Annotated in this window: 59 protein-coding genes and 1 tRNA gene (1 of these 60 running past the window's edge); 39 read left to right on the top strand and 21 right to left on the bottom strand. The window is 72.1% G+C overall.

Annotated elements, in window-relative coordinates; translation table 11 throughout:
- Positions 1-543 carry the final stretch of a WXG100 family type VII secretion target gene (locus ACIBCA_RS28525; RefSeq protein WP_396285877.1) on the top strand. Its footprint begins 765 nt before the window's first position, so the window shows 543 of its 1,308 coding nt (coding positions 766-1,308); its start codon lies beyond the left edge, outside the window; the stop codon is at positions 541-543.
- Between the two features lie 105 nt (positions 544-648).
- The gene (mycP, locus tag ACIBCA_RS28520; protein ID WP_396285876.1) at positions 649-1,917 is read left to right on the top strand and encodes a type VII secretion-associated serine protease mycosin; all 1,269 of its coding nucleotides are present in this window, start codon (positions 649-651) and stop codon (positions 1,915-1,917) included.
- On the opposite strand, the gene ACIBCA_RS28515 is transcribed toward mycP, so the two are convergent.
- Together ACIBCA_RS28515 and ACIBCA_RS28510 are read right to left on the bottom strand one after the other, a co-directional pair.
- On the bottom strand, positions 1,911-2,150 hold the full coding sequence (locus ACIBCA_RS28515) for a GNAT family N-acetyltransferase (protein ID WP_396285875.1): 240 nt from the start codon (positions 2,148-2,150) through the stop codon (positions 1,911-1,913). The two genes, mycP and ACIBCA_RS28515, sit on opposite strands and share 7 nt — an antisense overlap.
- Positions 2,151-2,191: 41 nt before the next feature.
- The gene (locus ACIBCA_RS28510; RefSeq protein WP_396285874.1) at positions 2,192-2,845 is read right to left on the bottom strand and encodes an NAD(P)-dependent oxidoreductase; all 654 of its coding nucleotides are present in this window, start codon (positions 2,843-2,845) and stop codon (positions 2,192-2,194) included.
- A 125-nt stretch (positions 2,846-2,970) separates the two neighbouring features.
- Here ACIBCA_RS28510 and ACIBCA_RS28505 point away from each other — a divergent pair, with 125 nt between their 5' ends.
- Both ACIBCA_RS28505 and ACIBCA_RS28500 read left to right on the top strand, forming a co-directional pair.
- Positions 2,971-3,381: a winged helix-turn-helix transcriptional regulator gene (locus ACIBCA_RS28505; protein ID WP_396285873.1), complete on the top strand. Its 411-nt coding sequence runs from the start codon at positions 2,971-2,973 to the stop codon at positions 3,379-3,381.
- Positions 3,382-3,462: 81 nt separating this feature from the next.
- Entirely contained in the window at positions 3,463-4,032 is a 570-nt protein-coding gene (locus ACIBCA_RS28500) for a DinB family protein (protein ID WP_396285872.1), read from the top strand.
- 13 nt (positions 4,033-4,045) lie between these two features.
- Here ACIBCA_RS28500 and ACIBCA_RS28495 read toward each other — a convergent pair whose 3' ends face one another.
- Both ACIBCA_RS28495 and ACIBCA_RS28490 read right to left on the bottom strand, forming a co-directional pair.
- Complete coding sequence (locus tag ACIBCA_RS28495) at positions 4,046-4,585, bottom strand: hypothetical protein (protein WP_396285871.1); 540 nt, start codon at positions 4,583-4,585, stop codon at positions 4,046-4,048.
- A gap of 584 nt (positions 4,586-5,169) precedes the next feature.
- Positions 5,170-5,817 (bottom strand): hypothetical protein, encoded by a 648-nt coding sequence (locus ACIBCA_RS28490; protein ID WP_396285870.1) that lies wholly within the window; start codon positions 5,815-5,817, stop codon positions 5,170-5,172.
- A gap of 256 nt (positions 5,818-6,073) precedes the next feature.
- Between ACIBCA_RS28490 and ACIBCA_RS28485 the strand changes: the two genes are divergently transcribed.
- The gene (locus ACIBCA_RS28485; protein WP_396285869.1) at positions 6,074-7,171 is read left to right on the top strand and encodes a hypothetical protein; all 1,098 of its coding nucleotides are present in this window, start codon (positions 6,074-6,076) and stop codon (positions 7,169-7,171) included.
- A gap of 22 nt (positions 7,172-7,193) precedes the next feature.
- On the opposite strand, the gene ACIBCA_RS28480 is transcribed toward ACIBCA_RS28485, so the two are convergent.
- Positions 7,194-7,784, bottom strand: a complete 591-nt coding sequence (locus ACIBCA_RS28480) for an isochorismatase family protein (RefSeq protein ID WP_396285868.1) — start codon at positions 7,782-7,784, stop codon at positions 7,194-7,196.
- A 159-nt stretch (positions 7,785-7,943) separates the two neighbouring features.
- Positions 7,944-9,260, bottom strand: a complete 1,317-nt coding sequence (locus ACIBCA_RS28475; protein WP_396285867.1) for a nicotinate phosphoribosyltransferase — start codon at positions 9,258-9,260, stop codon at positions 7,944-7,946.
- 165 nt (positions 9,261-9,425) lie between these two features.
- On the opposite strand from ACIBCA_RS28475, the gene clpS reads away from it, so the two are divergent.
- From clpS to ACIBCA_RS28440, 7 genes are all read left to right on the top strand, one after another.
- Positions 9,426-9,719: an ATP-dependent Clp protease adapter ClpS gene (gene clpS / locus ACIBCA_RS28470; protein WP_396285866.1), complete on the top strand. Its 294-nt coding sequence runs from the start codon at positions 9,426-9,428 to the stop codon at positions 9,717-9,719.
- Between the two features lie 116 nt (positions 9,720-9,835).
- Positions 9,836-10,411 (top strand): DUF2017 domain-containing protein, encoded by a 576-nt coding sequence (locus ACIBCA_RS28465; RefSeq protein WP_396285865.1) that lies wholly within the window; start codon positions 9,836-9,838, stop codon positions 10,409-10,411.
- 185 nt (positions 10,412-10,596) lie between these two features.
- The gene (locus ACIBCA_RS28460; RefSeq protein WP_396285864.1) at positions 10,597-12,051 is read left to right on the top strand and encodes an amino acid permease; all 1,455 of its coding nucleotides are present in this window, start codon (positions 10,597-10,599) and stop codon (positions 12,049-12,051) included.
- A gap of 68 nt (positions 12,052-12,119) precedes the next feature.
- On the top strand, positions 12,120-12,551 hold the full coding sequence (locus ACIBCA_RS28455) for a Mov34/MPN/PAD-1 family protein (RefSeq protein ID WP_396285863.1): 432 nt from the start codon (positions 12,120-12,122) through the stop codon (positions 12,549-12,551).
- 140 nt (positions 12,552-12,691) lie between these two features.
- On the top strand, positions 12,692-12,814 hold the full coding sequence (locus ACIBCA_RS28450; RefSeq protein WP_267884022.1) for a putative leader peptide: 123 nt from the start codon (positions 12,692-12,694) through the stop codon (positions 12,812-12,814).
- 112 nt (positions 12,815-12,926) lie between these two features.
- Positions 12,927-13,205, top strand: coding sequence for a MoaD/ThiS family protein (locus ACIBCA_RS28445; RefSeq protein ID WP_031070314.1), 279 nt, complete (start codon positions 12,927-12,929; stop codon positions 13,203-13,205).
- A 91-nt stretch (positions 13,206-13,296) separates the two neighbouring features.
- On the top strand, positions 13,297-14,265 hold the full coding sequence (locus tag ACIBCA_RS28440) for a PLP-dependent cysteine synthase family protein (RefSeq protein WP_396285862.1): 969 nt from the start codon (positions 13,297-13,299) through the stop codon (positions 14,263-14,265).
- A 54-nt stretch (positions 14,266-14,319) separates the two neighbouring features.
- Here the strand turns inward: ACIBCA_RS28440 and ACIBCA_RS28435 are convergent, their stop codons facing one another.
- Positions 14,320-14,781 carry a type II toxin-antitoxin system PemK/MazF family toxin gene (locus ACIBCA_RS28435; RefSeq protein ID WP_396285861.1) on the bottom strand — a complete coding sequence of 154 codons (462 nt, stop codon included), beginning with the start codon at positions 14,779-14,781 and terminating at the stop codon, positions 14,320-14,322.
- A 198-nt stretch (positions 14,782-14,979) separates the two neighbouring features.
- Between ACIBCA_RS28435 and ACIBCA_RS28430 the strand changes: the two genes are divergently transcribed.
- From ACIBCA_RS28430 to ACIBCA_RS28420, 3 genes are all read left to right on the top strand, one after another.
- Complete coding sequence (locus ACIBCA_RS28430) at positions 14,980-15,171, top strand: MerR family transcriptional regulator (protein ID WP_396285860.1); 192 nt, start codon at positions 14,980-14,982, stop codon at positions 15,169-15,171.
- Positions 15,172-15,357: 186 nt separating this feature from the next.
- Entirely contained in the window at positions 15,358-16,104 is a 747-nt protein-coding gene (locus tag ACIBCA_RS28425) for an MBL fold metallo-hydrolase (RefSeq protein WP_396285859.1), read from the top strand.
- Positions 16,105-16,328: 224 nt separating this feature from the next.
- Entirely contained in the window at positions 16,329-17,684 is a 1,356-nt protein-coding gene (locus ACIBCA_RS28420; RefSeq protein ID WP_396285858.1) for a hypothetical protein, read from the top strand.
- Positions 17,685-17,706: 22 nt separating this feature from the next.
- Here ACIBCA_RS28420 and ACIBCA_RS28415 read toward each other — a convergent pair whose 3' ends face one another.
- From ACIBCA_RS28415 to ACIBCA_RS28400, 4 genes are all read right to left on the bottom strand, one after another.
- A complete protein-coding gene (locus ACIBCA_RS28415) occupies positions 17,707-18,993 on the bottom strand; it encodes an NtaA/DmoA family FMN-dependent monooxygenase (RefSeq protein WP_396285857.1) in 1,287 nt (428 codons plus the stop codon).
- Positions 18,990-20,054, bottom strand: coding sequence for an LLM class flavin-dependent oxidoreductase (locus ACIBCA_RS28410; RefSeq protein ID WP_396285856.1), 1,065 nt, complete (start codon positions 20,052-20,054; stop codon positions 18,990-18,992). Before ACIBCA_RS28410 ends, ACIBCA_RS28415 begins: the two co-directional genes overlap by 4 nt.
- Before the next feature lie 376 nt (positions 20,055-20,430).
- Positions 20,431-21,702: a PTS transporter subunit EIIC gene (locus tag ACIBCA_RS28405; RefSeq protein ID WP_396285855.1), complete on the bottom strand. Its 1,272-nt coding sequence runs from the start codon at positions 21,700-21,702 to the stop codon at positions 20,431-20,433.
- Positions 21,703-22,218: 516 nt separating this feature from the next.
- Positions 22,219-23,508, bottom strand: coding sequence for a PTS transporter subunit EIIC (locus tag ACIBCA_RS28400; RefSeq protein ID WP_396285854.1), 1,290 nt, complete (start codon positions 23,506-23,508; stop codon positions 22,219-22,221).
- A 401-nt stretch (positions 23,509-23,909) separates the two neighbouring features.
- Here ACIBCA_RS28400 and ACIBCA_RS28395 point away from each other — a divergent pair, with 401 nt between their 5' ends.
- From ACIBCA_RS28395 to rdgB, 4 genes are all read left to right on the top strand, one after another.
- Complete coding sequence (locus ACIBCA_RS28395; protein WP_030060521.1) at positions 23,910-24,143, top strand: glucose PTS transporter subunit EIIB; 234 nt, start codon at positions 23,910-23,912, stop codon at positions 24,141-24,143.
- A 122-nt stretch (positions 24,144-24,265) separates the two neighbouring features.
- A complete protein-coding gene (gene rph, locus ACIBCA_RS28390; RefSeq protein ID WP_396285853.1) occupies positions 24,266-24,994 on the top strand; it encodes a ribonuclease PH in 729 nt (242 codons plus the stop codon).
- 137 nt (positions 24,995-25,131) lie between these two features.
- Entirely contained in the window at positions 25,132-25,524 is a 393-nt protein-coding gene (locus tag ACIBCA_RS28385; protein WP_396285852.1) for a hypothetical protein, read from the top strand.
- 22 nt (positions 25,525-25,546) lie between these two features.
- Positions 25,547-26,152, top strand: a complete 606-nt coding sequence (gene rdgB / locus ACIBCA_RS28380) for an RdgB/HAM1 family non-canonical purine NTP pyrophosphatase (protein WP_396285851.1) — start codon at positions 25,547-25,549, stop codon at positions 26,150-26,152.
- A 71-nt stretch (positions 26,153-26,223) separates the two neighbouring features.
- Here rdgB and ACIBCA_RS28375 read toward each other — a convergent pair.
- Positions 26,224-26,307, bottom strand: a tRNA-Leu gene (locus tag ACIBCA_RS28375).
- Positions 26,308-26,663: 356 nt separating this feature from the next.
- Between ACIBCA_RS28375 and ACIBCA_RS28370 the strand changes: the two genes are divergently transcribed.
- Entirely contained in the window at positions 26,664-29,024 is a 2,361-nt protein-coding gene (locus tag ACIBCA_RS28370) for a chitinase C-terminal domain-containing protein (protein ID WP_396285943.1), read from the top strand.
- Positions 29,025-29,118: 94 nt separating this feature from the next.
- Here ACIBCA_RS28370 and bcp read toward each other — a convergent pair whose 3' ends face one another.
- The gene (gene bcp, locus ACIBCA_RS28365; RefSeq protein ID WP_396285850.1) at positions 29,119-29,595 is read right to left on the bottom strand and encodes a thioredoxin-dependent thiol peroxidase; all 477 of its coding nucleotides are present in this window, start codon (positions 29,593-29,595) and stop codon (positions 29,119-29,121) included.
- A gap of 156 nt (positions 29,596-29,751) precedes the next feature.
- On the opposite strand from bcp, the gene ACIBCA_RS28360 reads away from it, so the two are divergent.
- Together ACIBCA_RS28360 and ACIBCA_RS28355 are read left to right on the top strand one after the other, a co-directional pair.
- Complete coding sequence (locus ACIBCA_RS28360) at positions 29,752-30,093, top strand: DUF3618 domain-containing protein (RefSeq protein ID WP_396285849.1); 342 nt, start codon at positions 29,752-29,754, stop codon at positions 30,091-30,093.
- 236 nt (positions 30,094-30,329) lie between these two features.
- Positions 30,330-30,632: a GroES family chaperonin gene (locus ACIBCA_RS28355; protein ID WP_396285942.1), complete on the top strand. Its 303-nt coding sequence runs from the start codon at positions 30,330-30,332 to the stop codon at positions 30,630-30,632.
- Positions 30,633-30,645: 13 nt separating this feature from the next.
- On the opposite strand, the gene ACIBCA_RS28350 is transcribed toward ACIBCA_RS28355, so the two are convergent.
- On the bottom strand, positions 30,646-31,368 hold the full coding sequence (locus ACIBCA_RS28350) for an SDR family oxidoreductase (protein ID WP_396285848.1): 723 nt from the start codon (positions 31,366-31,368) through the stop codon (positions 30,646-30,648).
- 113 nt (positions 31,369-31,481) lie between these two features.
- On the opposite strand from ACIBCA_RS28350, the gene ACIBCA_RS28345 reads away from it, so the two are divergent.
- A complete protein-coding gene (locus ACIBCA_RS28345; RefSeq protein ID WP_396285847.1) occupies positions 31,482-32,366 on the top strand; it encodes a LysR family transcriptional regulator in 885 nt (294 codons plus the stop codon).
- Between the two features lie 10 nt (positions 32,367-32,376).
- Entirely contained in the window at positions 32,377-33,555 is a 1,179-nt protein-coding gene (locus ACIBCA_RS28340) for a winged helix DNA-binding domain-containing protein (RefSeq protein WP_396285846.1), read from the top strand.
- Positions 33,556-33,573: 18 nt separating this feature from the next.
- On the opposite strand, the gene ACIBCA_RS28335 is transcribed toward ACIBCA_RS28340, so the two are convergent.
- Positions 33,574-35,886 (bottom strand): transglycosylase domain-containing protein, encoded by a 2,313-nt coding sequence (locus ACIBCA_RS28335; protein WP_396285845.1) that lies wholly within the window; start codon positions 35,884-35,886, stop codon positions 33,574-33,576.
- Positions 35,887-36,163: 277 nt separating this feature from the next.
- On the opposite strand from ACIBCA_RS28335, the gene ACIBCA_RS28330 reads away from it, so the two are divergent.
- From ACIBCA_RS28330 to ACIBCA_RS28280, 11 genes are all read left to right on the top strand, one after another.
- Positions 36,164-36,961, top strand: a complete 798-nt coding sequence (locus ACIBCA_RS28330; protein ID WP_396285844.1) for an ABC transporter permease — start codon at positions 36,164-36,166, stop codon at positions 36,959-36,961.
- Positions 36,954-37,799 carry an ABC transporter permease gene (locus ACIBCA_RS28325; RefSeq protein WP_396285843.1) on the top strand — a complete coding sequence of 282 codons (846 nt, stop codon included), beginning with the start codon at positions 36,954-36,956 and terminating at the stop codon, positions 37,797-37,799. Before ACIBCA_RS28330 ends, ACIBCA_RS28325 begins: the two co-directional genes overlap by 8 nt.
- A 28-nt stretch (positions 37,800-37,827) precedes the next feature.
- On the top strand, positions 37,828-38,787 hold the full coding sequence (locus ACIBCA_RS28320; RefSeq protein WP_396285842.1) for an ATP-binding cassette domain-containing protein: 960 nt from the start codon (positions 37,828-37,830) through the stop codon (positions 38,785-38,787).
- A 166-nt stretch (positions 38,788-38,953) separates the two neighbouring features.
- Positions 38,954-40,177, top strand: coding sequence for a glycosyltransferase family 2 protein (locus tag ACIBCA_RS28315; RefSeq protein WP_396285841.1), 1,224 nt, complete (start codon positions 38,954-38,956; stop codon positions 40,175-40,177).
- Between the two features lie 37 nt (positions 40,178-40,214).
- On the top strand, positions 40,215-41,516 hold the full coding sequence (locus ACIBCA_RS28310) for a nucleotide sugar dehydrogenase (protein ID WP_396285840.1): 1,302 nt from the start codon (positions 40,215-40,217) through the stop codon (positions 41,514-41,516).
- 124 nt (positions 41,517-41,640) lie between these two features.
- Positions 41,641-42,936: a DUF445 domain-containing protein gene (locus ACIBCA_RS28305; RefSeq protein WP_396285839.1), complete on the top strand. Its 1,296-nt coding sequence runs from the start codon at positions 41,641-41,643 to the stop codon at positions 42,934-42,936.
- A 115-nt stretch (positions 42,937-43,051) separates the two neighbouring features.
- Entirely contained in the window at positions 43,052-44,107 is a 1,056-nt protein-coding gene (locus tag ACIBCA_RS28300; protein ID WP_396285941.1) for an adenosine deaminase, read from the top strand.
- 175 nt (positions 44,108-44,282) lie between these two features.
- Complete coding sequence (locus ACIBCA_RS28295) at positions 44,283-44,861, top strand: toxin-antitoxin system HicB family antitoxin (RefSeq protein WP_396285838.1); 579 nt, start codon at positions 44,283-44,285, stop codon at positions 44,859-44,861.
- A 106-nt stretch (positions 44,862-44,967) separates the two neighbouring features.
- A complete protein-coding gene (locus ACIBCA_RS28290; protein WP_396285837.1) occupies positions 44,968-45,807 on the top strand; it encodes a DUF4097 family beta strand repeat-containing protein in 840 nt (279 codons plus the stop codon).
- Positions 45,807-46,760, top strand: a complete 954-nt coding sequence (locus tag ACIBCA_RS28285; protein WP_396285836.1) for an ATP-binding cassette domain-containing protein — start codon at positions 45,807-45,809, stop codon at positions 46,758-46,760. The genes ACIBCA_RS28290 and ACIBCA_RS28285 overlap by 1 nt, the downstream gene beginning before the upstream one ends.
- Positions 46,757-47,542: an ABC transporter permease gene (locus ACIBCA_RS28280; RefSeq protein WP_396285835.1), complete on the top strand. Its 786-nt coding sequence runs from the start codon at positions 46,757-46,759 to the stop codon at positions 47,540-47,542. The genes ACIBCA_RS28285 and ACIBCA_RS28280 overlap by 4 nt, the downstream gene beginning before the upstream one ends.
- 85 nt (positions 47,543-47,627) lie before the next feature.
- Here the strand turns inward: ACIBCA_RS28280 and ACIBCA_RS28275 are convergent, their stop codons facing one another.
- Positions 47,628-48,473, bottom strand: a complete 846-nt coding sequence (locus ACIBCA_RS28275) for a hypothetical protein (RefSeq protein WP_396285834.1) — start codon at positions 48,471-48,473, stop codon at positions 47,628-47,630.
- A gap of 54 nt (positions 48,474-48,527) precedes the next feature.
- On the bottom strand, positions 48,528-49,427 hold the full coding sequence (locus tag ACIBCA_RS28270; RefSeq protein WP_396285833.1) for a LysR family transcriptional regulator: 900 nt from the start codon (positions 49,425-49,427) through the stop codon (positions 48,528-48,530).
- Positions 49,428-49,562: 135 nt separating this feature from the next.
- On the opposite strand from ACIBCA_RS28270, the gene ACIBCA_RS28265 reads away from it, so the two are divergent.
- On the top strand, positions 49,563-50,567 hold the full coding sequence (locus ACIBCA_RS28265) for an NADP-dependent oxidoreductase (RefSeq protein WP_396285832.1): 1,005 nt from the start codon (positions 49,563-49,565) through the stop codon (positions 50,565-50,567).
- A gap of 13 nt (positions 50,568-50,580) precedes the next feature.
- On the opposite strand, the gene ACIBCA_RS28260 is transcribed toward ACIBCA_RS28265, so the two are convergent.
- The 3 genes from ACIBCA_RS28260 to ACIBCA_RS28250 all read right to left on the bottom strand — a co-directional run bounded on the left by ACIBCA_RS28260 (position 50,581) and on the right by ACIBCA_RS28250 (position 51,932).
- Complete coding sequence (locus ACIBCA_RS28260) at positions 50,581-50,787, bottom strand: hypothetical protein (protein ID WP_396285831.1); 207 nt, start codon at positions 50,785-50,787, stop codon at positions 50,581-50,583.
- A gap of 107 nt (positions 50,788-50,894) precedes the next feature.
- Entirely contained in the window at positions 50,895-51,077 is a 183-nt protein-coding gene (locus ACIBCA_RS28255) for a DUF397 domain-containing protein (protein WP_396285830.1), read from the bottom strand.
- Positions 51,078-51,080: 3 nt separating this feature from the next.
- Positions 51,081-51,932, bottom strand: a complete 852-nt coding sequence (locus ACIBCA_RS28250; protein WP_396285829.1) for a helix-turn-helix domain-containing protein — start codon at positions 51,930-51,932, stop codon at positions 51,081-51,083.
- A gap of 145 nt (positions 51,933-52,077) precedes the next feature.
- Here ACIBCA_RS28250 and ACIBCA_RS28245 point away from each other — a divergent pair, with 145 nt between their 5' ends.
- Entirely contained in the window at positions 52,078-52,443 is a 366-nt protein-coding gene (locus tag ACIBCA_RS28245; protein WP_396285828.1) for an ATP-binding protein, read from the top strand.
- On the top strand, positions 52,440-52,703 hold the full coding sequence (locus ACIBCA_RS28240; RefSeq protein WP_396285827.1) for a hypothetical protein: 264 nt from the start codon (positions 52,440-52,442) through the stop codon (positions 52,701-52,703). Before ACIBCA_RS28245 ends, ACIBCA_RS28240 begins: the two co-directional genes overlap by 4 nt.
- On the opposite strand, the gene ACIBCA_RS28235 is transcribed toward ACIBCA_RS28240, so the two are convergent.
- The gene (locus ACIBCA_RS28235; protein ID WP_396285826.1) at positions 52,666-53,436 is read right to left on the bottom strand and encodes a class I SAM-dependent methyltransferase; all 771 of its coding nucleotides are present in this window, start codon (positions 53,434-53,436) and stop codon (positions 52,666-52,668) included. The two genes, ACIBCA_RS28240 and ACIBCA_RS28235, sit on opposite strands and share 38 nt — an antisense overlap.
- A 152-nt stretch (positions 53,437-53,588) precedes the next feature.
- Here ACIBCA_RS28235 and ACIBCA_RS28230 point away from each other — a divergent pair, with 152 nt between their 5' ends.
- Positions 53,589-53,753, top strand: coding sequence for a hypothetical protein (locus ACIBCA_RS28230; RefSeq protein WP_396285825.1), 165 nt, complete (start codon positions 53,589-53,591; stop codon positions 53,751-53,753).
- Positions 53,754-53,876: the final 123 nt, after the last annotated feature.

Here is a 53,876-nt window from a genome sequence, read left to right as displayed (position 1 = left end):
GAGATCTCCGGCACTCCTCTGCCGACGCAAAGTGGGAGTGTTCCCGCTCCTGCTACCGCAGGGGCCCAAACCACGGTGCTGAACACCAATCAAGCGGCGAATCCCGTCGGTCCGTTCGGCGGTCAGGCCAAGTCTGCCGGGCCGGGCGGGAAGGACCTGTTGGGCGGCGGGCCGCCGCCGCTGGAAGGCGTGGGTCCACGCGACGGTCGAGCTGTGGTCGGGGGACGCGGTGCTGTCGGCAAGGGCATGAGCGGCCCGGTGGGCCGGCCGGGTGGTGTCGTCGGAGGGGTGGTTCGGCCCGGGATCGGTGAAGGGGCCAAGCGGGCCTTCACCGAAGGCGGTTCGGGTCTGGGGGCTCGGGGCCGGTTCCGAGGCGAATCGGGTGTCGGTGCCACCGGTCCCATGCCTCACGGTGTCCCGATGGGTGAGGGGCACGGCCGGAGGAAGGGCCGGGGAAGGGACGGCAAGCGGCCGGACTACCTCGTCGAGGACGAGGAGACCTGGGCGTCGGACCAGCCGGTCAATCCGAACGTGGTGGAATGAGCCGTCTGCTGACGGACGGTTGATCTGATTGCATCCCGCAGATCGGTTCGGTGATCTGCGGGATGCCTTGTCGATTGGGGTGAACGAGGTTTGACGCGCCGCCGGTTGGCACGAGGCACCGCGGTCCTGGCCGCGGGGGCCCTGCTCTGGGTCCTGGCGGGACCGGTCGCGTCGGCCGACGAGATCCGGGACCACCAATGGGCCCTGAAGGCCTTCGAGGCCGAAACGAAGGTCTGGCCGGTCAGCCAGGGCGAAGGTGTGGTCGTTGCCGTCATAGACACCGGGGTCAGCCAGGATCACCAGGACCTGACAGGGCAGGTTCTCCCCGGGGGCGACTTCTCCGGTGGTCAGTCAGACGGCCGATCGGACACCGATGGTCATGGCACCGGGATGGCAAGCCTGATCGCAGGGCATGGGCACGGCGCGCAGGCAGGAACGATGGGTCTGGCGCCGAAGGCGAAGATCCTGCCGGTGAAGATCAGGACGGGGCTCGACAGCCTCGACGCCCAGGGTGATCTGCCCCATGCGATTCGATTCGCGGTGGATCACGGTGCCACGGTCGTCAACATGTCCGTCACTGGCGCGTACCGGCTCGACCCCGAGGTGCGTGCGGCTGTGGCCTACGCGGTGTCGAAGGACGTGGTCCTGGTGGCCGGAACGGCCAACGAGGGACTCACCACGGTCGGTTATCCCGCTGCCTTCCCCGGCGTCATGGCCGTGGGGGCGGTCGATTCCGCAGGTGGCGTCTGGAAGCGCTCCAACACGGGCCCTGAGACCACGCTCGTCGCGCCAGGGGTGGAGATCTACCATGCCTCCGCGAAGTCGACGACGGCTTATGCGATCGGGGACGGTACGTCCGACTCCACCGCGTACGTCTCCGCGACCGCAGCACTGATTCGCTCGAAGTACCCGAACCTGTCCGCCGGGCAGGTGATCAATCGGATGATCACCACCGCTACCAAGCCGGCGGACGGGTCGAAGGTGCCGAGTGATCGGTACGGCTACGGGGTGGTGTCTCCCGCGAAGGCGCTGGAGGCGAATCCTGCCGTCGACGACGGCACACGGGACAACCCCCTGCTGGGGCGGCCGGAGTCGCAGGGAGCACCGGAGGAGCCTTCGACCGCGGTTCCCGACCAGGCTCCGCCCGATCACAGCGCCGACGACACCGGCGACGTGATCGCCGTGGCGATCGTCGCGGCCGGGTGTCTGGCGGTGGTCGGGCTGGTGGCGCTGGTGGTCGTGCTCGTGGTCCGTTCGGGGCGGCGGAAGCGCCGCGCGGAGGCGGAGGCGGCGCTGCCTTCGTATCCCCACTCCCACCCCTACGCCCCGACTCCTCCTCCGCCCGTCCGGCCGCCTGCCCCGCCGCGTCAGTGAGTGGCGAGCCATTCCTCCCGTAGGGCCGCCATGGTCAGGGTGTCCCAGTACCGCCCGTCCCAGTGGTGGGATTGGCGGGCGCGGCCTTCGAGGATGAAGCCGGCCTTCTCGTAGGAGCGGATGGCGCGTTCGTTGCACTCGTACACGTCGAGGTGGACGCGGTGGAGGCGGATGGTCTCGAAGGCGTGGCGCAGGAGGAGGAGGGCGGTTCGGGCGCCGAGGTCGGTGGTCATGGCGCCAGGATCGGTGGCCGCCTGCCGGTTCGTCCACGTGTTCAGTCGGCGACGGCGATCTGCTCGCGGTGGTGGGCGGGGGTGGTGAGTTCGTCGACGACGGCGATGGCGAGGTCGGCCTGGGCGATGCGGGTGCCGAGGACCTGGGGGCCGCCGGTGCGGTAGTGGCCGGTGGCGGGGGCGGTGCGGTCGAGGTCCATGGGCGGGGTGACGACGACCCAGTCGAGGTCGGCGGGGGAGGTGCGGAGCAGGTCGAGGGCGGTGGCGTGGCCGAGGGAGAAGGCGCGGTACTCGGCGGGGAAGGCGGGGTCGTCGTGGACGGCGACGCCGGGTGCGGTTTCGAGGGTGGTGGCGACGCCGACGCTGACGAGCCGTTGTACGCGGGCCTGGCCGAGGCCCGTGACGAGGGCGGTGGTGGCGGCGCCGTAGAAGTCGGTGGACGGCGTGTCCGGGGTGTAGACGGAGCTGACGGCGGCGCGGTGCCCCTGCCCGGTGGCGGCGACGGCGTCCGCGTCGGTGACGTCGCAGGCGACCAGCCGGACGCCGGGGCCGGCGAGTTCGGCGTGGCGGGCGGGGTCGCGGACGGCGGCGGTGACGGTGAGACCGCGTCGGCGGGCCTCGGCGACGACGGCCCGGCCGACCTGGCCGCCCGCGCCGTAGACGATGACATCGGTGACGTCCTGGGTGCTGCCCATGGCGGTGTCCGTTCCGCTCGTGGGCGGGCGCTGTCGCCCGCCGTTGAGGGGACGGTAGGTCAGGGGGTGCCGGTTACTTCAACGGTACCGGCGCGACCGTGCGGGGGCCGGGGTACGGTCGGGGCATGACGCAGAGCGTGCTGGAGCCGCTGTCGGCGGACTTCTTCCCCGCCGACTGCCCCGTGCAGACCGTGCCGGTGCTGGGGAGCAGGAAGTGGGCCTGGAAGATCATCCGCTGTCTGGAGGGCGGCCCGCGCCGGTTCTCGGAGCTGCGGGTGCCGCTGGGGGCGATCACCGCGAAGGTGCTGGCGGAGTCGTTGCGGTCGATGGAGCAGGACGGCGTGGTGTCGCGGACGGAGTTCGCGGAGAACCCGCCCCGGGTCGAGTACGCGCTGACGCCGCTGGGCCGGACGCTGCTGGGGCCGATGGACGCGGTGTGCACGTGGAGCCGCGCGAACCTGCAGGGCCTGCTGGAGGCCCGGGCGGAGTACGAGCGCGAGCACGAGAACGAGCACGAGAACGAGCACGCGTACTGACCCACCCCCTGGCGGCATTTCGGCGACGGCTGGCGGTCCTGCCGCTGGTGGGCGGGGTGGCGAGGCGGAGATGCTGGGCCCATGAGCACCGAGCAGCACGCCGCGAGCGCGGCCGAGGAGATCGTCCCCGACACCAAGGACTGGACCTGGGTCCTGGAACGCCCCTGCCCCGACTGCGGGTTGAACACCCCGGCGGTGGTGCGGGAGGACGTCGCCGGGATGATCCGGGCGAACGCGGAGGGCTGGCTGGCCCTCCTGGGCGGGGGCGGGGAGGACGAGCTGCGGCTGCGCCCGGAGCCGGCGGTGTGGTCGCCGCTGGAGTACGCCTGCCACGTCCGGGACGTCTTCCGGCTGTTCCACGTCCGGTTGAACCTGATGCTCGACGAGGACGGCCCGCTCTTCCCGAACTGGGACCAGGACGAGACGGCCCTGGCCGAGCGCTACGGCGAGCAGCGGCCGGGCGTGGTGGCGGGGGAGCTGGCGGAGGCCGCGGAGACGCTGGCCGCGGCCTTCGAGGCCGTGGCGGGGGAGCAGTGGCTGCGCACCGGTGCCCGTAGCGACGGGGCCCGTTTCACGGTGGAGTCCTTCTCCCGCTACCTGATCCACGACCCGGTCCACCACCTCGTCGACGTGACGGGCGCGCGGGTCTGAGCCGGGGACGGGCTCACCAGCCGGTGGCCTCGCGCAGCATGGTGCGCCGCAGGCGCCCGGCGACGCTGGCGGTGTCGGTGCCGATGACGTCGGCGATCTCGGGTGCGGCCAGCCCGACCACGTAGTGCAGGATCGCCAGGTCGTCGTCGACGGGCCGGCGGTCCTGCTCGGTGGTGTCCACCCGGCGCAGGACGGTGGGGTCGGTCGGGTCGGCCGGGTTGGTGGAGGCGCGGCGGGTGCTGTGTTCGGCGACGGTGCCGCGCAGGATCTGCCAGGCCCGCGCGGTGGGGTTGGAGCTTCCGAGCAACTCGCGCCACTGGACGGCGATTTCGGCGAACGCCTGCTGGACGGCGGTGGCTGCGGCGGCGTGCTCGGTCAGCCACACGCGGGCATAGCTGAGGTACCGGGGGCGGTGGAGTTCGCAGAAGGCGGCGAACTCCAGCGGCACGTCCGGCGGCACCTGCGGCAGTACCTCCGGTGGCAGGCCCTCCGGTTCCTCCTCCGCGCCGGCCTCTGCGGCCGGGCCGGTAGAACCCATGTGACGGTTGATCATCTCGTCTTCTCGGCAAGGGAGATGGGTATCTGACGGTCGATCATCTGTGCTCACTCTACGGTAGGCCCCCGGTGCACTGGGTGACCAATCCGATGGAATGCCCGGAACCCGTCGCCGGCCGTCCGGTTCCGGTGGCGGTCGGAGCCGTGGGGCGGTGGGTGTGGTGGGGAACGGGGGAGGGCCGTGGCCCGAGGGGCGGCGAGGGTGCGTCCCGAGGCGGTGCGGGGGACTTGTTGCGAGCACGTCGTGGCTGGTCAGAGGCTGGTCGAAGGGCGGAGCACGGCAAGGGCCGCGATGCGGTTGATGTGCCACCGTAGGCCCTGCGGCGGCCTGCGTCCACGCCCACGGCGCGAAGCCGTATCCGCACTACCGGTCGCACAACCTCGCCCACGCCCGTGCCGGTGGTGGTCCGCACACCCACGGGTGGTGGGGGATGGGCGGTGCGCTCGTCGCGGTGACGGCGCACCGGATCGCCGGGCGGTGGATCGGCGGTGGTCGGGACCGGCCCGCGCCTGTCGGTCGCCACGGTGCATGTCGACCACGTCCCGGCGGTCAAGTGCGGGACGTGGTACGGGATGTGACGGTCAGTGGGTGGTGTGCACCTCCCCGGGGGCGACCTGCGGCGGGAGGAGTGGCACGGCCCGGTCGTCGGCCGCGGTGCTCCGCTCGACCTGCGAGGGGAACGCCTCCACGGCCCGCTTCCGGGCGAGCTCGGCGGCGGCCGAGTCGGCCACCGGGGCGGAGTCGGCGACAACGGCCGCGGCGGCGACGGGGCCGGTCGCCGCGGTCTCCTCCCGGTCGTACCGGTGCCCCGCGCCGGAGCTCTGATGCGATGCGCCCGGCTGGTGCGCGGTCCCTCCGGCGTGCGCACTGCCCGCGCGCGCCCCCGGCGCCCGCCGTCTGCGTCCGAGTGCGGCGCGGGCGGCGTGTTCCTCCGCCATCTGTCTAGCCGCCAGGTACGCCTGAACGGCCGCCATGCCGTACACCGGTTGGATGAGTTGGTGGCCCTTGAAGAAGGGTCTGGCCGGGGCGAATCCTGCGGCGACCACGAGGTCGCGGATCTCCGCTATCTCCGCCTCGCTGCGGGCGGTGAAGCGGACCTCCCAGCCCTTCTTGTACGTATGGCCCTTCTCCCCGCTGCGGCGGGCCGGGTCCGGGCGGCGGACGTATCCGGGCAGGCGGCCGAGGCGGAGCTGGGCCGCGCGGAGGCCGGCGGTCTCGTCACGTGACATGACGTAAGCCTAGGCAATCTTCGGGGTGGGATTGACGCCTGGGGAGTTCCTTGGCGTATGCCCTTGATCACGCTGGGTCAGATCCCCTGGTGGGTGATCATTTTCGATCAGATCCGACAAGCTTACGAAAGACAAATCCTCCGAATGGGTGAGGGTATGAGGACTTTAGTGCAGGCTGGTCCCGGTTTCGCGACGGTTGAGTAACAGTGCGTCAGGCTGCCGGTCGCGGGCCCGGGCGGTTGGGGATGGTGTCGGCATGAGCTACCGGATTCCCTCGCCGCCGCCGTCCCTCGAGGAGTTGGCGCAGCGTCAGCAGAACGTCGTCACCGCGAGCCAGCTGCGTGCCCGGGGCGTGCCGGCCCGGGTCATCACCGAGCACTGCCGCCGCGGCGGTCCCTGGCAGCGGCTGCTGCCGAGGGTCTACCTGCTGCAGTCCGGCGAGCCGACCCCGGAGCAGCGGATGTGGGCCGCGCTGCTGTACGCGGCGCAGAACGGCCGGGAGGAGGGCCGACGCGAGGGTGCGGTGATCACCGGCACGGCCGCGCTGGCCCTGTACGGCTTCGCCACCGTGCCCCGCCTTCCGGCGGTGACCGGGGTGGACGTGCTGGTGCCGCGCCAGCGCCGCCTCAAGGACGTCGGCGAGGTCCGGATCCGGCGTACGGAACGGGAGTTGGAGGCCCGCTCGGTGCACGGGCTGGCCTGCGCCCCGGTGGCCCGGGCGGTGGCCGACGCGCTGCTGGAGTGGACGGCGCAGCCGGGCGGCGACGCGGCCCCGGTGCGCGCGGTGCTGCGCGAGGCCGTGGCCCGCACCGGGGGCGGACGCACCGAAGTCGGACGCAGCGAAGTCGGACGCACCGCAGCTGGACGCATTGCAGCCGGGCGCACCGGATCCGGCCGCGCCGAAGGCCGCTGCACCGTACGGGAGTTGGCCGCGGAACTCGCCGACTGCGGCCTGACGGCCGAGCCCCGGGTGCGCGCCGCCCTGGACGAACTCCTCGCCGCCGAACGGGACTTCGTGCGCCAGGAGCTCCGCGCACTGGCGGACCGGTGGGAGCTGCCCGCCTCGCTGGAGGCCCCCGAGCTGCGGATGCGCGGCGGCACGTACATCGCCGTCCCCGACCTGTACTGGCCGCGCCACGGCGTCGCCGTCGAGGTGGACTCGGACCTGCGCTGCGTGAGCGAGGGCGAGGCGGCCTGGGTGCGCGGTGGCCAGCACCGGATGGAGTACCTGGGCATCCGGGTGGTGTACGTCTCCGGCGCCCGGCTCGCCGCCGATCCGGAGGCCGTCCGCGAGGAGCTGTGCGAGGCCCACCGGGTGGGCGGGACGGACGTGGTGGAGCTGCTCGTGGTCTGAAGCCCCGCCCCGGAGCGGGGCGTTACGAGCGGACGACCGGGCTGCCGACCAGCTCGACCCCGGCCTCCCGCAGCTCCTCCAGCGCCTCGGCGGTGGTCTGCGCCGACACCCCGGCGGTGAGGTCCAGCAGCACCCGGGTGCGGAACCCCGCCCGGGCGGCGTCCAGCGCGGTGGCGCGCACGCAGTGGTCGGTGGCGATGCCGACCACGTCGATCTCGTCGACCTGCCGCTCGCGCAGCCACTCCACCGGGCCGCGGTTGTTCTCGTCGAGCCCCTCGAACCCGCTGTAGGCCGCCGAGTAGGCGCCCTTGTCGAACACCGCCTCCACCGCGCCGGAGATCACCGAGGGGGCGAAGTTGGGGTGGAAGCCCACGCCCTCGGTCCCGGCCACGCAGTGCGGGGGCCAGCTGCGGACGAAGTCGGGCTCGGCGGAGAAGTGGTCGCCCGGGTCGAGGTGGTGGTCGCGGGTGGCGAGGATGTGGTGGTAGCCGGGGGAGGACTCGGCGATCAGGTCGGTGATGGCGGCGGCCACCTCGGCGCCGCCGGCGACGGCCAGGCTGCCGCCCTCGCAGAAGTCGTTCTGCACGTCGACGACGATCAGTGCCCGGTGCATGGTTCGCGTCCTCGGATGTGGGAGTGCGGATGTCTTCGGATGGAGGAGTGGGGAGCAGGGGAACTCTACGGCTGACTCTAGGGAGTGGCGCGCGGGGGCGGAAGGGTTGTGTCCGCCGCCCGTGCGCGCTCCCGGGTGCCGCCCCGGCCCGGTGGGCCGTCAGACGAGCAGTTCGGTGGGGATGACGGCCTCGCCCTTGGAGAGCTGGGTGGCCGACAGGGGCAGGGCGGAGCGGGCGCGCACGTGGCGCTCGCGGGCGGCGGTCAGGGGCTCGCGTCCGACGGTCTCGCCGGCCTTGACCAGCGGCACCTGGATCACGTGCGCCTCGAGCTCGGCCGGGACGGGGCCGGTGCCGACGACCTCGGCCTCGGCCACGCCCTCGGCGTCGGGCCGGCGGGCGGCCCACTTGCGGCCGCCGACGCTGGTCTTGCCGCCGGCCGCGCGCTTGGCCACGGGGATCAGCGGCCCGCCGGGGCGCTCCTCGCGGGCGACGAGCTTGTAGACCATCGCGCAGGTCGGCTCCCCGCTGCCGGTGACGAGGCTGGTGCCGACGCCGTAGCCGTCCACGGGCGCGGCGGCCAGGGCGGCGATGGCGTACTCGTCGAGGTCCGAGGTGACGATGATGCGGGTCTTGGAGGCGCCGAGCTCGTCCAGCTGGCGGCGCACCCGGTGGGCGAGGAGGGTGAGGTCGCCGGAGTCGATGCGCACGGCGCCCAGTTCGGGCCCGGCCACCTCGACGGCGGTGCGGACGGCCTCGCGCAGGTCGAAGGTGTCGACCAGCAGGGTGGTGCCCTTGCCCATGGAGGCGATCTGGGCGCGGAAGGCGTCCCGCTCGGTGTCGTGCACCAGGGTGAACGCGTGCGCGGCCGTTCCGGTGGTCGGGATGCCGTGGGTGAAGCCGGCCTGAAGGTCGGAGGTGGCGGCGAACCCGGCGACGTACGCGGCGCGGGCGGCGGCCACGGCGGCCTGCTCGTGGGCGCGGCGGGCGCCCATCTCGATGACCGGACGGCCTCCGGCGGCGGCGGTCATCCGGGAGGCGGCGGCCGCGATCGCCGAGTCGAAGTTGAGGATCGACAGGATGACGGTCTCCAGGATCACCGCCTCGGCGAAGCTGCCCTCGACGGTGAGCAGCGGCGAGCCGGGGAAGTAGACCTCGCCCTCGGGGTAGCCGTGGATGTCGCCGCGGAAGCGGTAGCCGGAGAGGAAGGCGAGGGTGTCCTCGTCGACGACGCCCTGGGAGGCGAGCCAGTCCAGCTGGGCGGTGTCGAAGCGGAAGTTCTCGACGGCGTCGAGCACCCGGCCGGTGCCGGCCATGACGCCGTAGCGGCGGCCGGCGGGCAGGCGCCGGGTGAAGACCTCGAAGACGGATCGGCGGTGCGCGGCCCCGCTGCGCAGGGCGGCCTGCAGCATGGTGAGCTCGTAGCGGTCGGTGAGCAGCGCGGTCGACCCGGCCGCGCGCACTGAGGTGGCGTCCATGAGGATGATGCTACTACCACTTAGCGTCAAAGTGACGATTTCTCGCGACGTACGCCGGGGCGGAATCGCCCGGGTGTCCCCCGGATGGCAGCATGGGGCAGGAGGGGTCATGGACGGGGTAATGGACGAGAGCGCAGACGCCTGCGCGACGAAGGAGGCCCGGCGGTGAGTGTCGCGCCCGTGGAGATCGAGCGCCCGGAGGTCGAAGCTCAACCGGTGGTCGAACCGGACACGCCCTGGGTGACCATCGTGCACAACGACCCGGTCAACCTGATGAGCTACGTCCAGTACGTCTTCCAGGCCTACTTCGGCTACCCGAAGGACAAGGCCCGCAAGCTGATGATGGACGTGCACACCAAGGGCCGGGCGGTGGTCTCCAGCGGCACCCGCGAGGAGATGGAGCGGGACGTGCAGGCCATGCACGGCTACGGCCTCTGGGCCACGCTCCAGCACGACTGATCCCACCCGCATCCGCGGAAGACCGATTCCGCGGGGCACCGATTCCGCGGGACACCGATTCTGCGGGACCGATTCCGCGGGGCACCGAGACGACGAGGACGGGCTGACCGATACAGATGGCCGCATTGTTCGAGAGCACCGGAGACGGCGGCGCCGCGCTCGCGCTGGACGAGCTGGAGGTCGCCATCCTGCGCACCTTCGAGGTGCAGATGCTGGAGCTGATCGGCCCCGGTCCGGGCGGCGAGGACGGCGGCGACCCGCTGGCCGCGCTGTTCGCCGAGGGGCCGACGGAGGCGCCCGCCGACCCGGCGCTGGCCCGGCTCTTCCCCGACGCCTACGGCGACCCGGGCAAGCCCGAGGACGCCGAGAGCCGGGAGGCGTCCGGTGAGTTCCGCCGGTACACCGAGCCCGACCTGCGCACCCGCAAGCGCGAGGACGCCCTCGCCGTCGTCCACTCGCTGAACGGCCTCGGGGACGGGGGCCTGCTGAAGCTGGCCGCCCCCGAGTGCCTGCGCTGGCTGGGCGCGCTGAACGACGTGCGGCTCGTCCTCGGCTCCCGGCTGGAGGTCACCGAGGAGGACGAGCGGGGCCTCTACGACCTGCCGGACGGGGACGAGCGCAAGCCGCTGGTCGTGGCCTACCTCTGGTTCGGCGCGCTCCAGGAGTCGCTGCTGGAGGCGATGACGGGCTGATCCTGCCCGCCGTCGGGCACGCCCCGGTCGATTCGTCCAGTATCTGGACGATCTGCCGGGGCTTTTCCGTTCAAAACGGGCGAAACCCTATCAGGCCATGCTCAAATATCGCTCAGATGAACACCGCTGTCCGAACGCTCCGTGGTACGACTTCCCCACCCCACGAGACCCCCAGGACGGTTCCCATGGCCGAACAGCCGTATGACCAAGTCGTCGACACCGCACCGGACGAGGAGGGGTACGAGCGGGGCCTGGGCAGCCGTCAGATCCAGATGATCGCCATCGGCGGGGCGATCGGCACGGGCCTCTTCCTCGGCGCCGGCACCGCGATCTCCAAGTCCGGGCCGAGCCTGATCCTCTCCTACGCCGTCGCCGGCGTGGTCATCTTCGCGATCATGCGCGCCCTGGGCGAACTCCTCACCTACCGCCCCGTCTCCGGCAGCTTCGCCGAGTACGCCCGCGAGTTCCTCGGCCCCTTCGCCGGGTACGTCACCGGCTGGACGTACTGGCTCTTCTGGGTCGTCACCGGCATGGCCGAGACCACCGCCGCCGCCGTCTACGTCCGCTTCTGGGCCCCCGACATCCCCCAGTGGCTCAGCGCCCTGGTCTTCCTGGTCATCCTCTACGCGGCCAACCTGATCTCCGTGAAGCTGTTCGGCGAGATCGAGTTCTGGTTCTCCATGGTGAAGGTCACCGCCATCATCGGCATGATCCTCATCGGCATCGGCGTCCTGACCCTCGGCTTCAGCAAGGCCGGTGACACCGCGTCGGTCACCCACCTGTGGCAGAACGGCGGCTTCTTCCCCAAGGGCATCGGCGCCACCGTGATGACCCTGCAGATCGTCATGTTCGCCTACCTCGGCGTCGAACTCGTCGGCGTCACCGCCGGCGAGAGCGAGAACCCCCGGAAGACCCTCCCGCGCGCCATCAACACCCTGCCCTGGCGCATCGCGCTGTTCTACATCGGCGCCCTGGCCGTCATCCTCTCCCTCGTCCCGTGGACCGAATTCCAGCCCGGCGTCAGCCCGTTCGTCGCCGCCTTCGGCAAGATCGGCATCCCCGCGGCCGCCGGCATCATCAACTTCGTGGTGCTCACCGCCGCCCTGTCCTCCTGCAACTCCGGCATGTACTCCACCGGCCGGATGCTGCGCGACCTCGCCCTGCGCGGGCAGGCCCCCGGCCGGCTCACCGCGCTCAACTCCCGCCGCACCCCGGCCTTCGCGATCACCGTCTCCTGCCTGCTGATGGGCGCCGGCGTGATCCTCAACCGCCTCGTCCCGGAACGGGCGTTCGAGTACATCACCTCCGTCGCCACCGTCTGCGGCATCTGGACCTGGGCGATGATCCTGGTCTCCCAGATCCGCTACCGGAAGGCCTGGCGGGCCGGCCACCTGCCGCCGCCCAGCTTCAAGGCCCCCGGCGGCACCTGGACCAGCTGGGCCGCCCTCGCCTTCCTCGCGATGGTCGTGGTCCTCATCGCCCTCGACGAGGACAACCGCATCTCCCTGTACGTCTTCCCCTGCTGGGCGCTGCTGCTCGTCATCGGCTACCAGGTGCTCAAGCGCCGCAATCCGCAGGCCGCCCACGGCCTCGCCCACGACCACCTGCACGCCCGCGACGCGAACGCGGACACCCGCTGACCGAGGCTCGGACGCCCCCGTTCCGGTCCCTCTCCCGGGGCCCGCGGGGGCGTGTCTATCCTGACCACATGCTGACCATCACCCGAGAGATCCGCGACCGGATCGTGGCCCACGCCCGCGCCGACCACCCGGACGAAGCCTGCGGCGTGGTCGCCGGACCGGAAGGCAGCGACCGGCCCGAGCGGTTCATCCCCATGCTCAACGCCGCCCGCTCGCCCACCTTCTACGAGTTCGACTCGGGCGACCTGTTCAAGCTCCACCGCGAGATGGACGACCGCGACGAGGAGTTCGTGATCGTCTACCACTCGCACACCGCCACCGAGGCGTACCCCTCCCGCACCGACGTGAGCTACGCCTCCGAGCCCCAGGCCCACTACGTCCTGGTCTCCACCGCCGAGGGCAACGGCGAGGACGACCCGTACCAGTTCCGCTCGTTCCGCATCCTGGACGGCGAGATCGCAGAGGAAGACGTCCAGGTCGTCGAGGCCTACCCGGCCTGACCCCGCACCCACCTGGACGCGGCCCGCCGACCCCGTGCGAGTGGTCGGCGGGCCCGTGTCGTCTCACCCCTGGGAACGGGAACATCCGCACCATGAGACGGGCATGTCCCGGCGGGCCCGGGAATCTATACGATGAGCCCATGCGTTCCGTCGATGTGAGCAACCAGGCCCCGGGCACCCGCCTCGTGGCGCGCCTGCACATCGACCTGTGCCGGCACGCCGGCGCGATCTGTCCCGGCACGCCCGCGCGCTCGCGCCGATAGCCGACCCTCCCCACCCGGGGCCCGCCACCACCGAGGCGTCGAGCCCGGGGCACCGCCCTGCCGCGCCCGCTGCGGCCCACCCACCCCACACGACTCGCACAGGAGCGCACCCATGGCCATCGAGGTCCGCATCCCGACCATCCTCCGCACCTACACCGACGGCGCGAAGGCCGTCGAGGGCAACGGCACCAACCTCGGCGAACTCTTCACCGACCTCGACGCCCGCCACCCGGGCATCGCCGCCCGCCTCCTCGAGGGCGGCGAGCTGCGCCGCTTCGTGAACGTCTACCTCAACGACGAGGACGTGCGCTTCCTGGAGGGCATCTCCACCGCCCTCGCCGACGGCGACAGCGTCACCATCCTGCCCGCCGTCGCCGGCGGCGCCCGCTGACCTCCCGGCTCCCCCGCCCACCCGGCAGGGGGAGCCGTCCCCGTGCACCCCCGATCCCCGTGCACCCCCGACGCCGCGGCCGGAGGCCCCCTTGCGTTACGACAGTCCGCTCGAAGCGGTCGGCAACACCCCGCTGGTGCGCCTGCCCCGGCTGTCCGCCGCCGTACCCGGCAACACCGAGGGCCTGGTGAACCTCTGGGCCAAGCTGGAGGACCGCAACCCCACCGGCTCCGTCAAGGACCGCCCCGCGCTGCACATGATCGAGCGCGCCGAGGCCGACGGCCGGCTCACCCCCGGCTGCACCATCCTCGAGCCCACCAGCGGCAACACCGGCATCTCCCTCGCCATGGCCGCCAAGCTCAAGGGCTACCGCATGGTCTGCGTGATGCCCGAGAACACCAGCGAGGAACGGCGCGAACTCCTGCGCATGTGGGGCGCCGAGATCATCTCCTCCCCGGCCGCCGGCGGCTCCAACACCGCCGTGCGCATCGCCAAGGAGACCGCCGCCGAGCACCCCGAATGGGTCATGCTCTACCAGTACGGCAACCCCGACAACGCCGGCGCCCATTACGCCGGCACCGGCCCCGAGATCCTCGCCGACCTGCCGACCGTCACCCACTTCGTCGCGGGCCTCGGCACCACCGGCACCCTCATGGGCGTCGGCCGCTACCTGCGCGAGAAGGTCCCCGGCGTGAAGATCGTCGCCGCCGAACCGCGCTACGACGACCTGGTCTACGGGCTGCGCAACCTCGACGAGGGCTTCGTCCCCGAGCTGTACGACGCCGAGGTCCTCACCACCCGCTTCTCCGTCGGCTCCGCCGACGCCGTCCGCCGCACCCGCGAACTCCTCCAGCAGGAGGGCATCTTCGCGGGCGTCTCCACCGGCGCCATCCTGCACGCCGCCATCGGCGTCGGCCGCAAGGCCGCCGCGGCGGGGGAGCGCGCCGACATCGTCTTCGTCGTCGCGGACGGCGGCTGGAAGTACCTGTCCACCGGCATCTACACCGCCGAGACCACCGAGGCCGCCGTCGAGGCGCTCCAGGGCCAGCTCTGGGCCTAGCCGCCGTTCAGGGCCCGCTGCGCGCGGGCCCTGCTCCGGGCCTGGCTCCCGGGCCTACCCCTGGACCTCGCGCTGGACGCGGGCCCAGAGCTGCCCGTCCACCGTGCCCGCGCGGCGGCGGAAGTCGCGCAGCGGCACCTCGCGCAGCTCGTCCGTCTCCAGCCAGCTCGTCCGCCCCTGGCGGTCGCCCGTCGAACCGGGCGGCAGCGCCAGTACCCCGGGGCGGGCGTGCTGCTTGCTGGTGATCTTCGCGACCGTCGCCGTCCGGCCGTTCACCCGCAGCACCAGGCAGGGGCGGTCCTTCGCGCCCGGGCCGTCCTCGAACGGCACCTGCGCCCACCAGATCTCCTGCGGACGCGGGCCCGTCGTCCGCGGCCCGCGGCTCGGCGCGGTGGTCTCCGGTGCGACGGTCGTACGGGCACGCCGTACCAGCGCCGCCGCGACGGCCGCGACCACGGCCACGCCCGCCACCGCCAGGACCAGCGGGACACCGCTCAGACCACTCATGCCACTCATTCGGCGAACCGTACCGGCCCGGCGGCGGGCGCGACCACCGTGACCGGAGTGACCGGTGGCCGTTCGTCCGCCGGTCGTGGGCCATTTGTCCGTACGGTGCTCCCGGTTCGTCACGGATCTGCCACGACGCCCGTTCTGCCGTGAACACCACAGAACGTCCGGAAAAGCTGCCTCACGACACCCGCCCCGCCCCCGGAGGTGCCCGTGAGGAACGACCTGTGGTCCTACGGCGAGATCGCCCGCCACATCAACGTCCAGCCCGAGACCGTCCGCAACTACCGCCGCCACGGCCTGCTGCCCGACCCGGACGTCATCGACGGCAGCGGCCACCCCCGCTGGTACCCGGACACCATCCGCGCCTGGGCCCGCAACCGCCCCCGCAGTCGCTGATCACCGCCGCCGCGCCCGCGGCCCACCCTTCTGGTGATTCCAGCCACAGCCCGGCACGGGGACGGGGGCAAAGTGCCCCGCCACCCTTACCCTCGACACACCAACGCAGTGCTACCGGTCGGTCCACCCGGCCCGGCCTGCCGTTTTCCAGCAGCAGCCAGGACGTGTCGGGGCGGAGGGGCTCGGATGAAACTGACCGTGGTGGGGTGTTCGGGGAGCTTCCCGTCCGCCGACTCCCCCTGCTCCAGCTACCTCGTCGAGGCGGACGGCTACCGCATCGTCCTCGACCTCGGCAACGGAGCCCTCGGCGCGCTGCAGAAGTACACGGGCCTGTACGACGTCGACGCCGTGCTCCTCAGCCACCTGCACGCCGACCACTGCGTCGACCTGTGCGCCTACTGGGTCGCCCGCAACTACCGCGCCGAAGGCTGCCCCGAACTCCTGCCCGTCTACGGACCGCCCGGAACCGCCGAACGCCTCGCCCGCGCCTACGACATGCCGGAGAACCCGGGGATGAAGGAGGTCTTCGAGTTCCGCACCCTCACCCCCGGCACCTTCCGCCTCGGCCCGTTCCGCGTCCACGTCGCCCGCGTCAACCACCCCGTCGACGCCTTCGCCTTCCGCGTCGAGCACGACGGCCGCTCCCTCGTCTACTCCGGAGACACCGGCGAGAGCGCCGAACTCGTCGAACTCGCCCGCGACACCGACCTGTTCCTCTGCGAAGCCGCCTACATCGACGGCCGCGACACCTACCAGGCCGTCCACCTCAACGGCCGCGAAGCCGGCGAACACGCCACCGCCGCCGGCGCCCGCCGGCTCGTCCTCACCCACATCCCCCCGTGGACGGACGCCGAGCACAACCGCCGCGACGCCGCGGCCGCCTACGACGGGCCGGTCGACCTCGCCGTGCCCGGCGCGGTGTACGAGATCTGAATCGGCCCGAGCCGGACGGGGTTTCGAAGATCCCCGAAAAAACTTCGGAACCCACCCGCAACCCCCGGGGCACCCGCACGTCTTGGTGGATGAGAGGCGGGAACACCGCCGCACCGGCCGGCCCATCGGGCGCGGCCGCGACACACACCCATCGACCAGGCTCGCTTCGTGCTGCCCGGATGCGGCTCCGCCGTGCCGGAACGCAGAATCCAGGGGGGATTCCCATGCGTACGACCAACCGCGCCCTGCGCCAGGCCCGCCGCCTCGTTCCGGCGGTCGCGCTCACCTCCGCACTGCTCGCCGGCGGCGCCGCGCTCGCCACCCCGGCCTCCGCCGAGTCCGGGCCGCTCAGCCTCACCGTCCACGCCCCGAACGAGATCGGCTTCGCGGGCGCGCCCGTCGAGTTCACCGAGACCATCGGCAACCGGTGGGACCGGAACCTCTCCGTGACGCTCGAACTGTCGGTCGACACGGCGATCGGCACCCCGCCGCACGCCCTGAGCCTCGACTACGTCAACGCGCAGGGCGCCTGGGAGAGCGTGCCGCTGACCGTCCGCACCGAGGCGGACCGGACGGTGAGCAGCGGTGTCACCGGCGCGATCCTGGTGCCCCAGGGCGGCAAGGAGGTCCGGCTGCGCATCGGCGCCCCGATGGGCGAGCCGCACAACGGCGCGAGCAACGGCGGTGTCGGCCCCACCATCAGCCTCCGGAGCACCGCCAGGGGTCCGCAGGACGCACCGGCCGAGACGGCCCCCGACACCCGGACGATCGTGATCGGCTCGATCTCCAACTCGGTGGTCGGCGTGCCCGGGACGGCGGTGGCCGGCGGTGCGCCGATCGAGTTCGAGGTGCAGCTCGCGAACCCGACCCCGTCCGCCTACACCAACCTCGGCAACGTGCTGTTCGCCGACCGGCACGCCAAGGTCGAGGTCCGGGGCACGGACGGCACCTGGGCCCCGATCGCGCCGGTCGTCTCCGTCCCGGACGACCCGGCGGGCTTCTACGTCGAGGGCCGCGACTCCTCCGCCGCTCCGGGGAGTTACGGCGTCCGGCGGGTCCGGGTGTCCTTCCCCGCCGACATGCCGGTCGGCAGGACCTCGCTGAACCCGTGCGTGTTCGTCAACGAGGGCATGCCGTTCCGGGGCACCACCCTGTGCTCGGACGGCGCGTCCGTGCAGGTCATCGCCCCCTCGGCGCCCGCGCCGACCAGCGTGCCGACCGCTGTGCCGACCGCCGCGCCGGCCGACCGGGGCGGCGCCCCCGCTGCGCCGGAGGGCGGCGGTGCGCCGGCCGTGCAGCCGGCGGCGGCCGTCACCCCGGCCGTCACCCCGGCCGTCACCCCGGCCGTCACCCCGGCCGGTGCCGCGGCCGCCGCCGCGGTCAAGGAGGAGAAGCCCCTGATCGCGGCGGACGGCGGGGTGACCCCGTGGTCGGAGCACCCGGCGGAGACGGGCGGGAGCCTGGCCGCCACCGGGGCCGACACCGGCTGGGACCGTCCGGCCGCGGGCGTCGCCGCCCTGCTGCTCGGCGGCGGCGCCGCGCTGCTGGCCCTGGTCCGGCGCCGCCGCGCGATGCGCTGACCCGGGGCGTTCCGGGGCGTTCCTATCGGCGCCCCGGAACGGGGAGGCCCAGGTGGTCGCGCAGGGTGGAGCCGGTGTACTCGGTGCGGAAGACGCCGCGCTCCTGGAGGAGGGGGACGACGCGGTCGACGAACACGTCCAGCCCGCCGGGGGTGAGGTGGGGGACGAGGATGAAGCCGTCCGATGCGTCGTTCTGCACGAAGTGATCGATCCGCTCGGCGACGGTGGCGGGGGAGCCGACGAAGGACTGGCGGCCGGTCAGCTCGATGACGAGTTCACGGCTGGTCAGCTTCTTCTCCGCCGCCACGGCCCGCCAGCGCTCGGCGGTGGCCACCGGGTCGGCGTGGCGGACGCGGCCCTGGATCAGGGCGCTGTCCGGGTCGGGGTCGAAGGCGGGCAGCGGCCCGTCCGGGTCGTGGCCGGAGAGGTCGACGCCCCAGACCTGCTCCAGGAAGTTGATCGCGGTCTGCGGGCTGACCTGGGCGCGGCGGACCTCGGCGGCGATCTCGGCGGCGTCGGCGTCGGTGTCGCCGAGGATGAAGGTGGCCCCGGGCAGGATCTTCAGCTCGTCCGGCTTGCGCCCGTACGCGGCGAGGCGGCGCTTGACGTCCGAGTGGAACGCCTGGCCCTCGGCGAGGGTGGAGTGCCGGCTGAAGATCACGTCGGCGTGGGCGGCGGCGAACTCCCGGCCCTCGTCGGAGTCCCCGGCCTGGATGACCACCGGGTGGCCCTGCGGCGGGCGGGGCAGCGAGAGCCGACCCTCGACCTCGAACTGCGGGCCGCTGTGGTGGACGTCGTCATCGTCGGCGTCCCAGAACTCCCGTGCCAGCTCGACGAATTCGGCGGCACGGGTGTAGCGGTCGGCGCGGTCGAGGTAGCCGCCGCGGCGGAAGTTCTCCCCGGTGAACGCGTCGGAGGAGGTGACCACGTTCCAGGCCGCGCGACCGCCGGAGAGGTGGTCCAGGGTGGCGAAGCGGCGGGCGAGTTCGTACGGCTCGTTGAAGGTCGCGTTGACGGTGGCGGCCAGGCCCAGCCGCTCGGTGACGGCGGCGAGCGCGTTCAGCACGGTGATCGATTCGGGCCGGCCGACCACGTCCAGATCGTGGATGCGGCCGTTGGTCTCGCGCAGCCGCAGGCCCTCGGCGAGGAAGAAGAAGTCGAACTTGCCGCGTTCGGCGGTCTGCGCGAGGCGGCGGAAGGAGTCGAACGCGATGTGGCTCCCGGCGGCCGGGTCGCTCCACACGGTGGTGTTGTTGACGCCGGGGAAGTGCGCGGCCAGGTGGATCTGCTTGAGCGGACGGTCCGTCATCGGGTCACCTCGGCGAGGGCGGCGGGGGCGGTGGTGGTAGTGGCAGTGGCACTGGCACTGGCGGTGGTGGAGGCGTAGCGGCTGGCCGGTCGGGCCAGGCCGAGGCGGTCGCGCAGGGTGCGGCCCGGCTGGTCGGCGCGCAGCAGTCCGGCCTCGCGCAGGGCGGGGGCGAGACGCTCGGCGAGGGCCGTCAGGTCGCGTTCCGGCTCCTCGGGCACCAGGTGGTAGCCGTCCACGCCGGTGCCGGTGGCGGTGAGTTCGGCGAGCAGCCGCTCCTCGGCGGCGCGGTAGGGGAGCGGGGCGTCGATCCGGGCGAGGATGCGCAGGTTCTCGCCGGAGCGCAGCCGCAGTTCGGTGGCGGCGGTGAGGCGGGTGGCGCGGTCGGGGGCGTCCAGCAGGACGACGTCGGCGTGCCGGATGGCGGTGGCCACCCGGGCGCGGCCGCCCGCGGTGGCATCCGGGGCGAGGTCGGCGGCGGTCACGGGGACGACCACGACCGGGCGGCCCTGCGGCGGGCGCGGGGTGATGGAGGGGCCGCGGACGGAGAAGCGCGGGCCCTCGAAGTCGATGTAGTGGAGCTTGTCGCGGTCGATGAACCGGCCGGTGGCGGCGTCGCGGATCTCCGCGTCGTCCTCCCAGCTGTCCCAGAGCCGGGCGGCGACCTCGGCGGCGTCCGCGGCCTCCTCCCACAGCTCGTCGACGGGGGCGACCGGGCGGCGGCCGAACGCCTTGGCCTCGGCCTCGGTGCTGGAGACGCCGAGCAGCCAGCCGGCCCGGCCCTCGCTGACCCAGTCCAGGGTGTTGACGGAGATCGAGGTGTGGAAGGGCTCGGTGTGGGTGGTGGTGACGGTGGGCACCAGGCCGACCCGGCTGGTCAGCGGGGCGATCCGGGAGAACGTGGCCAGGGCGTCGGGGCGGCGCGGCTCGGCGGCGAAGGAGTCGTCCAGGGTGACGAAGTCCAGGCCGACGTCCTCGGCGAGGCGGGCGAGGCGGGCGTAGTGCCCGGCCTCGAAGTGGCCGGGGCTGTCGATGGCGGCGGAGAGGTGCAGCGGACGGGGCATGCTGAGCCTGACTTTCCTCGTGCGGACGCACGCCGGCGGCCGTCCCGTGCGTACGGACACGGGGGTGCGGCGGGCGCGGCGGGTGCGTGAAGACACGCCCTGAGGCGGGCGGGGAGGACGGCCGGCGCCGGGCGGGGACTCAGCCGGGCGGCGGCGGGGGAAGGGGTCGGCTCAGCCGCGACACGCCGCGGACCACACGCGACCGAAGTCGATGTGGCTGCGGGTCACCAGCGGGCACGAGTGGTACACGCGTTCAGTTGACCAGGGCTTCCGCGGATTCGTCAACCGTGTTCCGGAGCGCCGGGGAACGCCGAAGGCCCCGCCGGGCCGCCGGGTGAGCGGCGGTGGGGCGGGGCCTTCGGGGAGGGAGGGGGAGTTACGCCTTGGTGACGTCCTCGATCTCGTCGTCGTCCTCGCGACCGGGGGTCTTGAGGTTGAACTTGGTGATCGCGAAGCGGAAGAGGAAGTAGTACAGCGCGCCGAAGACCAGGCCGATCGGGATGATCAGCCAGGGCTTGGTGGCCAGGTTCCAGTTGAGCAGGTAGTCGGTCAGACCGGCGGAGAAGCCGAAGCCGTCGTGCACGCCCAGGCCCCAGGTGACGGCCATCGAGACACCGGTGAGGAGGGCGTGGATCAGGAAGAGCACCGGGGCGACGAACATGAACGAGAACTCGATCGGCTCGGTGACACCGGTGGCGAAGCTGGTCAGGCCGACGGAGATCATCATGCCGAGGACGGCCTTGCGGCGCTCCGGGCGCGCGCAGTGGGCGATCGCCAGGGCGGCGGCCGGGAGGCCGAACATCATGATCGGGAAGAAGCCGGACATGAACTGGCCGGCGGTCGGGTCGCCGTGGAAGAAGCGCGGGATGTCGCCGGTCCAGACGTGGCCGGAGGCGTCGGTGTAGCTGCCCACCTGCTGCTGGAAGAAGGTGTTCAGGAACTGGTGCATGCCGACGGGGATGAGGCCGCGGTTCAGCACGCCGTAGATGCCGGCGCCGCCGGTGCCGAGGCCGGTCAGCCAGTCGCTGGCGTTGGTCAGGCCGGTGCCGATCGGGCCCCAGACCAGGCCGAAGACGACGCCCAGCAGCGTGCCGACGAAGGCCATGATGATCGGGACGAGGCGACGGCCGTTGAAGAACCCGAGCCAGTCGACGAGCTGCTTGCGGTGGTAGCGCTGCCAGATCGTGGCGCTCAGCAGACCGACGACGATGCCGCCGAGGACGCCCGGGTTCTGCGGCTTGCCCGCCGGGAGGGCATCGGTGACGGAACCGTCGATCGGGAAGACGGTGAGCACGTTCTTGAAGACGAGGTAGCCGACCAGTGCGGCGAGCGCGGTCGAACCGTCGGCCTTCTTGGCGAAGCCGATCGCCACGCCGACGCAGAACAGCAGCGGCAGGTTGGTGAAGACGGCGTCGCCGGCGGTGGCGAAGACCTCGGCGACCTTTCCCCAGCCGAGCCCGTCCTTGCCGAAGACATCGGGCTGGCCAAACCGGATCAGGAGACCGGCGGCCGGGAGCACGGCGACCGGGAGCTGGAGGCTGCGACCGATCTTCTGCAGACCCTGGAGGAGGCTCTGGCCGAACTTCTTGGCGGGGCTTGGCGAGGCCGGAGCCGTGGCGGGCGCCGGTGCCTGCGCAGACTGACTCATGGGGGTGGGTTCCTTACGGCAGGGCGGGTCGGTCGGGGGATTGGGCACAGGGGGGCCGAACCGCGAACTGGTCTACACCACACGTGGTGTAGACCAGTTTTGTAGCACGGGTGGAGAAGAGGTGGAACCCCGGAAACCGCTGCTTCGGGGAAGCGCTATGAAATCGAAACCTACCCGGGGAACGACGATCTTGATAATCCTGGGGCTCCGGGATTTTGGCTATTTGCGCAACAAAAGAGCCCGGCCCCGCCGGACGGCGGGGCCGGGCTCAGCCCTGGTCGGGAGCGGCGGCAGGGGCGGGCGGGGGCGAGCCTCGCGATCGGGTCGTACGGAATCGGGGGATTGGCGGGAATAACGATCCGCTCGTTTGCGAATGTGCCCGAGCCCTCGGTGGGTCGAATATCACTCAGGGCATTAGGTCCCATTCGAAAAAAGGCCCAAGGCCCCCGGACCGAAGGGTCCAGGGGCCTTGCGGGGGCTGCCCGAGCGGCGGCGCGGGCGGGGCCGGGAGGCCGTCTACGCCTTGGTGATGTCCTCGACCTCGCTCTCGTCCTCGCGGCCCGGGGTTTTCAGGTCGAATTTGACGATGATGAACCGGAAGAGCGCGTAGTACACCACCGCGAAGCAGAGCCCGATGATGATGATCAGCCACGGTTTGGTCGCCAGGCTCCAGTTGATCACGTAGTCGATCAGGCCCGCCGAGAAGCTGAACCCGTCGTGCACCCCGAGCCCCCACGTCACCGCCATCGAGGCGCCGGTCAGCAGCGCGTGCACGCCGTACAGGGCCGGGGCGATGTAGGCGAAGGAGTACTCGATCGGCTCGGTCACGCCCGTGACGAAGGAGGTCAGGCCGACCGAGAGCATCAGGCCGTAGATCTCCTTGCGGCGGTGCGGCTTGGCCGCGTGCGCGATGGCCAGGGCCGCCGCCGGAAGGGCGAACATCATGATCGGGAAGAAGCCGGACTGGAACTGGCCCGCGGTCGGGTCGTGCGCCAGGAAGCGCGGGATGTCGCCGTGCACGATCGAGCCGTCCGGCTTGGTGAACTCGCCGAACTGGAACCACACGAAGGTGTTCAGCAACTGGTGCATGCCGATCAGCAGCAGCGCGCGGTTGAACAGGCCGAAGATCCCGGCGCCGCCCGCGCCCAGGTCGGCGAGGTTCTGCGAGAAGTCGTTGAGGCCCCGGCCGATCGGCGGCCAGACCCACAGGGCCAGGCAGGCGGTCAGCATGCCGACCAGGGCGGTGATCATCGGCACCAGGCGGCGGCCGTTGAAGAAGCCGAGCCAGTCGACCAGCTTGGTGCGGTGGAAGCGCACCCACAGCCAGGCCGACATCAGGCCGATCAGGATGCCGCCGAGCACCCCCGGGTTCTGGAACGTCGCGTTGGCCGCCTTCGCCGAGGAGTAGTCCACGCACTGGTCGCTGACCAGCACCGTCGGCGCCTTGCAGTGCTCGGGGAAGGCGTGCAGGACCTTGTAGTAGACGAGGAAGCCGACCACGGCCGCCAGCGCCGTCGAACCGTCCGCCTTCTTGGCCATGCCGATCGCCACCCCGATGCAGAACAGCATCGGCAGGCCCAGGGTGGAGTCCAGCAGGGCGCCGCCGGCCGCGGCGAAGACCTTCGCGACGTTGTTCCAGCCCAGCCCGTCCGCGCCGAAGACGTCCGGCTGGCCCAGCCGGTTGAGGATGCCGGCCGCGGGCAGCACCGCGACCGGGAGCTGGAGCGAGCGGCCCATCTTCTGGAGCCCGCCGTAGAAGGTGTGCCACCACACGGTCTGCGGGGCTGTGGCGCCTGCCGAACTCATCCTTCGCCCTCCGAGAGCAGTTGCCGGGCCGCTGGCCCCTGCGGGACCCTCGGGCGGGACCGGAACACCCGGGGTCCTTTCTGCGTTCGTCGGAGTACACATATATTGGTGTAGACCACTGTGGGACGCAGGCCGCACTCCGGGACGCGAGCCCCGCTGATCGTCATCCTCGGGCGACGGTCCGGAGCCCGCCCGCCGGAATGGGCCGAAAGTGGACTAACGTGGCGGAACGGACCGCCGCGGGCGATGCTGGTCGCGCTGCCCGACAGCACGACCACCGCTGACCCTGCGTCAGTACCGGCCGACCCCCCTCGCCACCCCCCGGACGAGGACCACCCCAGCACAGCGCAGGACGGCGCCCGGCAGAGCCGCCGGCGGGCCGAGACAGAGGGAGAGAACAGATGGCCAGCAAGGCTGAGAAGATCGTCGCCGGTCTGGGCGGCATCGACAACATCGAAGAGGTCGAAGGCTGCATCACCCGCCTGCGCACCGAGGTCAAGGACGCCTCCCTCGTCGACGAGGCCGCCCTCAAGGCCGCCGGCGCCCACGGCGTCGTCAAGATGGGCACCGCGATCCAGGTCGTCATCGGCACCGACGCCGACCCGATCGCCGCCGACATCGAGGACATGATGTGAGCTGAGCCACCCAGGCTCGGACCACCCCGGCCCGCCGCCCCGCCCAGGGGGACGGCGGGCCGAGGCGCATCCCCGCAGCGAGGCGACGGAACCACCCCCGGAAACGGCTACGCTCGGTGGCTATGTCACGCATCGACGGCCGCACCCCCGAAGAGCTCCGACCCATCACCATCGAACGGGGCTGGAGCAAGCACGCCGAAGGCTCCGTCCTCATCTCCTACGGCGACACCAAGGTGCTGTGCACCGCCAGCGTCACCGAAGGCGTCCCCCGCTGGCGCAAGGGCAGCGGCGAAGGCTGGGTCACCGCCGAGTACTCCATGCTCCCCCGCGCCACCAACACCCGCGGCGACCGCGAATCCGTCAAGGGCCGCATCGGCGGACGCACCCACGAGATCAGCCGCCTCATCGGCCGCTCCCTGCGCGCCGTCGTCGACCACCGCGCCCTCGCCGAGAACACCATCGTCCTCGACTGCGACGTCCTCCAGGCCGACGGCGGCACCCGCACCGCCGCCATCACCGGCGCCTACGTCGCCCTCGTCGACGCCGTCGCCTGGGCCCGCGACCGCAAGATCCTGCGCGCCAAGGGCCAGCCCATCACCGGCGGCGTCAGCGCCGTCAGCGTCGGCATCATCGACGGCACCCCCATGCTCGACCTCCGCTACGAGGAGGACGTGCGCGCCGAGACCGACATGAACATCGTCTGCACCTCCGACGGCCGCTTCGTCGAGGTCCAGGGCACCGCCGAAGGCGCACCCTTCGACCGCGCCCTCCTCGACCGCCTCCTCGACCTCGGCACCCTCGGCTGCGCCGAACTCGACGACATCCAGCGCAAGGCGCTCGAATCGCTCTAGAGCCGGTCTCGGCACCACCGCTGTACAGGTCGGGCCCCGGAGTCGTACCGTTCCCGCAGCGACCCCCCGCTGCGGGAACCGCGCATCCCCCGGCGCGCGTCCCACCCCACGGAACCCGCGCCCCCCAGGAGGACCGGATGCCGTCGTCGAGCATCGCCCGCCCCGCCGCCCTCGCCGTGGCCGGACTGATCGTCATCCTCCCGCTCAGCATGGTCAGCTGCTCCGCCGCCCAGAAGGCGCTCGACTGCGGGAACACCGCCGTGAGGATCACCGGCGACCTCGCCGACGTCACCAAGGCGTACGACAACGCGAGCAACGACTCGACCGCTGCGGGCAAGGCCCTGCAGAAACTGAAGAACGACCTCGACCAGGTCGGGAAGAACTCCAAGAACACCGACGTCGCCAAGGCCGTCACCGACCTGCAGAAGCAGGCCGACAAGGTCCAGCAGGCCGTCGACCGCAAGGAGACCCCCGACCTCAAGCCGCTCGGCGACGCGGCCGCCAACCTCGCCTCCGTCTGCGGCGGCTGACCGCCTGGATAGGGTGGACGGCATGTCCACCCGATTGATCCTCGCCACCCGAAACCAGCACAAGGTCGCCGAACTCCGCGCCATCCTCGGCGAGGCCGGCCTGGACGTCGAACTCGTCGGCGCCGACGCCTACCCCGAGATCCCGGACGTCCCCGAGACCGGCGTCACCTTCGCCGAGAACGCCCTCCTCAAGGCCCACGCCCTCGCCCGCGCCACCGGCCTGCCCGCCGTCGCCGACGACTCCGGCCTCTGCGTGGACGTCCTCAACGGCGCCCCCGGCATCTTCTCCGCCCGCTGGGCCGGCAAGCACGGCGACGACCTCGCCAACCTGGACCTCCTGCTCGCCCAGCTCTCCGACATCGCCGAACCCCACCGCGGCGCCCACTTCTTCTGCGCCGCCGCCCTCGCCCTCCCCGACGGCACCGAACGCGTCGTCGAAGGCCGCCTCCTCGGCACCCTGCGCACTGCGCCCGCCGGCACCAACGGCTTCGGCTACGACCCGGTCCTCCAGCCCCTCGGCGAGAGCAGGACCTGCGCGGAGATGACGGCGGAGGAGAAGAACGCCATCAGCCACCGAGGCCAGGCATTCCGCGCCCTCACCCCGGTCGTGAAGGCCCTCCTCGGCTGACGCTCCGTCCGCCGAACACCGAAGGCCCGCCCCGGGAAGCTCCCGGGGCGGGCCTTCGTTTCCAAGGCTCGTGCGGCCTGAGGGGCTCGAACCCTCACGGGATTTCTCCCACGGGCACCTAAAACCCGCGCGGCTGCCTATTACGCCAAGGCCGCATGGCCCTCAGTCTAGAGCTTCGGTTCCGGCGAGGACACCGTGATTGCCGGTGGCGCCGCAAGGCAGGTTTTCGGCCAGCGATGACCGGTTGTCGTGAGGTTCCGACCTGTGATGTTTGACTGTTGATTACCAAATGGTCCAGACCTATTGACCTGTGTGGTTCAGACCACATACCTTCGGCGCCAATTGCAATCCCCCACGTGCGTGCTCCCCCACAGGCACGTGCCGACACTCTCTCCTGGAGGACCGAGTGTTGATACGAAACACTGCGCAGCGGCGTCCCACCGTCGTTGGGCGAAGGGCCGGCAGGGCCGGTGCGTTGTCGTTGGCGGCGGCGAGTGTGGCCGGGCTGGTGATGGCGACGCTGGGTGCGGTGCCGTCGCAGGCCTCGGCGGCCGTCGACAACGCCTCCTGTCGGCCGGACGGGCTGTACCAGACGCCCGGGGTGGACGTTCCGTACTGCTCGGTGTACGACACGAGCGGGCGCGAGAAGATGGGTGCGGACCACCAGCGGCGCATCATCGGGTACTTCACGGGTTGGCGTACCGGGAAGAAGGGCGACCAGCCCTACCTGGTGAGTGACATCCCCTGGGACAAGGTGACGCACCTCAACTACGCGTTCGGGCACGTCGGCGGCGACAACAAGCTGTCGGTGGGTACGGACGGGCCGACGAACGAGGCGACCGGGATCTCGTTCCCGGGGGTGCCCGGTGCGGAGCTGGACCCGTCGCTGCCGTACAAGGGCCACTTCAACCTGCTGACGAAGTACAAGAAGCAGTACCCGAACGTCAAGACGATGATCTCGGTGGGCGGTTGGACCGAGACCGGCGGGTACTTCGGTGACGACGGCAAGCGGGTGAACACCGGCGGGTTCTACTCGATGACCGTCAACCCGGACGGCAGCGTGAACCAGGCGGGCATCGACACCTTCGCCGCGTCCTCGGTGGACTTCATCCGCAAGTACGGGTTCAACGGCGTGGACGTCGACTACGAGTACCCGACGTCGATGAAGGACGCCGGCAACCCGCTGGACTGGCAGCTGGCGAACGGCAAGCGCGGTTCGCTGGCCAAGGGCTACGCGGCGCTGATGAAGACGCTGCGGGAGAACCTGGACAAGGCGGGTGCGGCGGACGGCAAGCACTACCTGCTGTCGGTGGCGGCCCCGTCGTCCGGGTACCTGCTGCGCGGTATGGAGACGTTCCAGGTGGCGCAGTACCTGGACTACGTGAACATCATGTCGTACGACCTGCACGGCGCCTGGAACAAGTACGTCGGCCCGAACGCCTCGCTGTTCGACGACGGCAAGGACGGCGAGCTGGCGGCCGCGAACGTGTACGGCACCGGGCAGTACGGCGGCATCGGCTACCTGAACGCGGACTGGTCGTACCACTACTTCCGCGGCGCGATGCCGGGCGGCCGGATCAACGTCGGACTGCCGTACTACACGCGCGGGTTCAAGAACGTGCAGGGCGGGACGAACGGTCTCTGGGGCACGGCCTCGGCGACGACCTGCCCGGTGGGTTCGGGGCTGACGGCGTGCGGTGACGGCGCGGTGGGCATCGACAACATCTGGAACGACAAGGACGACGCGGGCAAGGAGTCCCCGGCCGGGTCGAACCCGATGTGGCACGCGAAGAACCTGGAGAAGGGCATCGTGCCCGACTACCTGGCGAAGTACGGCGTGACGGACACGTCGCTGCAGGGCTCGTACGTGCGCAACTACAGCTCCGCACTGGCGGCGCCGTGGCTGTGGAACGACGCGAAGAAGGTGTTCCTGTCCACCGAGGACGAGCAGTCGGTGGGCGCGAAGGCCGACTACATCGTGGGTCAGGACGCCGGTGGCGCGATGATCTGGGAGCTGGCGGGCGACTACAGGTGGGACCCGGCGGCCAACGGCGGCAAGGGCCAGTACGTGCCGGGCAACACGCTGACCTCGCTGATGTACGACAAGTTCAAGGCGGCCTCGCCGTACGGTGCGACGCGCTCGACGATCGCGCTGCCGCAGCAGACGCTGCCGGTGGATGTGTCGTTCACCAACTTCGCGCTGGGTGACTCGAACTACCCGATCAACCCGAAGATCCACATCGTCAACAACTCGACGCTGACGCTGCCGGGCGGGACGGAGTTCCAGTTCGACTACAGCAACTCGGCGCCGGGCAACGCGAAGGACCAGTCGGGCTTCGGTCTGCAGGTGATCCGTCAGGACAACCCGGGCCCGGGCAACGTGGGCGGGTTGAAGGGCACGTACAACCGGGTGTCGGTGAAGCTGCCGGGCTGGCAGTCGCTGGCGCCGGGGGCCTCGGTGGACCTGGACTTCGTCTACTACCTGCCGGTGTCGACGCCGTCGAACTGGACGGTCAACGTGGGCGGGACGCTGTACGGGCTCAAGGGCGACCTGACCCGGGGCGCGGTGGACGGCGGCACGACGCCTCCGACCACTCCGCCGACGACGCCTCCCACGACCCCGCCGACCACGCCTCCGACCACGCCGCCCACCACGCCGCCGACGACCCCGCCGACGACGCCTCCCACCACGCCTCCGACCACGCCGGCCGGTTGCGCGGGTGCGCCGAGCTGGGACGCGGGCACCACGTACGCCTCGCCGACGAAGGTGTCGTGGAAGGGCCACTACTACCAGAACAAGTGGTGGACCAAGGGCGACGACCCCGCGGCCAGCGGCGCGTGGGGCGTCTGGAACGACCTCGGGGCCTGCTGATCGGCTAGCTGGCGGCAGTGCACTGAGGTGAGGAACGGCGGTGGCGGCACACCCGGTCGGGGGGTGGCCGCCACCGCTGCTTCTCGTACGTCCGTCAGGAAGCCTCGACCTTGAGGTCGCGCAGCAGCTTGGCGACGTGCCCGGTGGCCTTGACGTTGTAGAGCGCGTGCTCGACCTTGCCCTGCTCGTCCACGATGACGGTGGAGCGGATGACGCCGGTGACGGTCTTGCCGTACAGCTTCTTCTCGCCGAAGGCGCCGTACTCCTCCAGGACCTTCTTCTCCGGGTCGGAGACCAGGGTGACCTTCAGGTTCTCGGTCTCGCGGAACTTGCCGAGCTTCTCCGGCTTGTCGGGCGAGACGCCGATGACGTCGTAGCCGGCGGCGGCGAGGACGTCGAGGTTGTCGGTGAAGTCGCAGGCCTGCTTGGTGCAGCCGGGGGTGAGCGCGGCGGGGTAGAAGTAGACGATCACCTTGCGGCCGAGGTGGTCGGCCAGGGACACCTGGTTGCCGTCGGCGTCGGGAAGGGTGAAGGCGGGTGCGGTGTCGCCGGGCTGGAGACGCTCACTCACGGTCGTACTCTCCTGGGGGTGGGACGGGCGGTCGTACCACGGCAAACTTACCTCCGTTGGTGGGTGGGGCCGCGCGGCGTAGCCCGACGCCTGAGAGACTGGTCCGGTCGCACTGGACGACCAGGACAACATCGGCAAGTGAATGGGGTGGCCCGAGTGGGCGAGTCGAGCACGCAGGACAAGTCGGCGCGGACGGCCGTCCAGATCGAGGCGGACATCGAGCGCACGCGCACCCAGCTGGCCTCGACCCTGGACGAGCTGGCCGTGCGCGTCCACCCGAGCACGATCACCGCGCAGGCGAAGGCCAAGGCGCAGGCCGCGGTCGAGGAGAGGACCGCGAAGGTCTACGTGGCGGCGAGCGGTCTGCTGGAGAAGGCGCGGGCGAACTTCGTGGACGAGGACGGGCAGCCCCGCCGCGAGCGGATCATCCCGGTGGCGGCCGTCGGTCTGGGCGTGGTGCTGCTGCTGGCGACGCGTCGCAGGCGCCGCAAGGGCTGAGTACGGGATCGCGGAAGGCCGGGCGCGGGTGCGTCCGGCCTTCCGCGTGCCGGGACGGATGCCGAGTCGGATGTCGGACGGATGCCGGTTCGGATGTCGGGCCGGATGCTGGGCTGGCGTCACGCTCCGCGCCCGGGGAGGGTACCTTCGGGACCGTGAGTACGTACGACGAACCGACCTCGTCCGCCCATGACCAGGCCCGGCACGACCGACTGGGCGAGAAGCTGCCGATCCGGATGCTGCACGACCGCGTGCTGGTGCGGATCGAGGGCAGTGAAGGGGAGCGCCGTTCGACGGGCGGCATCCTGATCCCGGCGACCGCGGAGCTGTCCAAGCGCTGCACCTGGGCCGAGGCCGTGGCGGTGGGCCAGAGCGTGCGCTCGGTGGAGCCGGGCGACCGGGTGCTGTACGACCCGGAGGACAAGCTGGAGGTCGAGGTGCGCGGCGCGACCTACGTGCTGCTGCGCGAGCGCGACCTGCACGCGGTGGCGGCGACGCGTTTCGGGGACATCGAGGGGTCGACGGGCCTGTACCTGTAGGGGTTCAAGGCGCTCACGCGAGCAGGCTGCCTCCGTCGACGGTGAGGACGGTGCCGGTGGCGAAGCGCTGGTCCATCAGGTAGGCGTACGCCTCGGCGGCGTCCTCGGGGGTGCCGACGCGGCCGAGGGGGATGGTTGCGGCGGTCTGGGCGAAGATCGCCTCGCGGTCGGCCTCGGGGACGTTGTCCCAGAGCGGGGTGCGGATCAGCCCGGCGCGTACGGCGTTGACGCGGACGGGGGCCAGTTCGACGGCGAGGGCCCGGACGAGGCCCTCGACGGCGCCGCAGATGCTGGCGGCGATGCCCCAGCCGCTGGGGCCGGGCCGTGCTCCGGCGGTGCCGGAGGTGAGGGTGACGGAGCCGCCGGGGCGCAGGTGCGGGAGGGCGGCGCGGACGGCGTCGAGGGCGCCGAAGTAGCGCACGGTGAAGAACTTCCGGGCGGCGTCGAGGTCGAGGGCGTCGACGGGCATCAGGCTGATGGCGTCGCCGGCGGTGTAGACCAGGTGGTCGAGGGGGCCGAGCCGTTCGAAGAGGGCGGCGACCTGGCGGGCGTCGCTCAGGTCGGCGGTCTCGGCGGTGGTGCCGGCGGGGAGGGTGGCGAGGGCGCGTTCGGCGCTCTCGGGGCGGCTGGAGACGACGGTGACGCGGGCGCCGCGGCGGGCGGCGAGGTCGGCGGTGGCGAGGCCCATGCCGGAGGTGCCGCCGAGGACGGCGACGTGCTGGTCGGTGAGGGACATGTCTGGATTCCTTTCCTGAGGTGCTTTCGATCCTGCGCCCGGGGTGGTCGGGGCGTCCAAGACCTGTTCGGTCGGCTGTCATACCCTTGGGGTATCAGCGGGAGGTGGTGGCGGTGGTGGACGTCGATCTGCGCAAGCTGCGGTACTTCGTGGCGGTGGCGCGGGAGTTGCACTTCGGGCGGGCCGCGCAGGGGCTGCACATCGCGCAGCCGGTGCTGTCGCGTCAGATCAGGGCCCTGGAGGTGGAGTTCGGGGCGCAGCTGTTCCGGCGTGACCGGCGTTCGACGGAACTGACGGACGCGGGGCGGCAGTTGATGGAGGACGCGCCGCCGCTGCTGGCGGCGGCGGAGGCGTTGCGGCGCCGGGTGTCGCGGTCGGCGGACGCGGGGGAGCGGCCGCGGTTCGTGGTGGGGTTCATGCCGGGGATCACGGTGACGGCGGCGGTGCGGGCCCTGTCGGCGCGGCGTCCGGAGCTGGTGGTGGACGTGGTGCGGACCTCGTGGGTCGATCAGGCCGAGGTGGTGCGGGACGGCCGGGTGGACGTGTCGTTCGTGCGGCTGCCGGTGGACGGGCGGGGCCTGCGGGTGCGGCCGATGTTCGAGGAGCCGAGGGTGGCGGTGCTGCCGGCGGGGCACCGGCTGGCGGGTGCGGGCTCGGTGTCGATGGCGGAGCTGGGCGGGGAACGGCTGTTGCAGTGCCCGGAGTTGGTGCCGGAGTGGTGCGGTCTGCCGGAGCCGCAGGGGCAGCGGAGGGCGTGGCCGCGGCCGGAGACGGTGGAGGAGAAGCTGGAGTACGTGGCGGCGCGGGAGGGGACGGTGGTGCTGCCGCTGTCGGTGGCGGCGTTCTACACCCGCCCGGACGTGGTGCGCGTGCCGATCGAGGGGGTCGCGCCGAACCGGGTGGCGCTGGTGTGGGCGCAGGGCCGGGAGTCGCCGTTGCCGGAGGAGTTCGCGGACTTGGCGGCCGATCTCCTGAGCGGTGTCGGTGGGAGGCACTAAGGTCCCCGGCATGAGCGGAGCGGCGGTACCGGTGATCGGTGACGGGGAGCGGCGGGCGCGGATGGGGCGCCGGCTGCTGCTGGAGCCTTCGGCCCGGGTGGGCCGGGTGGAGGCGGTGGCGGACGCGGTGGTCGGGTTGCACGCCACGGACGCGGCGACGGTGTACGTGTCGGCCTGTGCGCGGCTGGCGGAGCCTTCGGCGGCGGAGGTGGACCGGGCGCTGTACGAGGACGTGTCGCTGGTGAAGCTGCTGTCGATGCGGCGGACGATCTTCGCGGTGACGGAGGGCCTCGCCCCGTACGTGAGTTCGGGTGCGGCGCGGGCGATCGCGCTGAAGGAGCGGGCGACGCTGCTCAAGGACCTGCGGGAGTACGCCCAGGGCTGGGACGAGGAGCGGCTGGCGCGGACGGAGCGCGAGGTGATGGCCGCGCTGGAGGCGCGCGGGGAGGCGACGACGAAGGAACTCGGCGAGGACGTCCCGCAGTTGCGCGAGACGATGCTGAGGTCGGCGGGCAAGGCGTACGAGGCGAAGCAGAGCGTCGGCAGCCGGCTGGTGCGGGTGATGGCCTCGGACGGGCACGTGCGGCGCTGCCGGCCGCGGGGGTCGTGGCTGAGCAGCGTCTACCCGTGGGCGCCGGTGCCGCAGTGGCCGGACGTGCCGGTGCGGGAGGCGAAGGCGGAGGTGGTGCGCCGCTGGCTGGCCTCGTACGGACCGGGGACGGTCGAGGACGTGAAGTGGTGGACGGGCTGGACGCTGGGGGACGTGCGCAAGGCGCTGGCGGACGTGGGCGCGCAGGACGTGGCGCTGGCGGACGGGACGGCGGCGCTGGTGCTGCCGGGGGACGTGGAGGCGACGAAGCGGCCGCGGCCGTGGGCGGCGCTGCTGCCGGCGCTGGACCCGGCGGTGATGGGCTGGCGGGGCCGGGACTGGTACCTGCGGCCGGAGGACGTGCCGGAGCTGTTCGACCGGGCGGGCAACGCCGGGCCGACGGTGTGGTGGTGCGGCGAGGTGGTGGGCGCGTGGGCGCAGCGGGCGGACGGCGAGGTGGTGTGGCGGCTGTTCCGTGACGTGGGGGCGGAGGCGGAGCGGGCGGTCGCGGGGGAGGCGGAGCGTCTGGCGGGCTGGCTGGGGGAGGTGCGGGTGACGCCGCGCTTCCGTACGGCGGCGGAGCGGGCGTTGGTGCGGTAGGGCCGGGGCGTCGGTGGGTCAGGGCTGGGCCGCCGGGGTCGCGGCCGGCCCGGTGGCTCCGCCGGTGGCGGTGGGCGGGTTGGTGGGGCGGCCCGGCCGGGTCTGGGTGGGGTGCGGGGTGGGGCTGGGCTGTTCCGGGGTGGGGGTGGGCTGGGGGTTCTGGGGGCTGGGTGCGGGGTCGCCGGGGGTGGTGCCGGGGGTGGCCTGGCCGGTGGGGGTGGTGTGGCCGGGGGTCTGGCCGGTGCCGGTGCCCGGGTCGGCGGTGGTGGGGGCGGCGCTGGGGGTGGTGGCGGTGGCGGTGGGCCAGTCGGGGGTGCTGTTGTCGGCGTGGCCGGTCTGGAGGTCGAACCGCTGGGTGGGGGTGCCGTCGAGGACGGCGGCGGTGTAGGCGGTCCAGATCCTGGTGGGGAAGGCGCCGCCGTTGACGCGGGTGAGTCCGGCGGTCCCGGCGAGGGGTTCCTTGGCGTGGGTCTTCGGGTTCTCGCGGAACAGGCCGACGGTGGTGGCGAGTTCGGGGGTGTAGCCGGCGAACCAGGCGGAGAGGTTGGAGTCGGTGGTGCCGGTCTTGCCGGCGGCGGGGCGGCCGAGTTCGAGGGCGGCGGCGCCGGTGCCGCGGGTGCTGATGACGTCGCGCAGGACGTCGGTGACGTTGTCGGCGGTCTGCCGGTCGAGGGCCTCGACGGCCTTGTGTTCGGGCATCTTGGGGACGTCGACGGCGCCGCCGGGGTGGACGCGTTCGAGTTTGGAGACGGACCAGGGGGTGCGGGCCTGGCCGTGGTCGGCGAAGGCGGCGTAGACGCCGGCGAGGTCGAGGGCGCTGGGGGTGGCGGTGCCGAGCGTCATGGAGGTGTTGGCGGGGTCGAGGCCGCGGACGGTGTCGGGGATGCCGAGTTTGAGGGCGGTCTCGCGTACGCGGGGGAGGCCCGCGTCGACGCCGAGTTGGGCGTAGACGGAGTTGACGGACTTCACCATGGCGTGGCGCAGGGTGATGCTGCCGTAGTCGACGCCGTCCTCGTTGGGCGGGGCGTACGGGGTGGGGCCGCCGGTGACGGGGCGTTCGCTGGTGCCGTCGTAGCGGCTCTCGGTGGTGATGGGGCGGCCGTCGACGGTGTGCTGGGCGAGGAGGCCCGCGGCGAGGTCGATCGGTTTGAAGGTGGAGCCGATCTGGTTGTCCTGGCGCAGGGCGTCGTTGTAGGGCTGCTTGGCGTAGTCGGGGCCGCCGTAGACGGCGACGACGCGGCCGGTGGCGGTGTCGACGGAGGCTCCGGCGACGCGGACGTCGGTGTCGGTGGTGGGGCGGGCGGCGGGGTCGAGTTCGCCGGTGAGTTCGTCCTGGACGGCCTTGACGAAGGCGTCCTGCCGGGGCTTGTCGAAGGTGGTGGTGATGCGCCAGCCGCCGGCCTTGAGGGTGGGGGCGTCGATGGTGCCGGTGCTGACGAGGTAGTCGTCGGCGACGCCGACGAGGTAGCCGGCCTGGCCGGACAGGCCCGTGGCGGGCCGGGGGTCGATCGGGTCGGGGAAGGTGGTGGCGGCGCGGTCGGCGGTGCTGAGGAAGCCGAGCTGGACCATGCCGTCGAGGGTGTAGTTCCAGCGGGCGAGGGCCTTCTCGCGGTTGGCGGGGGTGGCCGTCTTCACGTCGTAGAGGCTGGGGGCCTGGAGGAGCGAGGCGAGGTAGGCGCCCTGGGCGAGGGTGAGCTGGGAGGAGTCGACGCCGTAGTAGGCGCGGGCGGCGCTCTGGATGCCGTAGGCGCCGCGGCCGAAGTAGCTGCTGTTGAGGTACCCGGCGAGGATGTCCTTCTTCTCGCGCTGCTGGTCGACCTTGAGGGCGATGAAGAGTTCGCGGCCCTTGCGTTCGACGGTCTTGTCCTGGGTCAGGTAGTAGTTCTTGACGTACTGCTGGGTGATGGTGGAGCCGCCCTGCATGCCCTTGCCGAGGAGGGTGTTCCAGCCGGCGCGGAGCATGCCCTTCAGGTCGATGCCGCGGTTCTGGTAGAAGGTGCGGTCCTCGGCGGAGACGACGGCCTGCTGGGTCGGCAGGGGGATCTGGTCGATGGTGACGTCGGTGCGGTTGACGGCGCCGGTGCGGGCGATCTCGGTGGTGCCGTCGGCGTAGAGGTAGATGTTGTTCTGGGCGGTGGCGTGGGCGTTGGCGTCGGGGACGGGGACGATCACGTAGAGCACGGCGAAGGAGCCGACCGCGAGCAGCAGCAGGGCGGCGGCGGTGCCCAGGGTGACGCGCCAGGTGGGGATCAGCCGACGCCAGAGGGGGAGGGCGCGGCGGGCGGCGCGGCGGGCGGCCCGCTTGGCCTGGCGTCGGGTGACGAAGCTCATGCCGCGATTATGTGCTATTTGACGTCGCCTCAGGGGTGGGTGGGGTGGCCGGGCGGGCTGGGGAAAACCGGGTGCGGGCGGGGGCGGCCGGAGGTACGGTGAAAGATGCGAACTTCATAGTGAGCCCACTTCGCCAGCTCCGCTCGCCCGCCCGGGGACCCCCGGGTGCGGCCGGTCGGAGCCGTAGCGACGTGCGCGGACGCGGGGGCGGTCCGTGACGGTCCCGCTGCCCACCCCGCCACCCGTCCGCCCTCTGAAATGTCGATAAGGAGACAATATGCTCTATGCCGCCGTTGCCCGCGGCGCCTTCCGCCGCTACTCCACCTACCGCGCCGCCACCGCCGCCGGAGCCTTCACCAACACCGTCTTCGGCGTCATCCTGGCCTCCTCCTTCGTCGCCCTCTGGCAGGCCCGTCCCAACCTCGGCGGCTACGACCAGAGCCAGGCCGTCACCTACATCTGGGTCAGCCAGGGCCTGCTCGTCGCCATCGCCGTCTGGGGCGGCGGCTTCCAGGACGAGCTCCAGGACCGCTTCCGCACCGGCGACATCGCCGTCGACCTCTACCGCCCCGTCGACTTCCAGGGCTGGTGGCTGGCCACCGACCTCGGCCGGGCCGCCTTCCACCTGCTCGTGCGCGGCACCGTGCCCCTGCTCTTCGGCGCCCTGGTGTTCCGCGTGCGGCTGCCCGAACACCCGCTGACCTGGCTGTTCTTCCTGCTCTCCGTGCTGCTCGCCCTGCTGGTCAGCTTCGGCATCCGGTTCCTGGTCTCGATCACCGGCTTCTGGCTGCACGACTCGGACGGCATCCGCTCGCTGATGCTGGTGGTCTCGATGTTCTTCTCCGGCATGCTGCTGCCGATCGTCCTCTTCCCCGGCGCGCTCGGCACCCTCGCCGAGGTGCTGCCCTGGGCCTCGCTCGTCAAGGTGCCCACCGACGTCTTCCTCGAACGGGCGACCGGCGCCGCCCTCGCCGGGGCGCTCGCCTTCCAACTCGGCTGGGCCGCCGTGCTGCTGGCCGCCGGCCGGGGCGCGCAGTGGCTCGCCACCCGCAAGGTGGTGGTGCAGGGTGGCTGAGCGGTTGACGCTCCGCGAGGGCCTGCCCGCCCGTACGGCCTGGGCCGTGCGCTCCTGGTGGCTCTGCGCCCGGATGTGGATGCGCTCGATGGCGGCCTACCGGGCCTCCTACGTCCTCGGCGTGGTCTCCGGCATCGCCGTCCACGCGCTCGACTTCGTCGTGGTCGTGATCATGTTCCTGCACACCCGGCAGCTCGGCGGCTGGACCCTGCCGGAGATCGCCTTCCTCTACGGCACCGCCACCTTCTCCCTCGGCGTCGCCAACCTGCTCGTCGGCTCCTCCGACGGGCTCGGCCAGCGGATCGTCAACGGCACCCTGGACAGCATGCTGGTGCGGCCCGCGCCCGCGCTCTCCCAGCTGTGCGCCGAACGCTTCTCGCTGCGCCGCCTCGGCCGCCCCTTCCAGGCCGCGGCGGTGCTCGTCTGGTCGCTGGCCGCCCTCGACGTCCACTGGACCTGGGACCGGGTGCTGCTCGTACCCGTCCTGCTGGTCTGCGGCACCGCCATCTTCGGGGCGATCTTCATCGGCGGCGCCACCGTGCAGTTCTGGTGGGGCGAGTCCAAGGAGATCCAGAACTCCTTCACCTACGGCGGCGCCACCCTGCTGCACTACCCGCCGACGATCTTCGCCAAGGAACTCGTCGCCGGCGTCGTCTTCGGCGTCCCGCTGGCCTTCGTCAACTGGCTGCCCAGCCTGCGCATCCTCGACCGGCCCGACCCGCTGGGCCTGCCCGCCGCCTTCCAGTACGCCTCACCGGTGGCCGCGGCCCTGTGCGTCACCGCCGCCGGGCTCGCCTGGCGGGCCGGACTGCGCGCCTACCGCGGCACCGGCAGCTGAACGACCCTCTCCCGTAAGGAACCTCATCGTGGCACTGATCGAACTCCAGGACGTCCACCGCACCTTCACCGTGCGCGCCCGCGCCGGCCGCTTCAGCCGCACCAAGCGCGAGGTGCGCGCCGTGGACGGGCTCAGCTTCACCGTCGAGGCCGGCGAGTGCGTCGGCTACATCGGGCCCAACGGCGCCGGCAAGTCCACCACCATCAAGATGCTCACCGGCATCCTCGTCCCCAGCAGCGGCCGGCTGCGCGTCGCCGGCGTCGACCCGGCCCGCGAACGCGTCGCCCTGGCCCGGAGGATCGGCGTCGTCTTCGGACAGCGGACGACCCTCTGGTGGGACCTGCCGCTGCGCGACTCCTTCGAACTCGCCCGGCGCATCTACCGCGTCCCGGACGGGCGATATCGCGAGAACCTCGACCGCTGCGTCGAACTGCTCGACCTCGCCGCCCTGCTGGACACCCCCGTACGCCAGCTCTCCCTCGGCCAGCGGATGCGCGGCGACCTCGCGGCGGCCCTCCTCCACGACCCCCGGGTGCTCTACCTCGACGAGCCGACCATCGGCCTCGACGTGATCAGCAAGGGCAAGGTCCGCGAGTTCCTGCGCGAGGTCAACCGCGAGCGCGGCACCACCGTGCTGCTCACCACCCACGACCTCACCGACATCGAGCAGCTCTGCGACCGGGTCATGGTGATCGACCACGGCCGGGTCGTCTACGACGGCGGGCTCGACGGGTTGCACGCCACCGGACTCAGCGAACGCACCCTCGTCGTCGACCTCGCCGAGGCCCGTCCCCCGATCGAGGTACCCGGCGCCCGCGTGGTCAGGGCCGAGGGCCCGCGCCAGTGGCTGGCCTTCCCCGCCCAGGACAGCGCGGCGCCCATCGTCGCGGCCGTCGCCGCCCGCTACCCGCTGGTGGACCTCTCCGTGCGCGAGCCCGCCATCGAGGACGTGATCGCCCGGATGTACGCGGAGGTCGCCATCGGCTGACCGGACGGGCCTCCGGCAGGGGACTCCTCCGCGTTCCTCTGCGTTACTCCGCGTTCCTCCGCTCGCCGGAGGCCGTCACCGATACGGGTGACGGACGTGACCCCCCGCAGGCGTGTCGAGTTGACCTGTCGTCACTCACCGCACAGCACCGGAGGCCCGCCGCCCGATGTCCGTACCCGACGTGACCGTGGTGGTCGCGGTCTACAACACCCTGCCCTACCTCACCGCCTGCCTGGACTCCCTCGTCGGGCAGACCCTGGCGCCGGGCCGGATGGAGGTGGTGGCCGTCGACGACGGCTCCACGGACGGCGGCGGCGAACTGCTGGACGCCTACGCGGCCCGCCACCCCGGGCTGTTCACCGTGGTGCACCAGGCCAACTCCGGCGGCCCCGCCGCCCCCACCAACCGCGCCCTCGACCTCGCCCGCGGCCGCTACGTGCTCTTCCTCGGCGCGGACGACTGGCTCGGCGAGGAGGCCCTCGAACGCCTGGTCACCGCCGCCGACACCTGGGAGTCGGACGTCGTCCTCCCCAAACAGGTCGGCGTGAACGGCCGGCTGGTCCCGCAGGGCATCTTCCACGCCGACGCCGAGTCCGTCCGCTTCACCGACTCCGCCCTCGCCTGGGCCCTCGCCGACACCAAGCTCTTCCGCCTCGACCTGATCCGCCGCCACGGGCTGCGCCGCGACGAGACGCTCAAGGTCTTCTCCGACCAGCCGTTCACCCTCGAAGCCTGCCTGCGGGCCCGCAGGGTCTCCGTCCTCGCCTCCTACGACTGCTACCACCTCGTCCTGCGCGAGGACCGCGGCAACGTCACCGAGCGCGCCTCCGTACTGGACCGGCTGCGCGGCATCGCCGCCCTCCAGCAGGTCGCCGCCGAACTCGCCGAGCCCGGCGAGGCGTTGGACGCCCTGCGGGCCCGCAGCTTCTCCTGGGACGTCCCCCGGCTGCTCTCCGACGGCTTCCTGCTCCTCGACGCCGACCTCCAGCGCCGCGTCTGCGCCGAGACCGCCCGCCTGGTCGAGCGCTTCCGCGCCCGCGAGGTGTACGGGCGCCTGCCCGTCGCCGCCCGGCTGCGCCTCGAACTCGCCGCCGCCGGGCGGCCCGAGGCGCTGCGCGACCAGATCCGCTACGAGGCCGCGCACGGCGAGCCGCCCGCCCTGGTCGAGGGGCGGCGCCACTACGCGGCCTACCCGGCCTTCCGCGACCCCCGGCTGGGGCTCGGCGACGACCTGTTCCTGCTGCGGGAGGAGCCGCTCGCGGCCGTCCTGCGTCCCAACCTCGCCCAGCAGCTGTGGCGGGGCCTCGTCCCCGAACAGCTGCGCCGCGGACTGCGGCGCCACCCGGTGTGGCGGCGGCTGGCGGACTCGGTGAGCGGAGGACGGGCATGAGCTCGACGAGTGGAGGCCCGATGAGCGGAGGAAAGGCATGACCCTCGACATCTGCGTGGTCGGGCTGGGCAAGCTCGGCCTGCCGCTGGCCGTGCGCTTCGCGCTGCGCGGCCACCGGGTGACCGGGGCGGACATCGCGCCCGGCGTCGTCCACAGCGTCAACCTCGGAGTGCCGCCCTTCCCCCGGGAGGAGGGTTTGGACGAGGCCCTGAAGGAGGTCGTCGCCGAGGGCCGGCTGCGGGCCACCACCGACACCACGGCCGCCGTCGCCGGAGCCGACGCCGTGGTGCTGGTCGTCCCGCTGGTCACCGCGGCCGACGGCACCCCCGACTTCTCCCTCCTCGACGCCGCCACGGACGCGGTGGCCGCCGGGCTGCGCCGGGGCGCCCTGGTCAGCTACGAGACCACCCTGCCCGTCGGCACCACACGCGGGCGCTGGGCGCCCCGGCTGGAGGCCGGCTCCGGGCTCGCGGCCGGCACCGACTTCCCCTTGGTGTTCAGCCCCGAACGCGTCCGCACCGGGCGGGTCTTCGCCGACCTGCGGCGCTACCCGAAGCTCGTCGGGGGCCTCGACGCGGCCTCGACCCGCCGGGGCGAGCAGTTCTACCGGGCCGTGCTGGACTTCGACCCCAGGCCCGACCTGCCCCGGCCCAACGGCGTCTGGGCGCTGGCCTCGGCGGAGGCCGCCGAGTTCGCCAAACTCGCCGAGACCACCTACCGGGACGTCAACATCGCCCTCGCCAACCAGTTCGCCCGCTACGCGGACCGCGTCGGCGTGGACTTCGCCGAGGTCGCCGACGCCTGCAACTCCCAGCCGTACAGCCACCTCCACCGCCCCGGCGTGGCGGTCGGCGGCCACTGCATCCCCGTCTACCCGCGGCTCTACCTGTGGAACGACCCGGACGCGACGGTGGTGCGCGCGGCCCGGGAGGCCAACCTCGAGATGCCCGGGTACACGGCCGGGGTGCTCGCCGGGGCCGTGCCCGGGGGAGTGGACGGGCAGGGCGTGCTGGTGCTCGGGGCCTCCTACCGGGGCGGGGTGAAGGAGACGGCGTACTCCGGGGTGTTCCCGCTGGTCGAGGCGCTGCGGGCGGTGGGGGCGCGGCCGTACGTCGCCGATCCGCTGTACGCCGCCGGGGAGCTGACGGCGCTGGGGCTGCCCCCGTACGGCGGGGAGCCGGTGGTGGCGGCGGTGCTGCAGGCCGACCACCCCGAGTACCGGGACCTGGGGCCGGGGGACCTGCCGGGGGTGCGGGTGCTGCTGGACGGGCGGCGCTGCACGGACCCGGCGCGGTGGGAGGGGGCGGGGGTGCGGCGGATCGTGCTCGGAGGGGCGTGACGGGCGGATCGTGCTGGGCGGATCGTGCTGGGCGGGGCGTGATAGCCGGGCGCCCGCAGGGGCTCGGGGCGTGTGATCGCGAGGCGCGCCCCCGTCCGCGCCGGGCAACGGGCAGACTGGCGGGGTGAGTGACGAAGCCATCAGCGGGACCGGCCCCGGGGTCAGGTTCACCGCCGCCGACGAGGAGAAGCGACGCGGCGTCCGCCGGATGAAGACCATCGCGACGGGCCTGCTGGCCTTCGCGACCCTGGTCTTCGCCCTGTCCACCTGGGCCAAGGCGGCCGGCGCCGGAGCCTGGGCCGGGTACGTGGCGGCCGCCGCCGAGGCGGGCATGGTCGGCGCGCTGGCCGACTGGTTCGCCGTGACGGCCCTGTTCCGCCGCCCCTTCGGCCTGCCCATCCCGCACACCGCGATCATCCCCACCAAGAAGGACGCCTTCGGGCGCTCGCTCGGCGACTTCGTCGGCGACAACTTCCTCTCCGGCCAGGTCGTGCGCGGCCGCCTCGCCGCGCTCGGCATCGGCCGGCGGCTGGGGGAGTGGCTGGCCGCGCCGGGCAGCGCCGAGCGCGTCACCAAGGAGGGCTCGGCGGCGCTGCGCGGGGTGCTCGCGGTGCTGCGCGACGACGACGTGCAGGCCGTCGTCGCCGAGGCGGTGACCAGGCGGGCCGCCGCCACCTCCGTCGCCGAGCCGATGGGCCGGATGCTCGCCAAGGTCGTCGCCGACGGCGGCCACCACGGCATGGTCGACCTGGTCGCCGCGCGCGCCCACGACTGGCTGACCGCCAACCACCAGGACGTGGTGCAGAAGGTCACCCAGAAGACCCCCGGCTGGACGCCGAAGTTCCTCGACCAGCAGGTCGGCGAGCGGGTCTACCGGGAACTGCTGCGCTTCGTCACCGACATCCGCGACGACCAGCGGCACCCGGCGCGCGGCGCGATCGACAACTTCCTCGCCGACTTCGCCGCCGAGCTGCAGACCGACCCGGAGACCATCGCCCGGGTCGAGCGCGCCAAGGCCGACCTGCTCGCCCGGCCCGAGGTGCGGGACCTGATCGCCTCCACCTGGACGGCCGTGCGGACGCTGGTGATGAACGCCGCCGAGGACGAGGACAGCGAACTGCGCCGGCGCATCCGCGAGGGCGTGCACGGCTTCGGCGAGCGCCTGGCCACCGACGCCAAGCTCCAGGCCAAGGTGGACGGCTGGCTGCAGGACGCCTCCCAGTACCTCGTCGACACCTACCGGGCGGAGATCACCTCGCTGATCTCCGAGACCGTCGCGGGCTGGGACGCGGACGACGCCTCCCGCAAGATCGAGGCCAACGTCGGCCGCGACCTGCAGTTCATCCGGATCAACGGCACGGTGGTCGGCGCCCTGGCCGGGCTGCTGATCCACACCGCGGCGGTGGCGCTGGGCGGTTGAGGCGTACGCTGGCGCCGGTACGCGCGTAGAGCCGCAGGCGGCGTCATAGAGGCGTCGTGGAAGAGCCGAAGAAGGAACGAAGGGAACCACCGTGGTCCAGCCGGACGGAAGTCGGATCGGAAACCCCAGCGGGAGCACCGCAGGATCGGGCGGGATCGAGGCGTTCATCGCCGGGATGCCCAAGGCGGAACTGCACGTCCACCACGTCGGCTCGGCCTCGCCGCGGGTCGTCGCCGACCTGGCCGCCCGCCACCAGGGCGGAACCAAGGTGCCGACCGACCCGGCGGCGCTCGCCGAGTACTTCCGCTTCACCGACTTCGCGCACTTCATCCAGGTGTACCTGAGCGTCGTGGACCTCGTCCGCGACGCGGAGGACGTCCGCTCGCTCACCTACGGCGTCGCCGAGGACATGGCCCGCCAGAACATCCGGTACGCCGAGCTGACCATCACCCCGTACTCCTCGGTCAAGCGCGGCATCCCCGAGGTCGCCTTCATGGAGGCCATCGAGGACGCCCGGCTGCGCGCCGAGAAGGACCTCGGCGTGGTGCTGCGCTGGTGCTTCGACATCCCGGGCGAGGCCGGGCTGGAGTCGGCGGAGGTCACCGCCCGCCTGGCCACCGAGCTGGCCCCCGAGGGCCTGGTCAGCTTCGGCCTCGGCGGTCCTGAGATCGGCGTGCCGCGGCCGCAGTTCAAGCCGTTCTTCGACCGGGCGCGGGCGGCCGGCCTGCACTCCGTCCCGCACGCCGGCGAGGCCACCGGGCCGCAGACCGTCTGGGACGCGATCCGGGAGCTCGGGGCCGAGCGCATCGGGCACGGCACCCAGTCGGTGAAGGACCCGGCGCTGGTCGACTACCTGGGCGAGCACCGGATCCCGCTGGAGGTCTGCCCGACCTCCAACATCGCCACCCGGGTGGTGGAGCGGATGGAGGACCACCCGATCAAGCAGATGGTGGAGGCCGGGCTGCTGGTCACCGTCAACAGCGACGACCCGCCGATGTTCGGCACCGACCTCAACACCGAGTACGCCGTCGCGGCGCGGCTGCTGGGCCTGGACGAGGCCGGGGTGTCGGCGCTGGCGCGCAACGCCGTCGAGGCGTCGTTCCTGGACGCGCCGGGCAAGGCGAAGCTGGTCGCGGAGATCGACGCGCACCTGGCGGGCTGGCGGCGCTGACGCGTTCTCGCAGGTCGACCCTGCTCAACCGGGGTGAACCGCCCCGCTGGCTCCGGCCGGCGGGGCGGTTCCGCGTTTCCGTGCCACCACTGGTGCCGTCGTCGGCGCCGGGGTGATGCCAAAGTGGCGCCATAAATGCTGGACATGGTGCCACGGTCGTGTCATGCTTCTGGGCATGGACCTCACGCCGTACGTCGAAAACCTCCGGAACGAGCTCGCGGTCGCCGCCGCCGCAGGCGGGGACGAAGCCCGCGCGCTGGCCGACCGGCTGACTCTCCCGCTGGAGTCGGCCGCGCGGCTCACGCTGCTCAACGCGCTCTCCGCCGCCATGGGCGAAGTCACCCGTGACCTCGCCCCCGGCTCGGTGGACGTGCGCCTGCGCGGGGTCGATCCGGAGTTCGTGGTGACGCCGCCGCCCGGCGCCGAGGGCTTCCGGAGCTTCCACGGCGAGGTGCCGCCCGTGGCCGAGGTGGCACCATCCACGCCCCCAGTGGTGCCATCGGTGCCAGCGGTGGCGCCGGACGCTGACGAGACGGGCACCGCCCGGATCAACCTGCGGCTGCCCGCGAACCTCAAGGCCCGGGCGGAGGAGGCCGCCGGCCAGGACGGGCTCTCGCTCAACGCCTGGCTGGTCCGGGCCGTCTCCGGCGCGCTCGACGGCGGCCGGCCCGCCGCCCGCGCGGCCGCCGCCTTCGGCCCCACCCGGACGCCTCCCCTCCTCGGCGGCCAGAGCTTCACCGGCTGGGTCCAGTAACGCCTCCGCCGCACCGATCGACCGCTCCACCGACCACCCGCCCCTGCGACGTCACCCCGCTCCGACCAGCGGGAACAGCCACGAGAGCCAAGAGGACGGCACAGCCATGCCTTCGTACGAGTCCAACGGACCGATCTCCGCAGTCATCGAGTTCAACATCGGCTCGCTCTGGGTCAAGGCGGCCAAGAGCGCCGAGGCCACCGTCGAGGTCCGCCCGGCCAACCCCGGCCGGGAGGCCGACGTCCGCGCCGCCGAGCTGACCCAGGTCGACTTCTCCGGCGGCCGCCTCACCGTCAACGGCCCCCCGCAGCGCACCGTGTTCACCAGCAAGAAGGGCTCGATCGAGGTCCTGGTCGAGCTGCCCGCCGGCTCCCAGGTGGACGTGGAGTCCCCCGTGGCGGACTTCGTGGCCGAGGGCCCGCTCGGCGACTGCCGGGTCAAGACCTCCATGGGCCGCATCCAGGTCGACCGGGCCGCGTCGCTGCGGGTCAGGACCGGCCAGGGGGACGTCCGGATCGGCGAGGTCACCGGGGATGCGGAGGTCACCGGCTCCGGCCGGATCGAGATCGGCACCATCGGCGGCCGCCTGACCGTCAAGAACACCAACGGCGACACCGAGATCGACGAGGTGCGCGGCGAGCTGGAGGCCAACTCCTCCAACGGGCGCATCCACGTCGCCCACGCCGGGGCGGACGTGGACGCCAAGTCGGCCAACGGCCACATCCGGATCGGCCGGGTCGTCCAGGGCCAGGTCACCCTGCAGACCAGCGTGGGGGACTTGGAGGTCGGCATCGCCGAGGGCACCGCCGCCTGGCTGGACGTGCACAGCAAGTTCGGCGGCGTGCGCAACGAGCTCGGCGCCGCCGAGGGCCCGGGCGAGGCCTCGGAGACCGTCGAGGTCCGCGGGCGCACCCAGGTCGGCAACGTCACCGTCCGGAGGGCCTGATGACCACCACCGCCCTCGCCGCGGCGACGGCCGTCGAGGTCCGCGGCCTCACCAAGTCCTACGACGGCAAGCCGGTGCTCGACGGCATCGACCTGACCATCCCGGCCGGCAGCGTCTTCGCCCTCCTCGGGCCCAACGGCGCCGGCAAGACCACCACCGTGCAGATCCTCTCCACCCTCATCCCCGCCGACGGCGGGACGGCGCGCGTCGCCGGGTGCGACGTGGTCCGTGAGGCGGACGGCGTGCGCAGGGCGATCGGCGTCACCGGCCAGTTCTCGGCGGTCGACAACCTGCTCACCGCCGAGGAGAACCTGCTGCTGATGGCCGACCTCAACCACCTCCGCCGTCGGGAGGGGCGGAGGAGGGCCGAGGACCTGCTGCGGCGCTTCGAACTCACCGACGTCGCACGCGGCAAGGCCGTCGCCGACTTCTCCGGCGGCATGCGGCGCAAGCTCGACCTCGCGATGACGCTGGTCGGCGACCCGAGGGTGATCTTCCTCGACGAGCCGACCACCGGGCTGGACCCGCGCAGCCGGCGCACCATGTGGGAGATGATCCGGGCCCTGGTCGCCGACCACGGGGTGACGATCTTCCTCACCACCCAGTACCTGGACGAGGCGGACGAACTCGCCGACCGCATCGCCGTCCTGGACGGCGGCCGGATCGTCGCGGAGGGCACCGCCGAGGAGCTCAAGCGGATCGTGCCCGGCGGGCACATCAAGCTCCAGTTCGCCGACGAGGCCCAACTGCGGCTCGCCGCCGACCTGTTCGAGTACGCCAAGGCCAACGTCGAGGCCCTGCGGCTGGACATCCCGGGGGACAACTCCGTCCTCACCGTCAAGGCCGTGCTGGACACCCTCGACAACGCCTCCGTCCACGCCGAGTCGCTGGTCGTCGAGACCGCCGACCTGGACGACGTGTTCCTCACACTGACCGGGGAGGGTTCGCGATGAGCACGGCCGCTGTTCCCGGCGCCTCGTACGCGCTGCGCGACTCGATGACCATGCTGCGGCGCAACCTCAAGCACGCGCTGCGCTATCCGTCGCTGACCTTCGCCGTCGTGGTGATGCCGGTGATGATGCTGCTGATGTTCAACTACGCCTACGGCAACGCCCTGGGCGCGGGCATCGGCGGCGGGAAGTACATCGACTACGTGACGCCCGGCATCGTGCTGATGGCGGCCACCTCGGGCTCGATCGTCACCGCCATCGGCATCTGCACCGACATGACCGAGGGCATCGTCAACCGCTTCCGCACGATGGCGATCTCACGCTCCGCCTTCCTGGCCGGTCATGTCGTCGGCAGCGTCATCCAGACGATGATCGGACTGCTCCTGGTGGTCGGCGCGGCCCTCGCGATGGGCTTCCGCCCGAACGCCGGCATCGTCGAATGGCTGGCCGCCATCGGCCTGCTGCTCTTCGTCACCGTCGCCCTGACCTGGATCTCCGCCGGGATCGGCCTGGTCGCCAAGACCGTCGAGAGCGCCAGCAACCTGCCGATGCCGCTGCAGTTCCTGCCCTTCATCGGCAGCGCCATCGTCCCGACCGACACCATGCCCACCGCCCTGCGTTGGTTCGCCGAGTACCAGCCCTTCACCCCCGTCATCGAGACCCTGCGGGGCCTGCTGATGGGCACGGAGATCGGCGCCGTCTCCGCCTGGAGCGCCCTCGGCTGGTGCACGGGCCTCACCCTGCTCGGCTACTTCTGGTCGAGGAGCGTCTTCTACCGGCGGTGACGGGGGTACGGCCGGTAGACCCCCCGGGGCCCGGGCGGCGGAATCCATCCGCCGCCCGGGCCCCGGCGCGTCGTCACCCTGCCGGTCACAGCCAGGGGGAGGCCCAGTTGCCGCGCCGCAGACGGCGGTCGGTCTGCTCCTCCCGGACCTCTTCGAGGGCGCGGGCGTGGTCGGGCTCGGGAGGGTCGAACCGGCCGGCGGCGGCGCGGACATGGCTGCGCCAGTCGTCCCGCCAGAACTCGACCGTCCAGCCGGGCCAGCGCCCGGGCACCTCGTACGCCTCCGCCGAGGCGCCGAGCACCCACCAGCCGACGCGCCGCCGCACCGGGTCCACGTGCAGCCCGGCCTCGGCGGGCACCCGGCAGACGCCGTGGTCCGGGGCGTCGGCCAGCCGGTCGAGCAGGGCCGGGCCCTCCCGGACGGGGTGGTCCTCCAGGTTCACCACCACGTGGCAGCGGTCGGCCCCGATGGTGACCACCACCGCCAGCGGCTCGGGGTCGGCCAGCTCCTCGTGGTCGGGCTCCAGCGGCTCACCGGGGTAGAGCGCGCCACCCCGGCGCCGGACGTACTCGGGGTCCAGCCCCAGATGGGCGCGCAGCTCGGCCGGGCCGTCGTACAGCCAGCGGACCTCCCACCCCGGCCAGGCCGCCCGCAGCAGCTCCAGGTACGCGGCCCGGTGGCGCAGCACGGTGCTGGGGCCCTCCCAGACGAACAGGAGCAGCACGCGCTGCCGGAGGTCGATCAGTGCCGCGCCCTGGCAGAGCTCGTCGTCCAGCCACCAGTCGTCCCGGCGCAGGCCCTCGACCATCACGAGGACCGCCTCGGGCCCGGCCAGCAGATCGAGGTCCAGCCCGATCGCCCCGAAGCGGGAGAGGTACAGCTCGTACGCTCCGCTCTCGCGGACGACGACGATGTTCGCGCGGTCGGCCATCCGGACAGGATGGCCGACGGTGTCCGGCGTGTGCACCGGGTTATCGGGCGGGGACTATCGGGCGGGGGTGAGGCCCTCGGGCAGGGGCAGGTCGCGCAGTTCGCGGATCAGGGCCCGGACGGCGGGGGTCGGGGCCAGTTCGGGGGTGGTGACGTAGCCGACCAGGCGGCTGGGCGGGTCGGGCTCCAGGGGCGTGACGGCGAGCCCGGCCGGGGCGCCGAGCAGCGCGGTGGCGGGCATGATGGCCATCCCCAGCCCCTGGGCGACCATCGAGACGGCCACCGCGTCGTCCTCGACGTCCACCGTCGCGGGCGGGATCCAGTCCTGCCGCCGCCACCAACTCCTGGTGTAGGAGCCGCAGTTCTCCTCCCAGTCGACCAGCGGCAGCCGGCGCGGCTCCGCGTGCCCGTGCGGGTGCGCCAGCGCGTACGTCTCCTCGTACAGGCGGGCCGCCACCACGCCGTGGGGTGTCGAGGAGGCGTCCAGGGTGGCCAACCCCAGGTCGGCCCGCCCGTCCGCGACCTCCCCGGCGGCGCCGCGCCCCACCTCCCGTACGATCCGCACCCGCGCGCTGAGCCCCGGGTGCCGCTCGGCGAGCCGGGCGAGGACGGGTGGCAGCAGGTGCGCGGCGGCGCTGCGGAAGGCGACGATGCGGAGGGTGCCGGTCAGCGGCTCGTCCGGGTTCGTGCCCGCGCCCCGGACCTCCGCGTGCATCGCGGCCATCAGGCGCAGCAGCCGCCGGGCGTACGCCACCGCCCGTGCGCCCGCCTCGGTGGGCCGCGCGCCGTGGCGTCCGCGCTCGAACAACACCGCGCCGAGCTTGCGCTCGCAGCCGCGCACGGCGTGGGAGACGGCGGACTGGGTGGTGCCGAGGCGGGTGGCGGCTGCGGTGAAGGTGCCGGTCTCCTCGACCGCGACCAGGATGCGCAGCTCGTGCGGGGCGAGATCGGTCATGCGGGGGAGCTTACCGGCATCCATCGATTCTGCTCATGGAAGTGGCTCTTCCATCGACGTGGACCCCTGCCGGGGGCGGGGGCCGGGTTCCTACCGTGAGCACGGTCGTTCTCCTCCTCCTGTTCGGAGCAGCTCATGTCCCGCCCCACCGCCCACGCCGTCCACCTCGTCTCCCGCCCCGTCGGAGCGGCGACCGCCGAGAACTTCGCCTTCGTCGAGGAGACGGTCCCCGCGCTCGGAGCGGGCGAGGCGCTGGTCGAGAACCTCTACCAGTCCGTCGACCCGTACATGCGCGAGGAGATGGACGAGGGCGGCTGGGACCTCCACGCCCCGCTGGAGGGCCGCACCCTCGGCCGGGTGGTCGAGTCCCGCGCCGACGCCCTGCCGGTCGGCGCCCTGGTCTTCCACCGCCAGGCATGGCGCACCCACTCGGTGGTCACCGCCGAGCGGGCGTACCTGCTGCCCGACTTCGACGGCGTCCCGCTCAGCAACCACCTGTCCGTCCTGGGCGGCACGGGCCTGTCCGCCTGGGTCGGGCTGACCAGGATCGCCCGCCTCCAGGCCGGTGAGACGATCTTCATCTCGGCCGCCGCCGGCGGTGTCGGTACGGCGGCCGGGCAGCTCGCCCGCCTGCTCGGCGCGGGGCGGATCATCGGCAGCACGGGCTCGGCGGCGAAGGCCGCCCGGCTCGTCGACCACCTCGGCTTCGACGCCGCCTTCGACTACCACCACGCCCCGATCGCGGACCGTCTGCGTGAGGCTGCTCCGGACGGCCTGCACGTGTACCTCGACAACGTCGGCGGGGACCACCTGGAAGCCGCGATCGACGTCCTGCGCGACCACGGCCGCATCGCCTGGTGCGGCGCCGTCGCCCAGTACGACAACCTCCAGAACCCCCCGGCGGCGCCCCGCAACCTCTACGACGTGGTCGGCAAGAGCCTGCGGCTGGAAGGCTTCCTGGTGCGCGAGCACCTCGACGCCCGCCCCGAGCTCTACGACTTCCTGGTCCCGCACCTGCGCTCGGGCGCGGTCGTGGCTGATGAGACCGTCGTGGACGGCTTCGGCAACGTGGTGGAAGCGTTCCTCGGCATGCTCCGGGGTGCCAACACCGGAAAGATGATCGTCCGCCTGGGCGAGTGAGCCCGGGGGGCCTTTAGAGCAGCAGCCCGAGCACCACGCCGGCCGTGCCGCCGAGAGCGAGGAAGGCCCCGAGAATCCGCATGCCCCGCAGCGACATGTCGCTGTTGCGGTACTGGTAGTTGAACAGCTGCCACCACTTCGCCGCATTGCGAATGTCGAAGGCAATGGCGTACCCGATGAGAGCCAGCCCCGCCCCGGGAACGATCGCCTGGGAGTTCACGGCGTCATCCTAGGGCGGCGGTCGGCGGCCCGACAGGGGGTGGAAGCGGTCGAGGTTGCAGGGTCCTCGCCCCGCCGGGTTTCGACCCGGCGGGGCGAGGTGGTGTTTCAGAGGTCGAACTCCCCGGCCCGGATGGCGGAGACGAGGTCGCGCCACTCGTTGGGCGTGAGTTGAGCGATGGCATTCGGCAGGAGGCTGCTGCGGACGTAGACGGCGTCGGGGCCTATGGCTACCTCCGGGCAACTCGCACCATCCGGGCATGCCTCTGGGCGCTTCCACTGAGCTTCCATGGTTTAGATCTCTTTCTTTATGAGCCTGATGGCGTCCCGAGATTGACTCTCGGGCAGAGCGCGCTCGGTCATCTTGTCGATGATGTAGTGGTAGTTCTCCAGGTGTTTCTGCTCGTGCAGAAACGCCGGGCCTCCAACGGCGTCGAGTTGGATGGTGTCGAGACGCCTCACCGGACCATACGCATAGATGATGCCTTGGCCTGCTCCCATGAAGCCGCTGGTGCTGAAAGGGATGACCTGAAGCGTCACGTGCGGGAGTTCCGCGTACTCAAGCAGCCTGTCCAGCTGGCGCTTTGCGGCTTCGCGGCCGCCGAACAACATCCGCAGGGCAGCCTCGTGAACAATCGCCGAGTATGGTCTCGCCCCTTCCCGCATCAACAAGGCCGACCGCAATGACCGGTGTTCGACGCGTGCTTCGAGGAGGCGCGGCGGAAGGGGTGGATAGACATCCTTGAAGATCGCCCGGCCGTACTCCTCCGTCTGCATGGCGCCGGGCACGTGCGAGATCTGATAGGTGCGCACCCCTTGGGAGAAGAACTCCATCTCGGCGATGTTGAGGAACCCGACCGGAACGGAACCCCGAAAGTCCTCCCACCATCCTCTGTGGCGTTCCTCGGCCATTGATCCGAGGCCCTCCACGAAGGCGTGATCGCTCTCCTCGTACTCGTGGGCAAGGGTGCGCACGCGCTCGGCGCTGATCGGGTACTGCCCCTTCTCGATCTGCGTGATCTTCGTTCGGGCGATCCCGAACAGGGCGGCGGCTTCAGCGGTGGTGCGGCCGGCGCAGTCGCGCATCTTCCGCAGCTCGGTGCCTACTCGCTCCTGCCTGGCAGATGGGGTCGTTCGTGGTGGCATGCCCCAAGCATCCATCGCGATCCCTTGAAGGGTCTACCAATCCCTCGATCGGATGAAGGAGTGGGGTAGAAGTACCCCTGCATGTACCACCGGTGCCCTACAGTCAGTGACGCACCGATCACCGATCCCCTCCTGGGAGACCTCTGTGCGCAACCTCAACTCCCCCTCCCTCTCGCTCTCCCGCGACACCCTCCGCGAGGCCATGGCCCGCGAGGGCTGGTCCCGCTCCTCGACCTTCGACGCCGAACTGGCCCTGGTCGAACTCATCGTCAACGCCTGGCGGCACGCCGACACGACCTCCCCGGTCGTCGTCATCCTCTTCCGCGCCAACACCCTCCGCGTCAACGTCTCCGACCGCTCCTCTACCCTCCCCGAGCAGCGCCCCCACACCCCCCTCGCCGAATCCGGCCGGGGCCTCCAGCTCGTCGCGGCCCTCACCGACCGCTGGGGCGTGGACCCCCAGAAACTCGGCAAAACCATCTGGTTCGAGCTGGACGGAGTCGCCGCATGAACGCCCACCACCCCCTCCACCCCACCGATCCCGCGATCCTCTACCTCTCCCGCCGCGAGATCACCGAACTCATCGTCGAACTCCGCACCGAAGGGCGCGAGTTCGGCATCCTCTGGCCCTCCGCCGCCCCCGGCGAAGCCGACATCGCGGGCCAGCGCCTCATCTCGCTCGGCAACGTGCCCGCCAGCACCGTCATCAACCTCCTCGCCGTCCTGCGCGAGTTCAAGCGCGGTCGCGACGGCGGGCGAGGTGCACGGTGATCTCCCCATCCACCGCCACCCGCTCCGGCAGCACCTCCGCGATCCGCGCGAACACCTCCCGCCGCTGTTCCACCGGCAGCATCAGGTAGGCCGACACCGTCGACAGATGCCCGACGTACTCCTCGGCGCTGACCCCCAACCGCCGCTCGATCACGTGTTGTTGGACGTTCCCGAACCACTCCGACCGCTCCAGCTCCGTCCCCGGCCACTGCATCGCCTGGCCCACCGGACTCCCGTCCGGGGGCGGCACGTCATCGCTCGCCAGGAACGGCGCCCGCGCCACCCGCACCGCCTCCGCCACCTCCGGGTCGGCCAGCACGGTCGGCCCCCCGAACGAGGCGAACACCCCGCCCGGCTCCAGCAGCCCCGCGACCCGCTCCCACCGCCCGGCCGCCTCCGTCCAGTGCAGCGACGCCGCCGCGTAGACGAGCCCGAACTCCCGCTCCCCGACCCTCAGCTCCTCGAACGCGCCCTGCTCCACCCGCACACCCGCTGGCACGTTCTTCCGCAACTCCGCGAGCATCGCCGCATCGGGATCGGTCGCCGTGACCTCGACCCCGTGCGCGGCGAACAACCGGGTCGCCTTGCCCGTCCCGGCGCCGATCTCCAGCGCCGTCCGCACCGGCCGCCCCGCGTACTCCGCCACCAACACGAACAGTTCGTCCGGATACCCCGGCCGGAACCGTTCGTACGCCTCCGCCATCGCCCCGAAACTCCGCGCACGCTCCGTCATGCCCAGCATCCTGGCACGTCACGTACCCCAAGTCGTCAGCATTAGCGGCTCGTTGCCGAGGGCGCCCGAAGCCAGGCAGGATGGGCCCCAGTGACCGCTGGACCCGTCACAACCGAGGCCGGCCGCCGTCCGGCGACCGCAGGGGGTACGCGATGTTGAAAGTTCTCGGGTGGATCGTGCTCGCGCTGGGCTGGATCGGCCTCGCGGTCGTCAGCCGGGGCAAGATGTTCGCCTGGAAGCAGTGGACGAACGGCCAGCGCGTCGGCGCCCTGGTCTGCGCGGCGGTGATCGTGACGGGCTTCGCCCTCAAGGCATAGGCGTCTCCCGCGCTGCACAGGAAGTCGACTCGGTCGACTTCCTGTGCTCGGGGGGCCGTTGGTGGCGGGTGAGTGAGGGTAGGTTCGTAGCCGGCTTGGGCGCGGGCCGGGGCGGTGGGCACG

It is taken from the genome of Kitasatospora sp. NPDC051170, assembly GCF_044455705.1.
Lineage (GTDB): Bacteria > Actinomycetota > Actinomycetes > Streptomycetales > Streptomycetaceae > Kitasatospora.
The sequence above is the reverse complement of the archived record's forward strand: the minus strand, read 5'-3'. Positions and strand labels throughout refer to the sequence as shown.

Bases quoted from the DNA above. Each gene is read 5' to 3' on its own strand.
- ACIBCA_RS28250 (WP_396285829.1), bottom strand. From the start codon at position 51,932: ATGCCACCACGAACGACCCCATCTGCCAGGCAGGAGCGAGTAGGCACC.
- ACIBCA_RS28265 (WP_396285832.1), top strand. From the start codon at position 49,563: ATGTCCCGCCCCACCGCCCACGCCGTCCACCTCGTCTCCCGCCCCGTC.
- ACIBCA_RS28310 (WP_396285840.1), top strand. From the start codon at position 40,215: ATGACCCTCGACATCTGCGTGGTCGGGCTGGGCAAGCTCGGCCTGCCG.
- ACIBCA_RS28400 (WP_396285854.1), bottom strand. From the start codon at position 23,508: ATGAGTTCGGCAGGCGCCACAGCCCCGCAGACCGTGTGGTGGCACACC.
- ACIBCA_RS28335 (WP_396285845.1), bottom strand. From the start codon at position 35,886: ATGAGCTTCGTCACCCGACGCCAGGCCAAGCGGGCCGCCCGCCGCGCC.
- ACIBCA_RS28270 (WP_396285833.1), bottom strand. From the start codon at position 49,427: ATGACCGATCTCGCCCCGCACGAGCTGCGCATCCTGGTCGCGGTCGAG.
- ACIBCA_RS28290 (WP_396285837.1), top strand. From the start codon at position 44,968: ATGCCTTCGTACGAGTCCAACGGACCGATCTCCGCAGTCATCGAGTTC.
- ACIBCA_RS28280 (WP_396285835.1), top strand. From the start codon at position 46,757: ATGAGCACGGCCGCTGTTCCCGGCGCCTCGTACGCGCTGCGCGACTCG.
- ACIBCA_RS28405 (WP_396285855.1), bottom strand. From the start codon at position 21,702: ATGAGTCAGTCTGCGCAGGCACCGGCGCCCGCCACGGCTCCGGCCTCG.
- ACIBCA_RS28465 (WP_396285865.1), top strand. From the start codon at position 9,836: ATGGCCGCATTGTTCGAGAGCACCGGAGACGGCGGCGCCGCGCTCGCG.
- ACIBCA_RS28230 (WP_396285825.1), top strand. From the start codon at position 53,589: ATGTTGAAAGTTCTCGGGTGGATCGTGCTCGCGCTGGGCTGGATCGGC.
- ACIBCA_RS28255 (WP_396285830.1), bottom strand. From the start codon at position 51,077: ATGGAAGCTCAGTGGAAGCGCCCAGAGGCATGCCCGGATGGTGCGAGT.
- ACIBCA_RS28355 (WP_396285942.1), top strand. From the start codon at position 30,330: ATGCTGCACGACCGCGTGCTGGTGCGGATCGAGGGCAGTGAAGGGGAG.
- ACIBCA_RS28515 (WP_396285875.1), bottom strand. From the start codon at position 2,150: ATGACCACCGACCTCGGCGCCCGAACCGCCCTCCTCCTCCTGCGCCAC.
- ACIBCA_RS28505 (WP_396285873.1), top strand. From the start codon at position 2,971: ATGACGCAGAGCGTGCTGGAGCCGCTGTCGGCGGACTTCTTCCCCGCC.
- rph (WP_396285853.1), top strand. From the start codon at position 24,266: ATGTCACGCATCGACGGCCGCACCCCCGAAGAGCTCCGACCCATCACC.
- ACIBCA_RS28485 (WP_396285869.1), top strand. From the start codon at position 6,074: ATGAGCTACCGGATTCCCTCGCCGCCGCCGTCCCTCGAGGAGTTGGCG.
- ACIBCA_RS28495 (WP_396285871.1), bottom strand. From the start codon at position 4,585: ATGATCAACCGTCACATGGGTTCTACCGGCCCGGCCGCAGAGGCCGGC.
- ACIBCA_RS28415 (WP_396285857.1), bottom strand. From the start codon at position 18,993: ATGACGGACCGTCCGCTCAAGCAGATCCACCTGGCCGCGCACTTCCCC.
- ACIBCA_RS28490 (WP_396285870.1), bottom strand. From the start codon at position 5,817: ATGTCACGTGACGAGACCGCCGGCCTCCGCGCGGCCCAGCTCCGCCTC.
- ACIBCA_RS28370 (WP_396285943.1), top strand. From the start codon at position 26,664: ATGGCGACGCTGGGTGCGGTGCCGTCGCAGGCCTCGGCGGCCGTCGAC.
- ACIBCA_RS28285 (WP_396285836.1), top strand. From the start codon at position 45,807: ATGACCACCACCGCCCTCGCCGCGGCGACGGCCGTCGAGGTCCGCGGC.
- ACIBCA_RS28385 (WP_396285852.1), top strand. From the start codon at position 25,132: ATGCCGTCGTCGAGCATCGCCCGCCCCGCCGCCCTCGCCGTGGCCGGA.
- ACIBCA_RS28450 (WP_267884022.1), top strand. From the start codon at position 12,692: ATGCGTTCCGTCGATGTGAGCAACCAGGCCCCGGGCACCCGCCTCGTG.
- ACIBCA_RS28425 (WP_396285859.1), top strand. From the start codon at position 15,358: ATGAAACTGACCGTGGTGGGGTGTTCGGGGAGCTTCCCGTCCGCCGAC.
- ACIBCA_RS28235 (WP_396285826.1), bottom strand. From the start codon at position 53,436: ATGACGGAGCGTGCGCGGAGTTTCGGGGCGATGGCGGAGGCGTACGAA.
- ACIBCA_RS28295 (WP_396285838.1), top strand. From the start codon at position 44,283: ATGGACCTCACGCCGTACGTCGAAAACCTCCGGAACGAGCTCGCGGTC.
- ACIBCA_RS28460 (WP_396285864.1), top strand. From the start codon at position 10,597: ATGGCCGAACAGCCGTATGACCAAGTCGTCGACACCGCACCGGACGAG.
- ACIBCA_RS28420 (WP_396285858.1), top strand. From the start codon at position 16,329: ATGCGTACGACCAACCGCGCCCTGCGCCAGGCCCGCCGCCTCGTTCCG.
- ACIBCA_RS28435 (WP_396285861.1), bottom strand. From the start codon at position 14,781: ATGAGTGGCATGAGTGGTCTGAGCGGTGTCCCGCTGGTCCTGGCGGTG.
- ACIBCA_RS28330 (WP_396285844.1), top strand. From the start codon at position 36,164: ATGCTCTATGCCGCCGTTGCCCGCGGCGCCTTCCGCCGCTACTCCACC.
- ACIBCA_RS28350 (WP_396285848.1), bottom strand. From the start codon at position 31,368: ATGTCCCTCACCGACCAGCACGTCGCCGTCCTCGGCGGCACCTCCGGC.
- ACIBCA_RS28510 (WP_396285874.1), bottom strand. From the start codon at position 2,845: ATGGGCAGCACCCAGGACGTCACCGATGTCATCGTCTACGGCGCGGGC.
- ACIBCA_RS28275 (WP_396285834.1), bottom strand. From the start codon at position 48,473: ATGGCCGACCGCGCGAACATCGTCGTCGTCCGCGAGAGCGGAGCGTAC.
- ACIBCA_RS28475 (WP_396285867.1), bottom strand. From the start codon at position 9,260: ATGGACGCCACCTCAGTGCGCGCGGCCGGGTCGACCGCGCTGCTCACC.
- ACIBCA_RS28340 (WP_396285846.1), top strand. From the start codon at position 32,377: ATGAGCGGAGCGGCGGTACCGGTGATCGGTGACGGGGAGCGGCGGGCG.
- ACIBCA_RS28240 (WP_396285827.1), top strand. From the start codon at position 52,440: ATGAACGCCCACCACCCCCTCCACCCCACCGATCCCGCGATCCTCTAC.
- ACIBCA_RS28500 (WP_396285872.1), top strand. From the start codon at position 3,463: ATGAGCACCGAGCAGCACGCCGCGAGCGCGGCCGAGGAGATCGTCCCC.
- ACIBCA_RS28445 (WP_031070314.1), top strand. From the start codon at position 12,927: ATGGCCATCGAGGTCCGCATCCCGACCATCCTCCGCACCTACACCGAC.
- rdgB (WP_396285851.1), top strand. From the start codon at position 25,547: ATGTCCACCCGATTGATCCTCGCCACCCGAAACCAGCACAAGGTCGCC.
- ACIBCA_RS28395 (WP_030060521.1), top strand. From the start codon at position 23,910: ATGGCCAGCAAGGCTGAGAAGATCGTCGCCGGTCTGGGCGGCATCGAC.
- ACIBCA_RS28315 (WP_396285841.1), top strand. From the start codon at position 38,954: ATGTCCGTACCCGACGTGACCGTGGTGGTCGCGGTCTACAACACCCTG.
- ACIBCA_RS28410 (WP_396285856.1), bottom strand. From the start codon at position 20,054: ATGCCCCGTCCGCTGCACCTCTCCGCCGCCATCGACAGCCCCGGCCAC.
- ACIBCA_RS28480 (WP_396285868.1), bottom strand. From the start codon at position 7,784: ATGCACCGGGCACTGATCGTCGTCGACGTGCAGAACGACTTCTGCGAG.
- ACIBCA_RS28455 (WP_396285863.1), top strand. From the start codon at position 12,120: ATGCTGACCATCACCCGAGAGATCCGCGACCGGATCGTGGCCCACGCC.